Source organism: Sphingomonas sp. PP-CC-1A-547 (genome assembly GCF_003610375.1).
Classification (GTDB): domain Bacteria; phylum Pseudomonadota; class Alphaproteobacteria; order Sphingomonadales; family Sphingomonadaceae; genus Sphingomonas.
The window spans coordinates 114,546-169,450 of the sequence record NZ_RAPZ01000012.1; the positions used below are offsets into that span (position 1 = coordinate 114,546).

At 65.5% G+C, this 54,905-nt stretch carries 61 protein-coding genes (2 of these 61 cut by a window edge); 38 read left to right on the plus strand and 23 right to left on the minus strand.

Going from position 1 to position 54,905, the window contains the following annotated elements:
* Both C8J39_RS11480 and C8J39_RS11485 read right to left on the minus strand, forming a co-directional pair.
* Positions 1-772 carry the 5' portion of an MFS transporter gene (locus C8J39_RS11480; protein WP_120300626.1) on the minus strand. Its footprint begins 404 nt before the window's first position, so the window shows 772 of its 1,176 coding nt (coding positions 1-772); it begins with the start codon at positions 770-772; its stop codon lies beyond the left edge, outside the window.
* A 62-nt stretch (positions 773-834) separates the two neighbouring features.
* Positions 835-1,452, minus strand: coding sequence for a flavin reductase family protein (locus C8J39_RS11485; protein WP_120300627.1), 618 nt, complete (start codon positions 1,450-1,452; stop codon positions 835-837).
* Positions 1,453-1,503: 51 nt separating this feature from the next.
* On the opposite strand from C8J39_RS11485, the gene C8J39_RS11490 reads away from it, so the two are divergent.
* Genes C8J39_RS11490 through C8J39_RS11500 form a run of 3 tightly spaced genes read left to right on the plus strand, consistent with a single transcriptional unit; the run spans position 1,504 to position 4,285 of the window.
* Complete coding sequence (locus C8J39_RS11490; protein WP_243650049.1) at positions 1,504-2,250, plus strand: cytochrome b/b6 domain-containing protein; 747 nt, start codon at positions 1,504-1,506, stop codon at positions 2,248-2,250.
* Entirely contained in the window at positions 2,247-3,008 is a 762-nt protein-coding gene (locus C8J39_RS11495) for a molybdopterin-dependent oxidoreductase (protein ID WP_120300629.1), read from the plus strand. The genes C8J39_RS11490 and C8J39_RS11495 overlap by 4 nt, the downstream gene beginning before the upstream one ends.
* A gap of 50 nt (positions 3,009-3,058) precedes the next feature.
* On the plus strand, positions 3,059-4,285 hold the full coding sequence (locus C8J39_RS11500; protein WP_120300630.1) for a cyclopropane-fatty-acyl-phospholipid synthase family protein: 1,227 nt from the start codon (positions 3,059-3,061) through the stop codon (positions 4,283-4,285).
* Between the two features lie 154 nt (positions 4,286-4,439).
* Here C8J39_RS11500 and C8J39_RS18950 read toward each other — a convergent pair whose 3' ends face one another.
* Positions 4,440-4,829, minus strand: coding sequence for an EF-hand domain-containing protein (locus C8J39_RS18950; protein WP_120300631.1), 390 nt, complete (start codon positions 4,827-4,829; stop codon positions 4,440-4,442).
* A 134-nt stretch (positions 4,830-4,963) separates the two neighbouring features.
* Between C8J39_RS18950 and C8J39_RS11510 the strand changes: the two genes are divergently transcribed.
* Positions 4,964-6,181, plus strand: coding sequence for an argininosuccinate synthase (locus C8J39_RS11510; protein WP_120300632.1), 1,218 nt, complete (start codon positions 4,964-4,966; stop codon positions 6,179-6,181).
* 121 nt (positions 6,182-6,302) lie between these two features.
* Positions 6,303-7,892: a hypothetical protein gene (locus tag C8J39_RS11515; protein ID WP_183037988.1), complete on the plus strand. Its 1,590-nt coding sequence runs from the start codon at positions 6,303-6,305 to the stop codon at positions 7,890-7,892.
* Here C8J39_RS11515 and C8J39_RS11520 read toward each other — a convergent pair.
* The 4 genes from C8J39_RS11520 to C8J39_RS11535 all read right to left on the minus strand — a co-directional run bounded on the left by C8J39_RS11520 (position 7,852) and on the right by C8J39_RS11535 (position 10,735).
* Positions 7,852-9,000, minus strand: a complete 1,149-nt coding sequence (locus C8J39_RS11520; protein ID WP_120300633.1) for a GNAT family N-acetyltransferase — start codon at positions 8,998-9,000, stop codon at positions 7,852-7,854. The two genes, C8J39_RS11515 and C8J39_RS11520, sit on opposite strands and share 41 nt — an antisense overlap.
* A 170-nt stretch (positions 9,001-9,170) precedes the next feature.
* A complete protein-coding gene (locus C8J39_RS11525; protein ID WP_120300634.1) occupies positions 9,171-9,635 on the minus strand; it encodes a RidA family protein in 465 nt (154 codons plus the stop codon).
* 192 nt (positions 9,636-9,827) lie between these two features.
* Positions 9,828-10,454 (minus strand): HAD family hydrolase, encoded by a 627-nt coding sequence (locus C8J39_RS11530; protein WP_120300635.1) that lies wholly within the window; start codon positions 10,452-10,454, stop codon positions 9,828-9,830.
* The gene (locus C8J39_RS11535) at positions 10,451-10,735 is read right to left on the minus strand and encodes a DUF3572 domain-containing protein (RefSeq protein ID WP_120300636.1); all 285 of its coding nucleotides are present in this window, start codon (positions 10,733-10,735) and stop codon (positions 10,451-10,453) included. Before C8J39_RS11535 ends, C8J39_RS11530 begins: the two co-directional genes overlap by 4 nt.
* A gap of 36 nt (positions 10,736-10,771) precedes the next feature.
* Here C8J39_RS11535 and C8J39_RS11540 point away from each other — a divergent pair, with 36 nt between their 5' ends.
* Positions 10,772-11,134, plus strand: coding sequence for a response regulator (locus C8J39_RS11540; protein WP_120300637.1), 363 nt, complete (start codon positions 10,772-10,774; stop codon positions 11,132-11,134).
* Between the two features lie 358 nt (positions 11,135-11,492).
* Here C8J39_RS11540 and rpmG read toward each other — a convergent pair whose 3' ends face one another.
* Positions 11,493-11,660: a 50S ribosomal protein L33 gene (rpmG, locus tag C8J39_RS11545; protein WP_055881863.1), complete on the minus strand. Its 168-nt coding sequence runs from the start codon at positions 11,658-11,660 to the stop codon at positions 11,493-11,495.
* A 192-nt stretch (positions 11,661-11,852) separates the two neighbouring features.
* Here rpmG and C8J39_RS11550 point away from each other — a divergent pair, with 192 nt between their 5' ends.
* The 6 genes from C8J39_RS11550 to C8J39_RS11575 all read left to right on the plus strand — a co-directional run bounded on the left by C8J39_RS11550 (position 11,853) and on the right by C8J39_RS11575 (position 16,106).
* Positions 11,853-12,185 carry a hypothetical protein gene (locus tag C8J39_RS11550; RefSeq protein WP_243650047.1) on the plus strand — a complete coding sequence of 111 codons (333 nt, stop codon included), beginning with the start codon at positions 11,853-11,855 and terminating at the stop codon, positions 12,183-12,185.
* A gap of 3 nt (positions 12,186-12,188) precedes the next feature.
* Entirely contained in the window at positions 12,189-12,755 is a 567-nt protein-coding gene (locus tag C8J39_RS11555) for a TMEM165/GDT1 family protein (RefSeq protein WP_120300639.1), read from the plus strand.
* A 61-nt stretch (positions 12,756-12,816) separates the two neighbouring features.
* On the plus strand, positions 12,817-13,314 hold the full coding sequence (locus C8J39_RS11560) for a Dps family protein (RefSeq protein ID WP_120300640.1): 498 nt from the start codon (positions 12,817-12,819) through the stop codon (positions 13,312-13,314).
* Between the two features lie 67 nt (positions 13,315-13,381).
* Positions 13,382-13,567: a DUF1328 family protein gene (locus tag C8J39_RS11565; RefSeq protein ID WP_107955576.1), complete on the plus strand. Its 186-nt coding sequence runs from the start codon at positions 13,382-13,384 to the stop codon at positions 13,565-13,567.
* Between the two features lie 102 nt (positions 13,568-13,669).
* Positions 13,670-15,262, plus strand: coding sequence for a cisplatin damage response ATP-dependent DNA ligase (locus C8J39_RS11570; protein WP_120300924.1), 1,593 nt, complete (start codon positions 13,670-13,672; stop codon positions 15,260-15,262).
* A 70-nt stretch (positions 15,263-15,332) separates the two neighbouring features.
* A complete protein-coding gene (locus C8J39_RS11575) occupies positions 15,333-16,106 on the plus strand; it encodes a virulence factor (RefSeq protein ID WP_243650045.1) in 774 nt (257 codons plus the stop codon).
* A gap of 293 nt (positions 16,107-16,399) precedes the next feature.
* On the opposite strand, the gene C8J39_RS11580 is transcribed toward C8J39_RS11575, so the two are convergent.
* Together C8J39_RS11580 and C8J39_RS19225 are read right to left on the minus strand one after the other, a co-directional pair.
* Positions 16,400-17,218, minus strand: coding sequence for a glutaminyl-peptide cyclotransferase (locus C8J39_RS11580; protein ID WP_120300642.1), 819 nt, complete (start codon positions 17,216-17,218; stop codon positions 16,400-16,402).
* Between the two features lie 46 nt (positions 17,219-17,264).
* Positions 17,265-18,134 (minus strand): cold-shock protein, encoded by an 870-nt coding sequence (locus C8J39_RS19225; protein WP_056490084.1) that lies wholly within the window; start codon positions 18,132-18,134, stop codon positions 17,265-17,267.
* 302 nt (positions 18,135-18,436) lie between these two features.
* Here C8J39_RS19225 and C8J39_RS11590 point away from each other — a divergent pair, with 302 nt between their 5' ends.
* From C8J39_RS11590 to C8J39_RS11620, 6 genes are all read left to right on the plus strand, one after another.
* Entirely contained in the window at positions 18,437-19,057 is a 621-nt protein-coding gene (locus C8J39_RS11590; protein WP_056063589.1) for a ribonuclease D, read from the plus strand.
* Complete coding sequence (lptC, locus tag C8J39_RS11595; protein WP_056063592.1) at positions 19,057-19,710, plus strand: LPS export ABC transporter periplasmic protein LptC; 654 nt, start codon at positions 19,057-19,059, stop codon at positions 19,708-19,710. The genes C8J39_RS11590 and lptC overlap by 1 nt, the downstream gene beginning before the upstream one ends.
* A gap of 5 nt (positions 19,711-19,715) precedes the next feature.
* The gene (locus C8J39_RS11600; RefSeq protein WP_120300643.1) at positions 19,716-20,264 is read left to right on the plus strand and encodes an LptA/OstA family protein; all 549 of its coding nucleotides are present in this window, start codon (positions 19,716-19,718) and stop codon (positions 20,262-20,264) included.
* A gap of 134 nt (positions 20,265-20,398) precedes the next feature.
* Entirely contained in the window at positions 20,399-21,181 is a 783-nt protein-coding gene (gene lptB / locus C8J39_RS11605; RefSeq protein ID WP_056063598.1) for an LPS export ABC transporter ATP-binding protein, read from the plus strand.
* 102 nt (positions 21,182-21,283) lie between these two features.
* Positions 21,284-22,783 carry an RNA polymerase factor sigma-54 gene (rpoN, locus tag C8J39_RS11615; RefSeq protein ID WP_120300644.1) on the plus strand — a complete coding sequence of 500 codons (1,500 nt, stop codon included), beginning with the start codon at positions 21,284-21,286 and terminating at the stop codon, positions 22,781-22,783.
* Between the two features lie 61 nt (positions 22,784-22,844).
* Positions 22,845-24,236: a DUF418 domain-containing protein gene (locus C8J39_RS11620; protein WP_120300645.1), complete on the plus strand. Its 1,392-nt coding sequence runs from the start codon at positions 22,845-22,847 to the stop codon at positions 24,234-24,236.
* An 11-nt stretch (positions 24,237-24,247) separates the two neighbouring features.
* On the opposite strand, the gene C8J39_RS11625 is transcribed toward C8J39_RS11620, so the two are convergent.
* Positions 24,248-25,246, minus strand: a complete 999-nt coding sequence (locus tag C8J39_RS11625; protein WP_120300646.1) for a ligase-associated DNA damage response exonuclease — start codon at positions 25,244-25,246, stop codon at positions 24,248-24,250.
* A gap of 91 nt (positions 25,247-25,337) precedes the next feature.
* Here C8J39_RS11625 and lepB point away from each other — a divergent pair, with 91 nt between their 5' ends.
* A complete protein-coding gene (gene lepB, locus C8J39_RS11630) occupies positions 25,338-26,276 on the plus strand; it encodes a signal peptidase I (RefSeq protein WP_165895233.1) in 939 nt (312 codons plus the stop codon).
* A gap of 143 nt (positions 26,277-26,419) precedes the next feature.
* Here the strand turns inward: lepB and C8J39_RS11635 are convergent, their stop codons facing one another.
* Complete coding sequence (locus C8J39_RS11635) at positions 26,420-27,025, minus strand: hypothetical protein (protein WP_120300647.1); 606 nt, start codon at positions 27,023-27,025, stop codon at positions 26,420-26,422.
* A gap of 93 nt (positions 27,026-27,118) precedes the next feature.
* Between C8J39_RS11635 and C8J39_RS11640 the strand changes: the two genes are divergently transcribed.
* From C8J39_RS11640 to C8J39_RS11650, 3 genes are all read left to right on the plus strand, one after another.
* Positions 27,119-29,542, plus strand: a complete 2,424-nt coding sequence (locus C8J39_RS11640) for a ligase-associated DNA damage response DEXH box helicase (protein ID WP_120300926.1) — start codon at positions 27,119-27,121, stop codon at positions 29,540-29,542.
* Positions 29,543-29,904: 362 nt separating this feature from the next.
* Positions 29,905-30,729 carry a retroviral-like aspartic protease family protein gene (locus tag C8J39_RS11645; RefSeq protein WP_243650043.1) on the plus strand — a complete coding sequence of 275 codons (825 nt, stop codon included), beginning with the start codon at positions 29,905-29,907 and terminating at the stop codon, positions 30,727-30,729.
* A 59-nt stretch (positions 30,730-30,788) separates the two neighbouring features.
* Positions 30,789-32,198 (plus strand): M20/M25/M40 family metallo-hydrolase, encoded by a 1,410-nt coding sequence (locus C8J39_RS11650; protein ID WP_120300927.1) that lies wholly within the window; start codon positions 30,789-30,791, stop codon positions 32,196-32,198.
* Positions 32,199-32,595: 397 nt separating this feature from the next.
* Here C8J39_RS11650 and C8J39_RS11655 read toward each other — a convergent pair whose 3' ends face one another.
* A complete protein-coding gene (locus C8J39_RS11655; protein ID WP_120300649.1) occupies positions 32,596-34,569 on the minus strand; it encodes a potassium transporter Kup in 1,974 nt (657 codons plus the stop codon).
* A 124-nt stretch (positions 34,570-34,693) separates the two neighbouring features.
* Here C8J39_RS11655 and pdeM point away from each other — a divergent pair, with 124 nt between their 5' ends.
* On the plus strand, positions 34,694-35,356 hold the full coding sequence (gene pdeM, locus C8J39_RS11660) for a ligase-associated DNA damage response endonuclease PdeM (protein WP_120300650.1): 663 nt from the start codon (positions 34,694-34,696) through the stop codon (positions 35,354-35,356).
* A gap of 156 nt (positions 35,357-35,512) precedes the next feature.
* Here pdeM and msrA read toward each other — a convergent pair whose 3' ends face one another.
* From msrA to pabB, 4 genes are all read right to left on the minus strand, one after another.
* Positions 35,513-36,172: a peptide-methionine (S)-S-oxide reductase MsrA gene (gene msrA / locus C8J39_RS11665; protein WP_120300928.1), complete on the minus strand. Its 660-nt coding sequence runs from the start codon at positions 36,170-36,172 to the stop codon at positions 35,513-35,515.
* Positions 36,173-36,236: 64 nt separating this feature from the next.
* On the minus strand, positions 36,237-36,386 hold the full coding sequence (locus tag C8J39_RS18785; RefSeq protein WP_165895232.1) for a hypothetical protein: 150 nt from the start codon (positions 36,384-36,386) through the stop codon (positions 36,237-36,239).
* 210 nt (positions 36,387-36,596) lie between these two features.
* Positions 36,597-37,796, minus strand: coding sequence for a pyridoxal phosphate-dependent aminotransferase (locus C8J39_RS11670; protein ID WP_120300929.1), 1,200 nt, complete (start codon positions 37,794-37,796; stop codon positions 36,597-36,599).
* 50 nt (positions 37,797-37,846) lie between these two features.
* Entirely contained in the window at positions 37,847-39,619 is a 1,773-nt protein-coding gene (gene pabB / locus C8J39_RS11675; RefSeq protein WP_120300651.1) for an aminodeoxychorismate synthase component I, read from the minus strand.
* Between the two features lie 80 nt (positions 39,620-39,699).
* On the opposite strand from pabB, the gene C8J39_RS11680 reads away from it, so the two are divergent.
* Positions 39,700-40,359 carry an MBL fold metallo-hydrolase gene (locus C8J39_RS11680; protein WP_120300652.1) on the plus strand — a complete coding sequence of 220 codons (660 nt, stop codon included), beginning with the start codon at positions 39,700-39,702 and terminating at the stop codon, positions 40,357-40,359.
* A gap of 256 nt (positions 40,360-40,615) precedes the next feature.
* On the opposite strand, the gene C8J39_RS11685 is transcribed toward C8J39_RS11680, so the two are convergent.
* Both C8J39_RS11685 and C8J39_RS11690 read right to left on the minus strand, forming a co-directional pair.
* A complete protein-coding gene (locus C8J39_RS11685) occupies positions 40,616-42,241 on the minus strand; it encodes a M28 family metallopeptidase (protein WP_120300653.1) in 1,626 nt (541 codons plus the stop codon).
* A complete protein-coding gene (locus C8J39_RS11690) occupies positions 42,238-42,681 on the minus strand; it encodes an MAPEG family protein (protein WP_120300654.1) in 444 nt (147 codons plus the stop codon). Before C8J39_RS11690 ends, C8J39_RS11685 begins: the two co-directional genes overlap by 4 nt.
* Before the next feature lie 237 nt (positions 42,682-42,918).
* On the opposite strand from C8J39_RS11690, the gene rpmF reads away from it, so the two are divergent.
* From rpmF to C8J39_RS11715, 5 genes are all read left to right on the plus strand, one after another.
* On the plus strand, positions 42,919-43,098 hold the full coding sequence (gene rpmF / locus C8J39_RS11695; RefSeq protein ID WP_056054400.1) for a 50S ribosomal protein L32: 180 nt from the start codon (positions 42,919-42,921) through the stop codon (positions 43,096-43,098).
* A 41-nt stretch (positions 43,099-43,139) separates the two neighbouring features.
* Positions 43,140-44,168: a phosphate acyltransferase PlsX gene (gene plsX / locus C8J39_RS11700; RefSeq protein ID WP_120300655.1), complete on the plus strand. Its 1,029-nt coding sequence runs from the start codon at positions 43,140-43,142 to the stop codon at positions 44,166-44,168.
* Positions 44,165-45,133, plus strand: a complete 969-nt coding sequence (locus C8J39_RS11705; protein WP_120300656.1) for a beta-ketoacyl-ACP synthase III — start codon at positions 44,165-44,167, stop codon at positions 45,131-45,133. The genes plsX and C8J39_RS11705 overlap by 4 nt, the downstream gene beginning before the upstream one ends.
* A gap of 94 nt (positions 45,134-45,227) precedes the next feature.
* Positions 45,228-45,527 carry an integration host factor subunit alpha gene (locus tag C8J39_RS11710; RefSeq protein ID WP_056063634.1) on the plus strand — a complete coding sequence of 100 codons (300 nt, stop codon included), beginning with the start codon at positions 45,228-45,230 and terminating at the stop codon, positions 45,525-45,527.
* Between the two features lie 115 nt (positions 45,528-45,642).
* Positions 45,643-46,002: a MerR family transcriptional regulator gene (locus C8J39_RS11715; protein WP_243650082.1), complete on the plus strand. Its 360-nt coding sequence runs from the start codon at positions 45,643-45,645 to the stop codon at positions 46,000-46,002.
* A 66-nt stretch (positions 46,003-46,068) separates the two neighbouring features.
* Here the strand turns inward: C8J39_RS11715 and C8J39_RS11720 are convergent, their stop codons facing one another.
* Positions 46,069-46,584 (minus strand): MucR family transcriptional regulator, encoded by a 516-nt coding sequence (locus C8J39_RS11720; RefSeq protein ID WP_056490139.1) that lies wholly within the window; start codon positions 46,582-46,584, stop codon positions 46,069-46,071.
* Positions 46,585-47,600: 1,016 nt separating this feature from the next.
* Positions 47,601-48,026: an organic hydroperoxide resistance protein gene (locus C8J39_RS11730; RefSeq protein WP_056490142.1), complete on the minus strand. Its 426-nt coding sequence runs from the start codon at positions 48,024-48,026 to the stop codon at positions 47,601-47,603.
* Between the two features lie 117 nt (positions 48,027-48,143).
* Here C8J39_RS11730 and C8J39_RS11735 point away from each other — a divergent pair, with 117 nt between their 5' ends.
* From C8J39_RS11735 to C8J39_RS11755, 6 genes are all read left to right on the plus strand, one after another.
* Positions 48,144-48,593: a MarR family winged helix-turn-helix transcriptional regulator gene (locus tag C8J39_RS11735; RefSeq protein ID WP_056064676.1), complete on the plus strand. Its 450-nt coding sequence runs from the start codon at positions 48,144-48,146 to the stop codon at positions 48,591-48,593.
* Positions 48,590-48,748 carry a glutathione S-transferase N-terminal domain-containing protein gene (locus C8J39_RS18790; RefSeq protein ID WP_165895231.1) on the plus strand — a complete coding sequence of 53 codons (159 nt, stop codon included), beginning with the start codon at positions 48,590-48,592 and terminating at the stop codon, positions 48,746-48,748. Before C8J39_RS11735 ends, C8J39_RS18790 begins: the two co-directional genes overlap by 4 nt.
* A gap of 11 nt (positions 48,749-48,759) precedes the next feature.
* A complete protein-coding gene (locus C8J39_RS18795; RefSeq protein WP_183037989.1) occupies positions 48,760-48,921 on the plus strand; it encodes a hypothetical protein in 162 nt (53 codons plus the stop codon).
* A 61-nt stretch (positions 48,922-48,982) separates the two neighbouring features.
* Positions 48,983-50,590 carry a sensor histidine kinase gene (locus C8J39_RS11745; protein ID WP_165895230.1) on the plus strand — a complete coding sequence of 536 codons (1,608 nt, stop codon included), beginning with the start codon at positions 48,983-48,985 and terminating at the stop codon, positions 50,588-50,590.
* Positions 50,587-51,171 (plus strand): response regulator transcription factor, encoded by a 585-nt coding sequence (locus C8J39_RS11750; RefSeq protein WP_107955501.1) that lies wholly within the window; start codon positions 50,587-50,589, stop codon positions 51,169-51,171. Before C8J39_RS11745 ends, C8J39_RS11750 begins: the two co-directional genes overlap by 4 nt.
* A gap of 274 nt (positions 51,172-51,445) precedes the next feature.
* Positions 51,446-51,901: a PilZ domain-containing protein gene (locus tag C8J39_RS11755; protein ID WP_107955500.1), complete on the plus strand. Its 456-nt coding sequence runs from the start codon at positions 51,446-51,448 to the stop codon at positions 51,899-51,901.
* An 87-nt stretch (positions 51,902-51,988) separates the two neighbouring features.
* Here the strand turns inward: C8J39_RS11755 and C8J39_RS11760 are convergent, their stop codons facing one another.
* Positions 51,989-52,525: a DUF2846 domain-containing protein gene (locus tag C8J39_RS11760; RefSeq protein WP_132833591.1), complete on the minus strand. Its 537-nt coding sequence runs from the start codon at positions 52,523-52,525 to the stop codon at positions 51,989-51,991.
* Positions 52,526-52,810: 285 nt separating this feature from the next.
* Here C8J39_RS11760 and C8J39_RS11765 point away from each other — a divergent pair, with 285 nt between their 5' ends.
* Together C8J39_RS11765 and C8J39_RS11770 are read left to right on the plus strand one after the other, a co-directional pair.
* Positions 52,811-53,149 carry a hypothetical protein gene (locus C8J39_RS11765; RefSeq protein ID WP_120300662.1) on the plus strand — a complete coding sequence of 113 codons (339 nt, stop codon included), beginning with the start codon at positions 52,811-52,813 and terminating at the stop codon, positions 53,147-53,149.
* Positions 53,150-53,226: 77 nt separating this feature from the next.
* On the plus strand, positions 53,227-54,183 hold the full coding sequence (locus C8J39_RS11770) for a bifunctional methionine sulfoxide reductase B/A protein (protein WP_120300663.1): 957 nt from the start codon (positions 53,227-53,229) through the stop codon (positions 54,181-54,183).
* Between the two features lie 18 nt (positions 54,184-54,201).
* Here C8J39_RS11770 and C8J39_RS11775 read toward each other — a convergent pair whose 3' ends face one another.
* Positions 54,202-54,576 (minus strand): helix-turn-helix domain-containing protein, encoded by a 375-nt coding sequence (locus C8J39_RS11775; protein WP_120300664.1) that lies wholly within the window; start codon positions 54,574-54,576, stop codon positions 54,202-54,204.
* An 85-nt stretch (positions 54,577-54,661) separates the two neighbouring features.
* On the opposite strand from C8J39_RS11775, the gene C8J39_RS11780 reads away from it, so the two are divergent.
* A protein-coding gene (locus tag C8J39_RS11780) for an SDR family NAD(P)-dependent oxidoreductase (protein ID WP_120300665.1) crosses the window boundary here: on the plus strand, positions 54,662-54,905 show its 5' end (the start). 491 nt of this gene lie beyond the right edge of the window; only the first 244 of its 735 coding nucleotides appear in the window; it begins with the start codon at positions 54,662-54,664; the stop codon falls past the right edge of the window.

The window sequence follows — 54,905 nt, forward strand, 5'->3', positions numbered from 1 at the left end:
AAGTCCCGATCGTCATGCCGACGCCGAACAACGCGAACGCGACCGGCGTGAATGCGGACGATACGCCCGTCACTTCGGTCAGCGTCGAGGCGAGATAGGTGTAGACGCAGAAAATCCCGCCAAACCCGACCGCGCCGATCGCCAGCGTCAGCCACACCTGCCCGTTACGCAATGCCGCGAGTTCGCCCAGCGGGCTCGCATCCTTGGCAGGCCGCAGCACCGGCGCGAACCTGAACAGCATCGCCACCGTCGCGGCTGCGATGATCGCGACGATCCCGAACCCCCAGCGCCAGCCGAACCACTGCCCGATCCCGTTCGCCAGCGGCACCCCCGCAATCGTCGCGATCGTCAGCCCGAGCATCATCCGCGATACCGCCCGCGAGCGCTTCTCGCGCGGCACCATCGACGCCGCGACCAGCGACCCGACGCCGAAATACGCGCCATGCGGCAGGCCGCTCAGGAACCGGGCGAGCAGCATCAGATGATAGGTCGGCGCCAGCGCGGACAGGCCGTTGGCGATCCCCAGAAACGTCATCAACCCGATCAGCAGCACTCGCCGCTCGATCTTCGCCGCCAGCACCGCGATCGTCGGCGCACCCACGACCACGCCCAGCGCATAGGCACTGATGACGTGCCCCGCGGTCGGCTCGTCGATCCCGAGCCCGCGCGCGAACTGCGGCAACAAGCTCATCGCCGCGAACTCGGTCGTCCCGATCGCGAACCCGCCGACGGCGAGCGCGAGCAACGCCATGCGCGTATCGACAGGTTTCATAGGGTATCGCTTTCGTAAGGCCAGAGCCGCCGCAGAATGCTGCGTCGCAGCAAATGCCTCTATCAGCCCGGGCGACGCATCTTGAACAAGGAATCCTCCGTGATCGCAAAGTAATCCGCGGGGCCGCCGCCGCGCAGGATCGGGTTCGCGCGGGCTGTCTGGTAGACACCGTCCTCCAGCATCGCGGAATCGATGTGGATCGCGACAGCCTCGCCGAGCACCAGCCACTGGTCGAGCTCGCGGCCTTCCTTCGTCTCAAGCCGGATCAGCTGCGTCAGCTTGCACTCGAACTGCGCGCGCGAAGCCGCCACGCGCGCCGGCTTGACCTTCGTCGAGGCGGCCATCTCCAGCCCTGCCAGCGCGAACTCGTCGACGTCCGCCGGCACGCTTGCCGATGTCGTGTTCATCGCCTCGCCGAGATCGCGCGTGACGAGGTTCCAGACGAACTCGCCGGTCGCCTCGATATTGGCGACGCTGTCCTTCCAGCCCATCGACGAGAAGCCGATGATCGGCGGGGTGTAGTTGAACAGGTTGAAGAAACTGTACGGCGCGAGATTGGCGACGCCGTCGGCGGACACCGTGCTGACCCAGCCGATCGGCCGCGGCGCGACGATCGCGTTCAGGGGATCGTGCGGCAGGCGATGGCCGTTCGCGGGCTCGTAAGAATGCCATTCGGTCATACATGTATTCCTGCTAGGTCACGGTCTGACTGCCTATAGCGAAGGTCGAGCATGAACGATCCCACTGCCCCGATTGTCATCAAGCGCCACCGGATGGCGACGCGCGTCTGGCACTGGGTGACGGTGGTGACGATGTTCATCATGATCGGCAGCGGCATCGGCATCCTCAAGGCGCATCCGCGGCTGTATTGGGGACGGTATGGCGCGAATTTCGATACCGCGTGGACGACGCTCGACCAATGGCCGAGCTGGCTGGTGTCGCTGCTCAACCTGCTGACCATTCCGACGAGCTATAATCTGGCGCTGTCGCGGCGCTGGCATTTGCTATTCGCGCTGGTGCTCAGCTTCGCGCTGCTCGGGTTCATGATCGTCAGCCTGGTCAACAAGCATTTCCAGCGCGATCTGCGCGTGCGTGCCGCCGAGCTTTCGCCGCGCGAAGTGGTGCATGACGTGAAGGAGCATCTCGCGTTCCGCTTTCACGATCCCAAGAAGCCGGGCGCGTACAACATCCTCCAGAAGCTCTCGTATGTCGTAACGATTTTCGTCCTGATCCCGCTGATGATCCTGACCGGGCTGACGATGTCGCCGGGGATGGATGCGGCGTGGCCGTGGCTGCTCGAAGTCTTCGGCGGGCGCCAATCGGCGCGGTCGATCCACTTCATCGCCGCCACCGGGCTGGTGCTGTTCATCATCGCGCATCTGGCGCTGGTGATCCTCGCGGGGACGTGGAACGAGGTGCGATCGATGATCACCGGGCGGTGGAAGGTCCCCGCCCACACGTCGGAGGACGTCGCATGAGCTCGCTGATCACCCGCCGCTCGCTCGTCATGGGCGCGACCATCGGTGCCGGCGCGCTGCTGGCCGGCTGCGACAAGATCGCCGCGAACCCCGAGGCGCGCAAGATCCTGTTCATGGGCGAGGACATGAACCGTGGGCTGCAGCGTGCACTGACCAACCGCAACGCGCTGGCACCCGAGTTCAGCCCGGCGCAAATGTCGCCGATCTTTCGGTCGAACGGCACGAGCAATCCGGGGACGGCGGAATATACCGCGATGGTCGCCAACAATTTTGCGGATTACCGGCTGAAGGTCGGCGGGCTGGTCGATCGGCCGCTGTCGGTCTCGCTCCCGCAACTCCGCCAGATGCCGTCGCGTGCGCAGATCACGCGCCACGATTGCGTCGAGGGCTGGAGCGCGATCGGCAAATGGCAGGGGCCGAAGCTCGGCGCGCTGCTGACCGCTGCGGGTTTGCAGAAGTCCGCGCGCTACATCGTGTTCACCTGCGCCGACTTGTTCGGCGGCGCGAACTATTACGAGTCGGTCGATCTGGTCGACGCGTTCCATCCGCAGACGATTCTTGCCTGGGCGCTCAACGATCAGGTGCTCGACGTCGCGCACGGCGCCCCCGTTCGGCTGCGCGTCGAGCGGCAACTCGGGTACAAGCACGCCAAATACGTCATGGCGATCGACGCGGTCGCCAGTCTCGCCGGGATCGGCAAGGGCAAGGGCGGCTATTGGGAAGATAACGTGGATTATGACTGGTACGCGGGGATCTGAGCCGCCCCGAGGGGTAGCGCAATTCCGTACCAGTCATTAGCTAACGCGGCATGGCCCTTTTCGATCGTTTCCTGGCGCGGCAGGTTAAAACCGGCGAACTCACGCTCATCCATGCGGACGGCACGTCCAAGCATTTCGGCAAGCCCGATGCCGCGTACAACCCGGTCACGATCCGGCTGACCCAGCCCGGCGTCGCGGGCGCGATCGTCCGTCATCCGGCGCTCGGCGCGGCGGAAGCGTTCATGGATGGGCGCCTCGTGATCGAGCGCGGCGACATTCGCGACCTAGTCAACCTGCTCAAGGGCAACAGCCCGTGGGAGCGTGGCGGCGGGCTCAATCCGTCGCTGCCGATCAAGCTGCTCGACAAGGTGGTGCACCGCGTCGACCGCGTGAACATGGCGCGCCGGTCGAAGAAAAACGTCGCGCATCATTACGATCTGTCGGACCGGCTGTACGACCTGTTCCTTGACGCGGATCGGCAATATTCCTGCGCGTACTTCACCGACGCGGGCAACAGCCTGGAGCAGGCGCAGGACGACAAGAAGGCGCACATCGCCGCCAAGCTTGCGATCCAGGCGGGGATGCGCGTGCTCGACATCGGCTGCGGCTGGGGTGGCATGGCGCTGTACCTGCACGCGAAGACCGGCGCCGAGGTGCTTGGCGTGACGCTGAGCGAGGAGCAGTTGAAGGTCGCGCGGCGGCGGGCCGAGGAGGCTGGCGTCGCCGACAAGGTGAAATTCGAGCTGATCGACTATCGCGCGCTGACCGGGAGTTTCGACCGGATCGTCTCGGTCGGGATGTTCGAGCATGTCGGCCCCGCGCACTACAAGGCGTTCTTCCGCAAGTGCCGCGACCTGCTGACCGCGGACGGCGTGATGCTGCTCCACACGATCGGCCGGATGGGTGGTCCGGGCGTTACCGACACGTTCACGACCAAGTACATCTTTCCGGGCGGGTATAATCCGGCGCTGTCGGAGATCGTGAAGGGGTATGAGGGGCTGCGGATGTTCCCGACCGATATCGAGGTGCTGCGCGTGCATTATGCGCTGACAATCGACCTCTGGTACGACCGGACGGTGGCCGCGAAGGATGCGATCGTCGCGCTGTACGACGAGCGGTTCTACCGGATGTGGACGTTCTATCTGGCGGGCGCCGCGGCGGCGTTCCGGACCGGGGGGATGGTCAATTACCAGATCCAGCTGTCGAAGAGCCGCATGACGCTGCCGCTGACGCGGGATTACATGCTCGAGGGTGAGCGGGCTTTGCGCGAGGGGTGACCTGCTCTGCCCCTGCAAGGGAGGGGCTTAACCTGCTCCCCTCCCTGGAAGGGAGGGGCTGGGGGTGGGTCGGCCGCTTGGGGTCGGCGGCGCTCGCATAACGGGCCAACCCACCCCTAACCCCTCCCTTTCAGGGAGGGGGATCGGTTGCGCTTTAGCGCGGCCCCTGCACGTCGGCCTTGGCCGCAGCTCGCTCGTCGCCGCCGATCTTGCCGTCCTTGTTCGCGTCGTACTTCGCGAAGGTCGCCGCGAGCAGCGCCTGTGCTTCGGCCTGCGTGACCTTGCCGTCCTTGTTCTTGTCTGCGCTGGTGAACCACAGGTCGGCGAGGCGTTTGGCATGCACCGGATCCGGACGGCCCGACCCTACCTTCATGTTGCCGATCCGTGCCTGCACTTCGGCGCGCGTGAGGACGCCGTCCTTGTTGGTATCCGACGCGGCGAACTCGGCCTTGAACTTGGCCGAGGCAGACGCGCGGGTTTCCTGCGCGAGCGCCGGGGTCGCAAGGCCGGCGAGGACGAGAAGGGTGAGGCTTTGGCGTAGCACGGTGGGTTAACTCCAGAGGATTTGCGGCGCGAATAGACCGGTTCGGTTGTACGCGCCATTAACGCGTGCGGTTGCATGCCGCGCCCTCAACGCATAGGGGCGCGGGCATTGGAAATTCCCAAAGGATTCTGCCCGTGACCGATCAGATCAACCGCGTCGTGCTCGCCTATTCCGGTGGCTTGGACACGAGCGTGATCCTGAAATGGCTCCAGCAGACATATAGCTGCGAAGTCGTGACCTTCACCGCCGATCTCGGCCAGGGCGAAGAGCTCGAGCCGGCGCGCGCCAAGGCCGAGATGATGGGCGTGAAGCCCGAGCACATCTTCGTCGACGATCTGCGCGAGGAGTTCGTGCGCGACTACGTGTTCCCGATGATGCGGTCGAACGCGCTGTACGAGGGGCTATACCTGCTCGGCACCTCGATCGCGCGGCCGCTGATCGCCAAGCGCCAGATCGAGATCGCCAAGATGGTCGGTGCCGACGCGGTCAGCCACGGCGCGACCGGCAAGGGCAACGACCAGGTCCGCTTCGAGCTCGGCTATTACGCGCTGTCGCCCGACATCAAGGTCATCGCGCCGTGGCGTGAGTGGGACCTGACGAGCCGCACGCGCCTGATCGAGTTCGCCGAACAGCACCAGATCCCAGTCAGCAAGGACAAGCGCGGCCAGGCGCCGTTCTCGACCGATGCGAACATGCTGCACACGTCGAGCGAAGGCCTCGTGCTCGAAAACCCGTGGGACGAGGTGCCGGACTATGTCTATTCGCGCACCGTGAACCCCGAGGACGCGCCCGATACACCAGAGTACATCACGATCGATTTCGAGCGCGGGGACGGCGTCGCGATCAATGGCGAGGGCATGAGCCCGGCTACCCTGCTGTCGACGCTCAACGAATACGGCCGTCGCCACGGTATCGGCCGGCTCGACCTCGTCGAGAACCGCTTCGTCGGCATGAAGAGCCGCGGCATGTACGAGACGCCGGGCGGCACGATCTATCACCTCGCCCATCGCGGCATCGAACAGCTGACGCTCGATCGCGGCGCCGCGCATCTGAAGGACGAGCTGGCACCGCGCTATGCCGAGCTTATCTACAACGGCTTCTGGTTCTCGCCGGAGCGCGAGATGCTCCAGGCGGCGATCGATCACAGCCAGGAGAAGGTCTCGGGCACCGTCCGCCTGAAGCTCTACAAGGGCGGCGTGTACGTGGTGGGCCGCAAGTCGCCGAACTCGCTCTATTCGGAGAAGGTCGTGACGTTCGAGGACGACCAGGGCGCCTACGACCAGCGCGATGCGGCGGGCTTCATCAAGCTGAACGCGCTGCGACTGCGGTTGCTGGGGCGGCGTGATCAATAGGCGCGACCAGTAATCCGGCACCCCCTGAACCGCGGTTGATGCCCAAGTTTGCAGAGAAGATCGTCAACTCGTCGTGCGCGCACTTGTCTAGTGCGCCCACCCGCCCCTAGGGTTCGACGATATGATTACTCAGGGGGAAAAGCTGCATTGGTGGCAGACGCGCGCATTCGTTGCCGCGGTTGCGATCGCGTCGATCATACCGCTGCTGTGGCCAGAGATCCCACCGCTGGTCGACCTGCCCGGGCATATGGGCCGGTACCGCGTCCAGCTGGCGATCGCCGACAATCCCTGGTTGAATCAATGGTATAACTTCCGCTGGCAGATGATCGGCAACCTCGGCATCGACCTGCTGATCGTGCCGCTTGCGCCGATCTTCGGGTTGCAGCTGGCGGTCAAGCTGATCGTGATGGCGATCCCGGCGCTGACAGTGACCGGGCTGCTCTGGATCGCGCGCGAGGTGCACGGGCGAATCCCCGCGACCGCGCTGTTCGCGCTGCCGCTCGCCTACAGCTATCCGTTCCAGTTCGGATTCGTGAATTTCGCGCTCGGCATGGCACTCGCGCTCAACCTGTTCGCACTGTGGCTGCGGATGGGGCGGCTCGACCGGCGGCAGCTGCGGACCATCATCTTCGTCCCCGTCTCGTGCCTGTTGTGGCTGTGCCATACGTTCGGCTGGGGCGTTCTGGGCGTGCTCGCCTTCTCCGCCGAGCTGATCCGCCAGCACGACATCCGCCGCGACAGCGATCCCAAGAGCTGGGCGCATGGCTGGTTCAAGGCGTGCATCCAGGCGGGGCTGAACTGCCTGCCGCTGGCGCTGCCGATGGTGATGATGATCGTCTGGCGCTCGGGTGATCATGTCGGCGGCAAGACGCAGGACTGGTTCAACTGGCGCTGGAAGATGAACTGGATCACGATGGTCCTGCGCGATCGCTGGATGACGTTCGACATCGCGTCGGTCACCGTGCTGTTCGTGATCCTTTTCCGCGGCGTGCGCGACCAGACCATCGAATATTCGCGCAACCTGAGCCTGTCGGCGCTGTTCCTCGCGATCGTGTATATCCTGTTGCCGCGGATCGTGTTCGGGTCCGCCTATGCCGACATGCGGCTGGCGCCGTTCATGCTCGGGATCGCGGTGATCGCGCTGCGGCCGCGGCATGGGCTGTCGTTGCGCGGCGCGGCGGTGCTTGCAGTGCTGGGCTTTGCGTTCTTCGGCGTGCGGTTGGCCGGGACGACGGTCAGCTACCTGATGTACGATCGCAGCTACGATCAGGCGATCGCGGCGATCGATACGGTACCCGAGCGATCGCGCGTCGTGTCGTTCGTCGGGCGGCGGTGTCGCGACGACTGGGCCTATTCGCGACTCGAGCATGTCCCGGCGCTGCTGCTGGAGCGGCGACTGGCGTTCACCAACGATCAATGGTCGATGGCGGGCGCGCAGTTGATGACGACGCACTATCCGGCGGCGAAGGGCTTTGCGCATGATCCATCGGAGATCGTCAGCGACATCAAGTGTCGCGGCCAGTTCTGGCGGCCGATCGGCGTCGCGCTGCAGAAATTCCCGCGCGATGCGTTCGATTACGTGTGGCTGATCCACCCGCCGAAGTTCGATTCCAGGCTGGTCCGCGACCTGACGCTGATCCGGCGTGACGGCACCAGCCTGTTGTACCGCGTCAACCGGGTTGCTGCTGCTCGCCCCGCCGGAACGGAGTAAGCTCGCCGAGATACTCCTGCTGCTCGGCGACCGCTTCGCGTTCGCGGACGAGATAGTCGGCGATCGCGCGGCGGAAGTTCGGGTCGGGGATGTAGTGGGCGGAATAGGTCGCGACCGGGGCATAGCCACGCGCGAGCTTGTGTTCGCCCTGTGCGCCGGCCTCGACCGTCTTCAAGCCCCGCGCGATGGCGGCGTCGATCGCCTGGTAATAGCAGAGTTCGAAGTGGAGGAACGGCACCTCCTCCGTCGCGCCCCAATAACGGCCGTAGAGCGTGTCGTCGCCGATCAGGTTGAGCGCACCGGCGATCGGTACGCCATCACGCTCGGCGAGGATGAGCAGTACGCGGTCGGCCATCGTCTTGCCGATCTGGTCGAAGAACGCGCGCGTGAGGTAGGGTTGGCCCCATTTGCGGCTGCCGGTGTCCTGGTAGAAGACCCAGAACGCGTCCCAGTGCTCGGGCGTGATTTCGGCGCCGACGAGGTGACGAATCGTCAGGCCTTCGACAGCGGCGGCGCGCTCCTTGCGGATAGCCTTGCGCTTGCGGCTGGCGAGGACGGCGAGGAAGTCGTCGAAGCTGACGTAGCCGTCGTTCTTCCAGTGGAACTGCGTACCCTGGCGGATCAGCCAGCCTGCGGCCTCGAACAGCGCCACTTCGTCGGGGTCGATGAAGGTGGCGTGTGCTGAGGATAGCCCGCTCTGGTCGGTGACCGCCTCCAGGGCGGCGATCAGCGCAGGGGCTTGCTCGCGGTCGCGGAGCAGCAAGCGCGGGCCGGGAACCGGGCTGAACGGCGCGGCGATCTGGAGCTTGGGGTAATATTGCCCCCCTGCCCGCTCCCACGCGTCGGCCCAGCCCTGGTCGAAGACGTATTCGCCCTGGCTGTGGCTCTTGGCGTAGGCGGGCGCGATTCCCGCGGGTTTACCGTCGGGGCCGTCGACCACCACCGGCAGCGCCTGCCAGCCGGATCGGCCGCCGACGCTCTTCGACGCTTCGAGCGCGGACAGGAAGGCGTGGCCGACGAACGGGTTGGCGGTGCCGGAGCACGCCTCCCAGTCCTCGGCCGCGATCGAGGTGACGCCTTGGGCGATGCGGGCTGTGACGGCGTTCATTGCCGACATTTGGGGTAGCGGGGTGCCGATAGCAAAGGGCGCGCCAGCTTATCTCGAAGGAAAACAGGCGCCCGTCCCATACGCCGTTCTCCCGCGAAGGCTGGAGCCTAGGACCACATGGGCTGCGCTTGGTAACCCTGGGCTCCCGCTTTCGCGGGAGAACAAGTCCGTCAGGCGGAAACTTGAACGATCGCGTCGATCTCGACAGCGGCGCCGAGCGGGAGGACAGGAACGCCGACTGCCGCGCGCGCATGCTTGCCGGCATCGCCGAACAGCGCAACCATCAAGTCCGATGCGCCATTGGCAACTTTCGCCTGGTCGGTGAAATCGCCGGTCGAGTTGACGAACACGCCGAGCTTCACGATCCGCTCGACGCGGCCGAGCGTGCCGAGCGCCGCCTTCATCTGTGCGACGAGCATCAGCCCGCAGAGCTTGGCAGCCTCTTGCGCGTCTTCGAGCGACACGCCGTCTCCAACGCGACCGGTAACCAGCGCGCCGTCCTTGAACGGCAACTGGCCCGAGATGTGAAGCATGCCGTTCGCCAGCACGGTCGGGACGTAGGATGCCACGGGTGCGGCAGCCTGCGGGAGGGTGAGGCCCAGCTCTTCGAGCTTGCGGTCGATACGATCGGTCATGGGGGAGGTATCACCACAGCGGTGGGGGATGGGTCAAGTGGGGGCTTCTGGTCCCCTCCCTGGAAGGGAGGGGCCGGGGGTGGGTCGGCTTCCGCATTGCATGGAACGGCCGCGACCAAAGCCGGCCTACCCACCCCCAACCCCTCCCTTCCAGGGAGGGGGGAATGGTGTGTTCTTGGTGAACCGAGCGACTCACGCGTTCGCCGGCAAACCCGCTTCGAACCGTGCGGCGATCCAGTCCGCCGCTTCGCGCCAGTCGTCGATCCGCGCGTGGGCCTCTGGCGCCTTCGGCACACTCACCGCCAGCGTCGGCTCAGAGACCATGTGCAACCGGTGCACCCCCGGCGCGTGCTTGGCGACCGACTCGTGATGCACCGCGAGGTCATCCACGAACACCGTCACCGGCGAGCCATATTCCTCGACCAGCCGCGATACCGGCGTACCCTTGCCGCCCTGGTTGCACTCGACCCGGTGCTCGATCCCGAACTTCGCCAGTTGCTCGATCCGCGGCTGGCGGCATTCGTCTTGGAGGTTGGTGAGGATGACGATGTCCGCCACCTGGGCCAGCCGCTCGAGCGCCTCGACCGCGTGCGGGACCAGCGTCTGGCGGTGCATCTCGCCGGGGAAGAACTCGCCAAGCATCGCCCACATATCCTCGCGCGTCGGTGGTGGACCACCATCGCGGCGCGTCATCGCGGTCGAGAAATCGCCGTGCTGGATCGCGAAGTCGATGTCGTGGCGCTCGTCGAGCCAGACGCCGAAATGCTTGACCATGTGCAGCAGCACTTCGTCGCAATCGCTGATCAGCAACGGCCTCATGCTTCAAATTCTCCCTGGTCCAGCTTGGCGTGTGCGCGGACGAGCGCCTCGGGCTTCACGCCCAGCGACTCGGCGCAGGCGATCAGGTCCGGCTCATGGTTTTCGAGGAAGCCGAGCGCCGCGGACAAAACCGCCGGGTCGCTTGCTCGCGCACGCAGGTCGCTCGGGTCGAGGCCGGTCACCGACAATAGCCGCATCGCGCGGTCGGGTTCGCCCAACGTCCATACCAAAGCGCGCAGGGCGAGCGCTTCGGCGTCTTCGTTTGAATCGCGGTCGCGCATTGCCTATCGTGCCTTCTTTCCGGATAAGGTGCGGCGGTGACAAAGAAGGTGCTCGTTGTCGAGGACAACGAACTCAACCTCAAACTATTCTGCGACCTGCTGCGCGCGCATCAGTTCGACGTCGAACCCGTGCGGGACGGTCGCGAAGCCGTTACGCGGGCGCGCGAATTCGTGCCCGACCTGATCATCATGGACATCCAGATGCCGCACGTCACCGGCTACGAGATCATTCTTGAGCTGAAGGCGGACGAGGACTTGCGCGCGATTCCCGTGATGGCGGTGACGGCGTATGCCGGGCGCGAGGACGAGGAGCGGATCCGGGCGGCGGGCGCGGACTCGTATGTGTCCAAGCCGATCAGCCTGGCGCGGTTCATGGATGCGGTGGGGGCGCTGATCTGAGGTGGGAGCGCGCGGATATCCATCTGCTCCGCCTGCCCGTTGCTTCCACCTGAAATTCGCTGCCTACCCGAACCCCACCCCCGTTCGTGCTGAGTAGAGACCGAGTAGCTTCGTCAGAAGCGTATCGAGGGCGCGTATCGAAGCATGCGTTCCGCGCGCCAACCTGTCCTTCGATACGCCCTCTCGATACGCCGCCTTCGGCGACTACTCGATGGCTACTCAGGACGAACGGGAGAGGGGGCAAACGGAAGGGGGAGGGACGAACGGAAGGGAATCACAAACGCCAAAAGCCGCGAGGGGCTACCCCGCGGCTTTTCGGATCTTCGCAATCAGACGGCGGTTCGCACCGCCGACCGGATTACTTGATCTTGGCTTCCTTGAACTCGACATGCTTGCGCACGACGGGATCGTACTTCGAGAAGGAGAGCTTCTCCGTCTTGGTACGGGGATTCTTCTTGGTGACGTAGAAGAAGCCGGTGTCAGCGGTGCTGAGCAGCTTGATCTTTACGGTGGTCGGCTTGGCCATGAGCCCAATTCCTATGGCTTGAAAATGCGAAAGCGGCGAACTGACGCCGCCGCTCCATCAGGGGCGGCGCATGGCGGACGTAGGGAGCGAAGTCAAGCTTTACCCCGTCGCTGCGCGCTAGGACCATTCATTTAACCCGCTATTCACTACCGCGAGCGCATCATATCATCAAATAAAGACAGGAGCGGGATCGTGGGGCAGGCGCTGGTTCGAATCGACGACATGATGGCGGTGAAGGCCGATCTCGCGGCGCGAATCGCGGCGATCGATGTCCGAGCGCCCTATTCCCGACCATGCGACATCGCCACCGAGATCGATGCGATCCGCGTGATCGCGCATACCAACGGCCTCAATCCCGCGGTCACGGTCGCGCACTTCGTCGATTCGGCGCTGTCACACGGCGAGCATGGCGCGCTGGTGCATGGTTGGCTGTCGATCCTGCGCGATGCGGTCGGGTGCGAGCGGCAGGACGTCCAGGCGTGCCACGCGTTCGCCGCGGCGTGTTCGGTGCGCCTTGCGGGATAATCCATGGACGCGTTGATGGCAGCGCTGGTCGCGGCGGCGCTCGCACAGGTCGGCGATCGGACGGCTTGGCTCGCGGCGATCCTGTCGGACCGGTACCGAAAGCCGGGTCTTGTGATCGCGATGGCGGCGCTGGCGTTGTTCGCGGCGAGCGGCCTGGCGGCGGCGCTCGGTGCGGTAATCGGGCCGAAGCTTGCTCCCAATGCGCAGCAACTGATGCTCGCGCTCGCACTGCTGTTGCAGGCCGGCGGATCGTTCTTTCCGGCCAAGGCACCCGAGCGGCTGGATCGCTGGAAGATCGGCGCGATCGCCACTACCGCGCTCGGCCTGTTCATCCTGGCTTTCGGCGACGGCGTTCAGTTCATCGTCCTGACGCTTGCCGCGCGGACGCCCGTCCCGGCCCTCGCGGCGATCGGCGCGACGATCGGCTCGCTGGTGGTGATCGTCCCCGCCGCGCTGATGGGCGAGGCAGCGTGGCTGAAACTGCCGCTCAAGCCGCTCCGCATCGCGATCGGCATCGTGTTCCTGATCTTCGGTATCGTCCTGGCGCTCGGCGCACTACGCTTGGTCTGACGGCCGGGAGCAAGTTTGCGTTCGGATCGTTCACGCGACGACTTTCCAACGGGAGCTAAACATGGCCGAGATCAACCTTGCCCTCGACACGCCGACCGACCTGCCGAGCAACAGCACCAAGTCGGTCGCCGACGCGCTGAATGCCGCGCTCGCCGATTGCTATGCGCTGTATCTCAAGACCAAGAATTTCCACTGGCACATGTCGGGGCCGCATTTCCGCGACTATCATTTGCTGCTCGACGACCAGTCCGCGCAGATCATCGGCGTGACCGACGCGATCGCCGAGCGCGTGCGCAAGACGGGCAACACGACTCTGCGCTCGATCGGCGACATCTCGCGCCACCAGACGATCGCGGACAACGACATGGCGTTCGTCGGCCCGACCGAGATGCTCGCCGAACTGCGCGAGGACAATCTGAAGCTCGTCGAGCAGTTCCGCATCGTCAAGGACGCTGCCGACGCCGCCAAGGACAACGCCACCAGCGGCATCGTCGATGAGTGGACCGACCATGCCGAGGAGCGTGCGTGGTTCCTGTTCGAGGCGAGCCGCAAGGCGTGATCGTTACGCCGGAGGAACAAATCGGACGTTACGCCGGTTGAGCGACCTTACCAAATAGGAGGCCGATATGTTGAAGCTCGCAATTACCTTTCTCGTCATCGGCGCAGTCCTCGCGCTGCTCGGCTTCGGCGGAATCGGCGGGGCGTTCATCGGTATTGCCAAGATCCTGTTCTTCATCGCGATCGCACTGTTCGTGATCTTCCTCGTGCTTGGCCTTCTCGCGGGCAAGGGCATTAAGAACGCGGTCGACTGACACCGATCCGCTGGATCGATCGACAACGACCGTCGTCGGAACCATCCGGCGGCGGTCGTTTCGCATCTGCATCCCTTCGGGCAGCAGGTGCGTTTACCGATGATGCACGCTTTTGCCGCCCTGCTCGATTCGCTCACCTACACACGATCGCGCAACGCCAAGTTGAAGCTGATCGCGGATTATCTGCGCGCGACGCCCGATCCGGATCGCGGCTGGGCGATGGCGGCGCTGACCGGCGATCTCGATCTCAAGGGCGTGAAGTCGGCGGTGATCCGTGGTTTGATCGAGGAGCGCGTCGATCCGGTACTGTTCCGGATGAGTCGCGATTATGTCGGCGATACCGCGGAAACGGTGGCACTGCTGTGGCCTGAGCCGACGGTTCCGGTCGATCCGACGCCGCTGTCGATCACCGATGTCGTCGAGCGGCTGGCGGCGCTGTCGCGTGCCGACGCGCCCGGTGCGCTGGCAGACATGCTCGACCGGTCGGATGCGGAGGAGCGGTTCGCGCTGTTGAAGATGGCGACTGGCGCGCTGCGGATCGGCGTGTCGGCGCGCTTGGCGAAGACCGCGCTGGCCGATGCGTTCGGGCTTGATGTCGATGCGGTCGAGGAGGTCTGGCACGGCCTCGATGCACCGTATCCGAGCCTGTTCGCCTGGGCGGAGGGCACGGGCGCGCAGCCTACGCCCGCCGACGTGCCCGTGTTTCGGCCGTTCATGCTGGCACATGGCCTCGAAGATCTCCGCGTCGATCTCGTCGACTATGCCGCCGAGTGGAAATGGGACGGCATCCGCGTGCAGATCGTCCATGTCGCGGGCGAGACACGGCTCTACAGCCGCACCGGCGACGACGTGACGGGCAGCTTCCCCGAGATCGCGGCTGCGTTCCGGACGCCGGGGACGGTCGATGGCGAACTGCTGGTGAAGGGCGAGCATCAGGGCGGGACGCTGGAGGATGGCGGCGGTGCTGCGAGCTTCAACGCGTTGCAGCAGAGGCTTGGCCGCAAGACCGTGTCGGCGAAGATGCTGGCGGACTATCCCGCGTTCGTGCGGCTGTATGATCTGCTGATCGATGGCGACGAGGATTTGCGTTCGCTACCCTGGACCGAGCGGCGCAAGCGGCTCGAGGCATTCGTGCCGCAACTCGATCCCGAGCGGTTCGATCTCAGCGTCGTGATCGAGGCGGACGACTTCACCGCGCTGGAGGCGATTCGCGCGACCTCACGCGACGCGGCGATCGAGGGCGTGATGCTGAAGCGCCGCGACTCGCCGTACGTCGGTGGGCGACGCGCCGGGCTCTGGTATAAATGGAAGCGTGATCCGCTGACCGCCGACTGCGTGATGATGTACGCGCAGCGTGGGTCGGGGCGGCGGTCGTCTTATTATTCGGACTATACCTTCGGCTGCTGGACCGAGGAGGGCGAACTGCTCCCGGTCGGGAAAGCCTATTCGGGGATTACCGACGAAGAGCTCAAAATTCTCGACAGCTTCGTCCGCAACCATACGCAGAACAGGTTCGGGCCCGTGCGCGAAGTCGAGAAGACGCTGGTGCTGGAGATCGCGTTCGATTCGCTCCACGATTCGAAGCGGCACAAATCAGGTGTGGCGATGCGTTTCCCGCGAATCGCGCGGATCCGGACGGACAAGCCTGCGGCGGAGGCAGACCGGATCGAGACTCTCAAGCGGATGATTACGTAATCCGCGCGTCATGATAGTCCGCGGCCGGGCCGGGTATTCATCCGGTCTTGGTACGAGTCAGGACGATCCAGTGAAAAGTTCGAAACACCCTCGCACGGTAGCAGCACGACGCTGGCGACGTGGCGCGTGGGTGACCGGTATCGTGTCCGCGATCGTCGTTCTGTTCGTCTACCTCGCCGGCTATTTCGACCGCGACCCGGTGCATGTGTATCCGGCGATCGGCGTCCAGGCTTCGGGACCGCCACCGATCGCAGTGGTGAACTTCTCGGGCGACATGGGGCTGCGGTTCCTGCTTGGCGCGTCGACCTCGCGCGGGCTGACCGAGCACGGCATTCCGGTGGTCGGCATCACCACACCGGCCTTGTTCGCGCATCATCGGACGCGGACGGAACTCGATGCGATCATCGCGGATGGCGTGCGGACGGCTCTGGCACGCATGGGTGCGAAGCGGATCGTGGTGATGGGGCAGTCCTATGGTGCGGATATCGTCCAGACCGGACTCGCCAACCTGCCGGCGGACTTGCGGCCACGCGTTGCCGCGATCGTGCTGATCCTACCGGGTGACACGGTGTTCTATCGCGCGGATCCGTCCAGCCTGCTCTACGATCACGGCACGCCCGACAGCATGGGCGCGACCACCGGCAACCAGCTGACCTGGGCGCCCCTCACCTGCATCTATGGGGTGGAGGAAACGGATAGCCTGTGTCCACTGCTGGCGATTCCCAACGCCCGGAAGGTTGGGATGCCGGGGGGGCATAACATCCGTCACGATGCGGATGGCCTGCTGCGCCATGTGCTGGCGACGATACGGGCGGTGGCGCCACGGGTTGTACGGCGGTTCTAGAGGAACTCACCATCTGCGAGGCGATCTTCGCCAGAGAGACGCAAATAATTGCTCCTTTTTTGTCATCCTGACGAAAGTCAGGATCTAGGGTAAAGCAGGATAGCTCTCGTGACTCTGGATCCTGACTTTCGTCAGGATGACGGGGTTCAGATGACAGCGGCTGGAGACGGCGTTCAGGAGGCGGTAGGCGGCCGTCCATGTTCTCCCGCGAAGGCGGGAGTCCAGACTGGGCTCCCGCCTTCGCGGGAGAACAAGTCGGGGTGCGGTGTCGGTGGCCCGGACTCGCTCGCCGACTATTGCGGCTTCGCGGCGATCTTTATTTCGAAGAGCGTCGGCCAGTATTTGCCCGTCACGAACAGCCGGTCGGCCTTCGCGTCCCAGGCGATGCCGTTGAGGACCGCCTCTAAATCGGTCGCGGCGACTTCGGCGACCAGCGGGCGGAGGTCGATGACCGCGGTCACCTTGCCGGACGCGGGATCGATGCGGACGAGGAAACCGGTGTGCCAGACGTTGGCGAGCAGCGCGCCGTGGACATATTCGAGCTCGTTTATGTCGCGCAACGGCCGCCCGTCGATCGTCACCGCCACGCGCTTGCGCTCGGCCAGCGTCAGCGGATCGCGGACGATGATGTCGGGGCTGCCATCGGACTGGAGCAGCGAGACGCCGTCGCTGGTCAGGCCCCAGCCTTCGCCGGTGTAGCGGTTCTGCCCCTTGAGTTTCAGCGTGCGGACGTCCCAGCGGTGCGCGATGCCGTCATGCCAGGTGAGGCTGACCAGATGGTCCTTCCACAGCGCGAGGCCTTCACCGAACTGCGCGGGGTCGATTCGCGCCTTGGCGAGGATCTTGCCGTCCTTGAGCGAGACGCGGCGGACGTCGGATTGCCGCTCCTGCCCGGTGCTCTCGTACAGCGCGCCGTCGTGCCAGAGGAGGCCTTCGGTGAACGCGGTGCGGTCGTGCGGGTAGCGCGCGACGATCGTTGCCGAGAACACCGGCACGCGGGTCGGCTCGCGCGGAGCTGCGACAGCATTCTGCCCGGCCTGCGCAGCGGACGACAGCGAAGACGATGAAACGAGAACGGCCGGTCCCGCCAAAGCGAAACCGGCCGCAATCATTATCCTACCGAACACGGTACGATCAGCGTTCTGAGTCAGACAGCTATCAGCCGCCTGCGCTCAGGTTCACTGCTGCGTACTTGCCGCGACGATCGACCTCGAGCTCGAACTCGAGCTTGTCGCCCTCGTTCAGCGTCGACATGCCGGCGCGCTCGACGGCCGAGATGTGGACGAATGCGTCAGGCTGTCCATCGTCGCGCTGGATAAAGCCGAAGCCCTTCATCGCGTTGAAGAACTTGACCGTACCAGTCGCCTTCTCGCCGGTGAGCTGACGCTGTGCGCCACCTGCACCACCGTCACGGTCGCGATCGCCACCACGGGGTGCGCCCGGGCCGGCATCACGGTCACGCGGCGGGCCGCGATCGGTGACGGCCATCGGCTCGCCATCGATCTTGAGGTCGGTTGCCGAGATACGGCCGCCGCGATCGACGAGCGTGAAGCCGAGCGGCTGACCCTCGGCGAGAGCAACCATGCCGGCCTGCTCGACGGCGCTGATGTGGACGAACACGTCCTCGCCGCCGTCATCGCGAACGACGAAGCCGAAGCCCTTCTGCGCGTTGAAGAACTTTACGACGCCCGTGCCTTCGCCGACGACCTGGGGAGGCATGCCGCGACCACCGCCGCCGCCGCCACCGCCCGAGAAGCCGCCGCCACCGCCGCCGCCGCGGTAACCACCGCCGCCGCCGCCGCTGCCGCCACCGAAGCTGCTGCCGCCGCCGTAGCTGCTGCCACCGCCGCCACCGTAGCTCGAGCCACCGCCGCCGCCATAGCTGCTACCGCCGCCGCCGCCGAACCGATCGCCGCCACCGCCAAAGCTGCTGCCGCCGCCGAACTCGTTGTCGCCGCCGCCGAAGCTGTCGCGCTTGTCGCGGCCACGCCCGCCACGGTTCCCGCGGCCACCTTTATCGAAACCCATAAGCTCTGTTCGTCTTCCCGGTTCGCCCGCAAATTTCTCAAAACCCTTGTGCCGGACGACGAACGCAGGTTTTCCAGCGCGAAACCTTTTGCGCCTTGAGGGGACCCTTAGCGCAAAATACAAGCCGTCGCGAATAGATTCTGATCCGAGGGCGCTCGATTTGGATCGATACTGGCGCAAGTGTCGCGCGCCAGCCACGACTCGTCGCATCGACGATCGCAAAGCCTTCTTGTCGCCTGATTCGGATCGGTGACGCATATAGAGGCATTGAGCGTTAAGCTTCGGGCGGCTACGGCCGGCGCATGACAGTTCATCTCCACGAAGGCGACATTCCCGCCGACCTGTTCGCGGCCGGCGCCGCGATCGCCGTCGATACCGAGACGATGGGGCTGATCACGCCCCGCGACCGGTTGTGCCTCGTCCAGCTTTCCGATGGCGGCCCCGACGAGCACCTCGTCCGATTCGCCGCAGGTGCCGGTTACGACGCACCAAACCTGAAGGCCCTGCTGGCCGATCCGGCACGCGTGAAGCTCTATCATTTCGGCCGGTTCGATATCGCCGCGGTTCAATATTATCTCGGCGTCGTCGCGGCACCGGTATATTGCACCAAGATCGCCTCGCGGCTGGTGCGGACCTACACCGATCGTCACGGCCTCAAGGAAATCGTGCGCGAACTGCTCGGCCAGGACATCTCGAAGCAGCAGCAGTCGTCGGACTGGGGCAGCCCCGAACTGTCCGAGGCGCAGAAGGATTACGCGGCGTCGGACGTGCGCTTTCTCCACCGGCTGCGGACCGAGCTCGACAAGCGATTGATTCGCGAAGGCCGGATGGAGCTCGCGCAGGCGTGCTTCGACTTCCTGCCGACTCGTGCCGCGCTCGACATCGCCGGCTGGCCCGAAATCGACATTTTCGCACACGCTTGATGGACGTTCCGCCCCCCTCACCCGTCGCCCGTCGCGTCCGTAGCGCGCGACAGGACTGGGCCGCGCCGGGCGGCAGCCACGATCGGTTCGTGGCGATCGCCCGCGTCGGCCTGCCGACCGCGATCGGCGTGCTGGCGGCGTTCCTGGTGATGGCGCCGCTGACGGCGGGCGGCGACGTGTCGTTCCTGCTCGACAAGAACAAGGTCGACGTCGCGCAGGAGCGGATGAAGACGCAGGTGGCGCGCTATCGCGGTGAGGACACGAAGGGCCAGGCGTTCACGCTCGACGCGGCCTCGGCGATCCAGAAGAGCTCGGCCGAGCCGATCGTCCAGCTCAACCAGCTCGCCGCACAGATCCAGCTGACCGACGGCCCCGCCAACATCAAGGCGAACACCGGTCGCTACGACATGGATACCGAGAAGGTGCAGCTGTTCGGCCCGCTGAACGCCACTGCGGCGGGCGGCTACGACCTGAAGACCACCAACGCGACGATCGACATGAAGGCGCGCACGCTCGAAAGCGGCGGGGCGGCGACCGGCACCGTCCAGCAGGGGACGTTCAGCGCGAACAAGCTGCGCGCGAACCTGGAAGAGCGGACCGTGACGCTCGATGGCAATGCGCGCTTGCGGATCATCCCCAGAGGGCCGAAATAGCCGCCATGCGCGCTCCCCACATCCTTGCAGCCCTGTCTGCCGTTCTGCTCTCCACGACCGCGGTCGCGCAGCAACCGCACAACTCCAACGCCCCGATCAATTTCGGTGCGGATCATATCGAGCTTCAGGACAAGGCGAACCGCGCGATCCTGTCGGGCAACGTCGCGGTCAAGCAGGCCGAGATGACGCTGAACTCGGCGCGAATGACGGTCGCCTACACCGGCCAGGTGATCGGCGGGAACCCGCAGGTGTCGCGGCTCGACGCGTCGGGCGGCGTGATCGTCAAGCGTCCCGACCAGACGGCCAGAAGCCAGTACGCGATCTACGATCTCAACCGGCGCGTCATCACGATGCTCGGTGCGGTGACGCTGACGCAGGCGGGTAACACCGTGAACGGCGGGCGCCTGACGATGAACCTCGACACCGGGCGGTCGGTGATCGACGGGTCATCGGTTGCAGGTGGCAGCGCGGGCGGATCGGCAGCAAGCGGTGGCACGGTTACGCAGACCGGCGGCCGCGTGACCGGCACCTTCTCGGTCCCCAAGCGCAACTGAGCGCGTGAGCATGTCGCGAGGGCTTCCCTCAGACGGCGCGCTCCTGCATGTTTCCTGCCAATCGTCTGCCGAGCGTTCGGCGGCACCATTCATGCCGAGTGTTCGGCGACTGATTATTGCGAGGGCCTGATCCCATGGACGCCACCACGCTGCCCCCGATCGAGGACGTCGCCCCGATTTCCGAGCCTCCGGTGAACAACGGGCTCCAGGTCGTCTCGATCGCCAAGTCGTACGACAAGCGCGTCGTTCTGACCGACGTCTCGGTGTCGGTCGGTCGTGGTGAAGTCGTCGGGCTGCTCGGGCCGAACGGCGCGGGCAAGACGACGTGCTTCTACTCGGTGATGGGCTTGGTGAAGCCGGATTCGGGCCGCATCATGCTCGACGGCGAGGACATCACGAAGCTGCCGATGTACCGGCGCGCGATCCTGGGCCTGGGCTATCTGCCGCAGGAGACGTCGATCTTTCGCGGGCTGACGATAGAGAAGAACATCCTCACCGTGCTGGAGCTGTCCGAGCCGGACAAGGCGGCGCGGCAACGCAAGCTCGACACGCTGCTGGAGGAGTTCGGTTTGACTCGGCTCCGTGCTGCACCGGCGATGGCGCTGTCGGGTGGCGAGCGGCGACGGGCGGAAATCGCCCGCGCGCTGGCGGCGGATCCGTCGATCATGCTGCTCGACGAGCCGTTCGCCGGCATCGATCCGATCTCGATCGCCGACATCCGCGATCTGGTGAAGGACCTCAAGCGCCGCGACATCGGCGTGCTGATCACCGACCACAACGTTCGCGAGACGCTGGAGATCGTCGACCGCGCCTACATCATCTACGACGGCCGGGTGCTGTTCTCCGGCTCGCCCGAGGAACTGGTCGCGGATGCGAACGTCCGGCGCCTGTATCTCGGCGAAGGCTTCTCGCTTTAACCCGATGGATACGCCCCTTTCTCCGTTCGCCCTGAGCGAAGTCGAAGGGCTGCCGCGCGAGCCGGTGCTTCGACTTCGCTCAGCACGAACGGAAGAGGTGTCATGAGCCTCGCCCCTCGCCTGGACATCCGCCAGTCGCAATCGCTGGTGATGACCCCGCAGCTCCAGCAGGCGATCAAGCTGCTGGCATTGTCGAACCTGGAGATCGAGGGATTCATCGCCGAGGAAGTCGAGCGCAACCCGTTGCTCGAAGCCAGCGCTGCCGAGGATAACGACGCACCCGACCGCGAGCCCGTCCCCGAAGTCCGCGATGAACGCGTCGCAGCCGACGAACTCGTTTCCGGCACCGGCGCAGGCGACGAACCGACGCTCGACGTCGACTACGCCACCGAAAGCCACCAGCAGGACAGCGTCGCCGACGGCGGCAGCGGGATGGACGGCGCGCTGTCGATGACCGGCGCGAGCGCGGGGGGAGCGGGCGGTGAAGACGGCCCCGATCTCGACGCGTTCGCGGATATCAGCCTCAGCCTCGCGGACCACCTGCTCGCACAGGCCGGGCCGGCGATCCCTCGCGAGGACGCCTTCATCGCTGCGCACCTGATCGACCAGATCGACGAGGCGGGATACCTGACCGTGTCGCTGCTCGACATCGCCAACCGGCTCGGCGTGCCGCTGGTGCGTGTCGAGGGGGTGCTCGCGACGATCCAGACGTTCGATCCGACCGGCGTCGGCGCGCGCGATCTTTCAGAGTGCCTCGCGTTGCAGGCGAAAGAAGCCGATCGCTACGATCCGTGCATGGCGCGGTTGATCGACAACCTCGACCTGCTTGCGCGCGGCGAACTGACGCGGTTGAAGCGGATGTGCGATGTCGACGACGAGGACATGGCCGACATGATCCGCGAACTGCGCGGTTATGATCCGAAGCCGGGGTGCCGCTATGGGGGCGAGCCGGCGCAGTCGGTGACGCCGGACCTGTTCGTGGCGCGGACCAAGGCGGGCTGGGCGATCGAGATCAACGCCTCCACGCTGCCGCGTGTGCTGGTGAATCGCAGCTATTACACCGAATTGTCGGGCGGGCAGCAGGACAAGGCGTCGAAGGCTTGGCTGTCGGATTGCCTCGCGAGCGCGAACTGGCTGGTGAAGGCGCTCGACCAGCGCCAGCGGACGATCATCAAGGTCGCGACCGAGATCGTGAAGCAGCAGGAGGCGTTCTTCCTGAAGGGCGTCGCGCATTTGCGGCCGCTGACGCTGCGCCAGGTGGCGGACGCGATCGAGATGCACGAATCGACCGTCAGCCGGGTCACGAGCAACAAATACGTGTCGTGCGCACGCGGGCTGTACGAACTGAAATACTTCTTCACGAGCGCGATCCAGTCCGCGGACGGCGGCGAGGCGGTATCGGCGCAGGCGGTGAAGTCGGCGATTCGGGCGCTGATCGATACCGAGGGTGCGAAGATCTTGTCGGATGACACGCTAGTGGAGTTACTTAACGGCAAAGGCTTCGACATCGCGCGCAGGACCGTCGCCAAGTACCGCGAAGCCTTGGGCATCGGAAGCTCCGTACAACGCCGCCGGGCCCGTACATTAGAGGGCGCCGGCTAGACTTGCCTTTCCTTGATATGGGCCTAGCGTCGGGTTTGTCATCTCGGGGGGGCCCAAAACGATGTACGACCAAGCCATACGCGACGTAGGCGCTATAGACGCTGAGCCAACGATACTTCAGGCGACGGAGCCCGATGGCGCGCCGCGTATCGCGGTTCTCGACATCCTCCGGGGGATCGCGATCCTGGGCATCTTGTTCATGAACATCAACGACATGGGCGGCTCGCTCTGGGCGATGTTCGGCGATTTTCGGAATCTTGGCTGGACCCACGCCGACCAGGTCGCGTGGTGGCTCCGCGAAGTGATCGCGAACGGCACCGCGCGCTGCATGCTCGAACTGCTGTTCGGCGCGGGGATGGTGATCCTCACCGATCGCGCCGCACTCAGCCTCGGCAAGCGAGTCGTGATGAAGCGCTATTATCTCCGCAACGTGCTGCTGCTCGGGTTCGGCGTCGTCCACCTCTTCATCCTGTTGTGGCCCGGCGACATCCTCCACAGCTATGCGATCGCCGCGTTGGCCGCGTTCCTGTTCCGGCGCATGCGCCCGCGCTGGCTGATCACGATCGGTCTGGTCGCCGCCGTCGCGCAATTCGGTGGCGCAGGATATTTCGCCTATTACCAGCCGCTCCAGGAGCGATCGCAGGTCGCTGCGGTCAACAAGGCGCTTGCGGCAGGTCGCCCCGTAACCGCGGACGATCGAAAACTGCTCGCCAAGGCCGCAACCGACGACGCCAAGCGCGCGAAGAGCAAGGCCGAAAGCCATGCGAAAATCGTCGCGGAGGACAAGGCGCGTACCGGCAGTTTCGCGACTTGGGCCGCGATGCAGTGGAGCGTCACGGTCACGCTCCAGTCGCAGGGGTTCGAGCTGATCGTCTTCTGGGAAGCCGTCAGCGTGATGCTGATCGGGGCCGCACTCTACAAGCTCGGCATCCTGCAAGGCTTGCGGTCGCGCGGATTCTACCTGCGCATGACTCTGATCGCCTATGCGGTCGCCATTCCGCTGCGCATCATTGGCGCGATCGAGCAGACGCGGTTCGACGATGCGCCGAAGACGATGTGGGCAACCGTCGAAGTCGCGCGCGAGGCGATGACGCTCGGCCATGTCGGCGCGGTATGCCTGCTGCTCGGCACGGGGTTCGGTGCCACGCTGTTGCGACCGTTCATCGCGGCCGGGCGGACCGCGCTGTCGATCTACATCCTGCAGACGATCATCTGCCTGTGGATCCTGTTCCCGCCGTTCGGCCTTGCCCTGTACGGCACGCTCGGTTGGGCCGGGCTCATGGCGACCGCGCTGGCGATCAACATCGCGCTGTTGCTGCTCGCCAACGCCTATGTGCGGCGGTTCGATATCGCCCCGGTGGAATGGGCATGGCGCTCGCTGGTGGAGGGACGCGCGCTGCCGTGGCGCAAAGCGACGTTGCCGCCCTTCTCCGGAGAATTACGCCCGGCGTGAGGTCCGAGGGCTCAGTCGTCCTCGTCCTCGAACCCCACGAGCGCAAGCGCGCGCGCCTTGACCTGGCGGGTCATGCACCAGTGGACCAGCGCATCCTCGCGGCCGTGCGTGACCCAGACTTCACGTGGTGCGATCTCGGTGAGCGTAGCGATCAGTTCGTCCCAGTCGGCGTGATCGCTGAGGATCAGCGGGAGTTCGACGTTCTTCTGGCGTGCACGGCCCCGGACACGCATCCAGCCGCTCGCCATCGCGGTGATCGGGTCGGGCAGCCGCCGCGACCAGCGATCGTTGAGTGCACCCGGCGGGCACATCACGACATGCCCCGCCATGTCCGCCTTCTTCGCATCGGCGACCGGCAGGAGTTCGCCAAGCCTCACGCCGTGCTCCGCGTACAGGTCGCAGAGACGTTGCAGCGCGCCGTGGATGTAGATCGGTGCCTCGTGGCCACGTTCGCGCAGTTCGGCGATCACGCGCTGCGCTTTGCCGAGCGCGTAGGCGCCGACGACGACGCAGCGATCGGGGTTGGCGTGCAGCGCTGCGATCAGCTTGTCGATCTCGTCGCCGGTGTCGGGGTGGCGGAACACGGGCAGGCCGAACGTCGCCTCGGTGATGAAGACGTCGCATTTGACGGGCTCGAACGGGGTGCAAGTAGGGTCGGCGCGGCGTTTGTAATCGCCCGAGACGACGATCCGTTCGCCGCGATAGTCGAGCACGATCTGTGCGGAGCCGAGGACGTGGCCGGCAGGGACGAAGCCAATGTCCACCTCTCCCATCCGGATGGTCTCACCGTACGCGACAGGGTGGCCGGCTTGCGGGCCGTAGCGCGCATCCATGATCGCGAGCGTCTCGGGTGTGGCCCAGACAGCTTCGTGGCCGCCGCGGGCGTGATCGGCGTGGCCGTGGGTGACGAGCGCCTTGGCGGTCGGGATCGAAGGGTCGATCCAGGCGTCGATCGGCTTGACGAGAATGCCGTGCGGATGCGGTTCGAGCCAGTCGCCAAGTTTTGCCATGCCAGTACTACGCGTGAACCGGGTCCGCGGTGCCAGCATTGTCTCGCGCCCAGTGTCCCGTACGATGCGCGCGCTCACCGGGGGATGTCGCATGAACGATACGTTAGAAGACTCGGTCGACCGGCGAAGCGTGCCAGCACGGGTAGGCGTCGCCGCGCTCAACCTGATCCTGCCCGGACTTGGGCTGATCCGCGTCGGAGATCGGCGCGGCGCGGCGCTGACTTTCATGGCGCAGTTCGCACTCGCCGCACTCGTGACGTTCGGGTTGGGGCACCTTCCCATCACAGGTTACGGTGTCGCGGTAGCGGCGCTGGTGCTGGTCATCGCGTTGTTCGGTGCCGTTTACGTCGTGCCGATCATGCTCACATGGCGCAAAAGCAGGCTTCGCGGCCCCAAACCTTGGTGGTCGCGCTGGTATGCGCTGGCGCTGATCGTCGTGGTCGTGCTGGGCCTTTGGGAACGCGTGCCGCCGATGATGCACCATTTCTACAAGCCGTTCTTCGCACCGTCCGACAGCATGGCGCCGACGATCGGCAGCGGTGATAAGTTCGTCGTCGACATGCGCTGGCGTGGGCCGCCGAAACGCGGCGCCGTGATCGTCTTCCAGGCGGCCGACAGCGTCCGGGTCAGTCGGATCGCGGCGATCTCGGGCGACAGGATCGCGATGCGCGCTGGCCTGCTGATCGTGAATGGGGGCGCGGTCGCGCAGCACACCGAAGGTAGGGTGATGGTCGACGATATCGAAGGCCGACATCCTGCAACGATTCTAACGGAACGCCTGCCGGGAGAGCGCTCCAGCCATCGCATACTCGACACGGATACGTCGCTGTTTGACGACACGCGCGAGGTTACTGTTCCGCCGGGCCATATCTTCGTGCTCGGCGACAATCGCGATCGATCCGCCGACAGTCGCATGCCGGTCGAGCAACAGGGCGTCGGGATGGTGCCGGTCACGGCGATCATCGGAGAGGCGATGTATATTCACTGGAGCCGCGATCACGCGAAGATCGGCAACCGCCTCGACCGCTGAATCGGGAAAAGGTGTCGGTAATCTAGCTCTTCGCTCTCTGGAAGCGAGGTTGGGGCGGGTCTGGTTCCGCTTGGTGGGGTGAGGGTGGCTCGAACGGGCCTACCCACCCCCAGCCTCTCCCTTTCAGGGGGGGAGAAGAAGGGTCAGCGTCGCCGGCCGACCTTTATCGTTGCGAGGATCGCGTCCATCTTCGCCGCGGCGACCGCCTGGGTGGGCGCAGTGCGCGGCGGCGGCGGGGCGGCCTTTGTCGTGTAGGTGATGCGGTCGATCGTGTAGCAGGCGCCGTTGATGACGCTGCGCAGATTGATCGCGCTGACCTGCTGGCTCATGCCCGCATCGCCATTGGCGTAGGCCGTCCAGCGATGGCCGCCGAGCATCCTATCGGGCAGGCGCCGGCCACTTCCCGAGTTCATCCCCTGTGTGCCGCAGGTCGCCACGACCGCCGTGCTACGGCTGAAACCGACCTGGATCATCTCGGTCACCTGGCCCTGCCCGTCGGTCGGCTTGGCGACCTGCCAGAAGCGGACGATACCGACGCCGCGGCCGACCGGCTTGCCGTCCCACATCTGTCGCCACCCGCTGTTCATCAGCGCGCGACCCGCGAAGTTGCGCGTCGGCGTGAGGTTCGAGGCATGCGAGAGCCGGACCATGCCGCCGGCGCCGAGGAACGACTTGGTCTGCGCCGTGGCGTTGGCGAAGGGAAGAAGCGCGAGTAACGGCAGCGGCAGAAGGTAACGAAAAAGCGACACCGACGGATCTTTCCTAACAGAGCTTTGACCGAATTGCCGATCGTTACGCGCGCGGTCCATAGCGGTGCGGCGCGACGCCCCCATATGACGACGATGCGTGAACAGGCCGTGAGCGACCTCCCCTCCCCCTTGGAAAACTGGTTTGCCACACGGGGTTGGCGGCCGCGGCGGCATCAACTGGAGATGCTGGCGGAAGGCCGTGCTGGGCATCATGCGCTGCTGGTCGCGGCGACCGGCGCGGGCAAGACGCTCGCCGGGTTCCTGCCGACGCTTGCCGAGCTGATCGAGGCCCCGACCACCGGACTCCACACGCTCTACGTATCGCCACTGAAGGCGCTCGCGGTCGACGTCCAGCGCAACCTGCTGACGCCGATCGACGAGATGGGGGTCGATATCCGTGTCGAGACGCGCACCGGCGATACGCCGTCGGACCGGAAAGCGCGGCAGCGGATCAAGCCGCCGCAGATCCTGCTGACGACGCCCGAATCGCTGTCGCTGCTGCTCAGCTACCCGGACAGCATCACGATGTTCGAGAACCTCCGGACGATCGTCGTCGACGAGGTGCACGCGTTCGCGACCGGCAAGCGCGGCGACCTGCTCTCGCTCTGCATGGCGCGGTTGCAAAAGATTTCGCCGGGGATGCGCCGCGTTGCGCTGTCGGCGACGGTCGCGGATGCCGACGGCTATCGCGCGTGGCTCGCGCCCGACGGCGATATCGACCAGGTCGCGATGGTCCGCGGCGAGGCGGGTGCGGAGCCCAACATCGCGATCCTGCTGCCCGAGGGTCGCGTGCCGTGGTCGGGGCATTCGGGCCGCTATGCCGCCGCGCAGGTGATGGCCGAGATCGAAGCGCACGAGACCTCGATCGTGTTCTGCAACACGCGCAGCCTGGCGGAACTGATCTTCCAGGATCTGTGGAAGGTGAATTCGGGCAATCTGCCGATCGGCGTCCATCACGGCAGCCTGGCGAAGGAAGCGCGCCGGAAGGTCGAGAACGCGATGGCAGAGGGCAAACTGCGTGCGCTGGTCGCGACGTCTAGCCTCGATCTCGGGGTCGACTGGGGCAACGTCGATTGCGTGATCCAGATGGGGGCGCCGAAGGGTTCGTCGCGGCTGTTGCAGCGGATCGGCCGCGCCAACCACCGCCTCGATGAATCCTCGCAGGCGATCGTCGTACCGGGCAACCGCTTCGAATATCTGGAGGCGCGTGCGGCGCTCGACGCGGTCGAGGCGGGTGAACTCGATGCGGATATCTTCCGCGTCGGGGCGCTAGATGTCCTCGCGCAGCACGTGATGGCGTGTGCATGCGCGGCCCCGTTCCACGAAGTTGCGTTGCTCGACGAGATCCGCTCCGCCCTCCCCTATTCCGCACTGCCGACCGAAACATTCGAGCGCGTGCTGCACTTCATCAGCGACGGCGGCTATTCGCTGAAGGCGTATGACCGGTTCAAGCGGCTGACCAAGGACGCGGACGGGACGTGGCGCGTCAGCCACCCCAAATTCATCGGCCAGCACCGGCTGAACGCGGGCATCATCGTCGAGGCGACGATGCTCAACGTACGGTTCGGCAATGGCCGCGTGCTCGGCCGCGTCGAGGAGGCGTTCGCGGCGCAGTTGAGCCACGGCGACACGTTCTTCTTCGCAGGGCTCAGCCTGGAGGTGATGAAGATCGACCTCGAGGACCTCGTCGTGCGTGCGACGTCTAAGCCTGCGCGCATCCCGACTTACGGGGGCAGCCGGATGCCGCTGTCGACCAACCTCGCCGACCGCGTCCGCGGGTTTCTCGCGCATCCCGGTGAGTGGGCGCGCTTTCCCGACGACGTCCGCGAGTGGCTGGAGATGCAGGCGTATCGATCGGTCATGCCCGAGCCCGGCCAGCTGCTGGTCGAGACGTTCCCGCGCGAGGGGCGGCATTACATGGTCGCGTACAGCTTCGAAGGCTGGAACGCGCACCAGTCGCTCGGCATGCTGATCACGCGGCGGATGGAGACGCAGGGGCTGAAACCGCTTGGCTTCGTTGCCAATGACTATGCGCTGGCGGTGTATGGGCTGGAGAAGATCGTCGATCCGGCGGCGTTGTTCTCGGCAGATATCCTCGAGCATGAGTTCGTCGAATGGGTGCAGCAATCGCATCTTTTGAAACGCGCGTTTCGCGAGGTCGCGGTGATCGGCGGGCTGGTCGAACGGCAACATCCGGGCAAGCGCAAGACCGGCAAGCAGGTGACGTTCTCGACCGACCTGATCTACGACGTGCTGCGCAAGTACGAGCCGACGCATCTGCTGCTGGAGGCGGCGTGGGCGGATGCGCGCGCGCGGATGACCGATGTCGGGCGGTTGGCGTCGCTACTCGACCGTGCCGCGGCGACGATGGTGCATGTCGACCTGGAGCGCGTGACGCCGCTCGCGGTGCCGGTGCTGACGCTGATCGGGCGCGAAAAGATCTCGACGAACAGCTCGGACGACGCGCTGCTGATCGAGGCGGAAGCGATGATCGCCGACGCGATGCGGCCGGATTGAGGGCGCCTCACCCCGCTGAAACGGCACCACCCCGGCGAAGGCCGGGGCCCAATTGGAAAGGTGGTCGTAACGGAGCACTGCCCTCCATTAGCAACGTCCCCCAATTGGGCCCCGGCCTCCGCCGGGGTGGTACGGTTTATAGCGTCGTCCGTTCCTAACAAGGACCGTTGCGTATCCACCAAATCAGGCGCAGCATTTGCAGCATGCGCAGGTGGCTAGCCCCTCTACTGCTAGTCATCGCCGCCCAAGCCAGCGCTCAGGACGCAGCATCTCGACGCCCCAATGCTGCACCTCCGCCCAGCGCAGCATCCGCAGCAGAACCAGACCCCGCCACGCTCCTGTTCGGTGACGACCAGGCCCGCATGACGGTGCCGGTCACGATCGCCGGCGCAGGACCGTTCGCGTTCGTCGTCGATACTGGCGCCCAGCGGACCGTCATCGCGCGCGAACTCGCCGCAACGCTAGGCCTGGCACCAGGCCGCATCGTCCGCGTGACCGGCATGACCGGATCGAGCGCTATCGGCACCGTCGTCATCCCCTCGCTGAAGGTCAGCGTGATCGGCAGCGCGGCGATCGAGGCGCCGGCGATCAGCGCGATCAATCTCGGCGCGCGCGGGCTGCTCGGAATCGATGCGTTGCAGGCTCACGCGGTGGGAATCGACTTCGACACCAACACGATGACCGTCACGCCCTCGCGCAAACGGCAGAGCCGCGAGCGCGCGGCCCCCGACGAGATCGTCATCCGAGCGCGCAGCCTGTTCGGGCAGCTCGTCGTCACCGACGCCTATTGCAACGGCATCCGCATCCGCGTGATCCTCGACACCGGCACCTCGGTCAGCATGGCCAACGGCGCGCTCCGCCGGAAGGTGACGCGCAAGGGACTGGGCAGCGCGGGGTCATCGCAGCCGGTGTCGCTGACCGGGGTCACCGGCGAGACCGTGGTCGCCGACTATACCACGATCGACCGCGTCACGATCGGCAGCCTGACGCTAGGCGACCTCCCCGTGGCGTTCACCGCAGTCGATGCACCGCCGTTCCGCCTGTTCGGCCTTGCCGAGCGGCCCGCGATGCTGCTCGGGATGGATGTGCTGCAGTTGTTTCGCCGCGTCGACATCGATTTCGCCAACCGCGAGGTACGGCTCACCTTGCCACGCGAGACGCGCCGTCGTGGCGAGCTGCGCCGCTGAGGTTGCGTCCGGGTGCGTTCGCTGCAACTCTCCCGCCGGAAACGAAAAAGGGGATGACGATGCGCGCGACTGGCTGGCTACTCACGGCGGCAATCCTGACGACCCCTGTGACAACGGCGCTTTCCGCACAAGCGCAGTCGCGGCCCGACCAGAAGGCGTTCCTGGGGCTCTACAAAGAGCTGGTCGAGACCAACACGACGCTGTCCGCTGGCAGTTGCACGCAGGCGGCGGCGCAGATCGGTGCGCGGTTGAAGACGGCGGGCTATGCCGATGCCGACCTCACCTATTTCTCGGTGCCCGAGCATCCCAAGGACGGCGGGCTGGTCGCGGTGCTGAAGGGATCGGACGCGTCGATCAAGCCGATGCTGCTGCTCGCGCATCTCGACGTGGTCGAGGCCAAGCGCGAGGACTGGGTGCGCGATCCGTTCAAGCTGATCGAGGAAGGCGGCTATTATTACGCGCGCGGCACCGTCGACGACAAGGCGCAGGCGGCGATCTGGTCCGACGCGATGATCCGCTTCAAGACCGGCGGCTACAAGCCGAAGCGGACGATCAAGCTGGCGCTCACCTGCGGCGAGGAGACGACATTCGCGTGGAACGGCGCGCAGTATCTGGCGAAGTCGAAGCCCGACCTGATCGCAGCGGAGTTCGCGCTGAACGAGGGCGGCGGCGGGCGGCTCGACGATAACGGCAAGCGCCAGTTGCTCGCAATCCAGGTCGGCGAGAAGGCGGCGCAGAACTACACGCTTCTTGCCACCAACCCGGGTGGGCACAGCTCGCAGCCGATACCCGAGAATGCGATCTACGAGCTCGCCGATGCGGTGAAGGCGGTGCAGGGCTACGAGTTTCCGGTGAAGTTCACGGACACGACCAAGGCGTTCTTCGCGGCGAGTGCCAAGGCGATGCCGGGCGAGATGGGGGATGCGATCACGAAGCTGCTCGCGAACCCCGCGGACAAGGCGGCGGATGCGATCGTCAGCCGCGACAAGGCGATGCATTCGACGCTGCGGACGACGTGCGTGGCGACGTTGCTGAACGCAGGTCACGCGGAGAACGCGTTGCCGCAGCGCGCGACGGCGAACATCAACTGCCGGATCTTTCCGGGTGAGACGGTGGAAGGCACGCTCGTCAAGTTGAAGGAACTGGCGGGGGCGAAGGTGACTGTGACGGCGAACCAGCCGGTGCGGCCGACTGCGATCCCGCCGACGCTCGATCCGAAGATCATGGGGCCGGTGACGAAGGTCGCTGCGAAGCACTTTCCGGGGCTGCCGATCCTGCCGTTGATGTCGACGGGGGCGACGGACGGGATCTTCTTCGAGGCGATCGGGATCCCGGTTTATGGGGCTCCGGGGGTGTTTATCGACAAAGACATGGGGGGGATTCATGGCCTCAACGAGCGCATCCGGGTGGCTTCGCTGTATGATGGCCGGGATTATCTGTTCGATCTGGTGAAGGCGTTTGCTGGGTGAGTGCCACGTCCCTCGCCCCTTCGGGGAGAGGGAAGGAGGAGCCGAAGGCGACGGAAGGGAGAGGGGCTTGGGGCTCGAGACCGAGCGTCCCAACGCCCCTCTCCCTTCCCACGGCAAGCGCCGCGGCCCCCTTCCCTCTCCCCGTAGGGGCGAGGGAGTTTAGACGTCCGGGTTATATGTTCGATCTGGTAGAGGCGTTCGCTGGGTAACGAGGCCTTCCCTCGCCCCTTCGGGGAGAGGGAGGGAGGAGCCTTAGGCGACGGAAGGGAGAGGGGCTTGGGGCTCGGGACGGTGCGTCCCAACGCCCCTCTCCCTTCCCACGGCAAGCGCCGCGGGCCCCTTCCCTCTCCCCGGAGGGGCGAGGGAGTACGTGCTAACCGTCCGCCCCGCGCTCGGCTTACACTGTGACCTGTTCGCCTAGTTCGAGCACCTTGCCGGGGGGGATCTTCAGGAAGTCGGTGGGGTCGCTGGCGTTCCTTTGCAGGAACAGGAAGATTCGGTCCTGCCAGGGCGGCATGCCCTTTTCCGCGTCGGGTTTCAGCGTGTTGCGGCCGATGAAGAACGAGGTGCGCATCGGGTCGAGCCCGAGCTGTTCGGTCTTGTTGCCGACGCCGAGATCGCGGGGCACGTCAGGGGACTCCATGAACCCGTAGGTCAGCACGACGATCGAGAAATTGTCGTCGACGCGTTCCACCTTCGCGCGCGACGCTTCGTCGACGAACGGCCGGTCGGCGGTGCGGATGCTGACGATCAGGTTGCGCTCGTGGAGCACCTTGTTGTGCTTGAGATTGTGCAGCAGCGCACCCGGGGTCGCGTGCGGGTTGCCGGTCAGGAACACCGCGGTGCCCGAGACGCGCTCGGGCGGGCGCTTCTCCAGCGCGGAAGCGAGATCGCTCAGCGGGATGCTCTGGCGCTTTTCGAACGCGCTCACGATCTTCTTGCCGCGCACCCAGGTGAAGATGATCAGCCCGATCGCGGCGGCGATGACGAGCGGTACCCAGCCGCCCTCGATCACGCGGAGAATATTCGCGCCGAAGAAGATCAGGTCGAGCGTCAGGAACGGCAAGATCGCGGCGAGCGCCAGCGGGCGCGACCAGTTCCAGCGGTGCCGGACGACGATATAGGCCAGCAAGGTGGTTACGACCATCGTGCCGGTCACCGCGATGCCGTACGCCGCCGCCATCGCCGACGACGTCTTGAACTGCACGACCAGCACCAGCACGCCGATCAGCAGCAGCCAGTTGATCGCGGGGAGATAGATCTGGCCGGCAAACACGGCTGAGGTCTGGCGGATGCGCAGGCGGGGGAGCAGACCGAGCTGAATCGCCTGCTGTGTCAGCGAGAACGCGCCCGTTATGACCGCCTGGCTGGCGATGACGGTCGCGAAGCCGGCGAGGATGATCAACGCCGGTCGCAGCGATTCGGGCGCCATCAGGAAGAACCAGTCCTGATTTACGAACGGCACGCCGCGCGCCGCCGCGTCCTCGAGCCGCGACAAGGCGAACGCGCCCTGGCCCAGGTAATTGAGCGCAAGCGCCGGGAAGACGAGGAAGAACCAGCCGATGCGGATCGGCAGCTTGCCGAAATGGCCCATGTCGGCGGTCAGCGCCTCGGCGCCGGTGACGGTCAGGAACACCGCGCCGAGCACGAACAGCCCGGTGACGCCGTGCGTGGCGAGGAACGAGATGCCGTAGGTCGGCAGGAACACGCGGACAATCGAGGGCTCGTCGGCGATGTGCCAGATGCCGAGCGCACCGATCGCCACGAACCAGAGGATGCAGACCGGGCCGAACAGCTTCGATACCTGCGCCGTACCGCGCGACTGGATCAGGAAAAGCCCGATCAGGATGGCGATCGTCAGCGCGCGGACGACGCCTTCGTTGAAAATGTGCGCCGCGCTCGGGATCGTCCGCAGGCCTTCCATCGCGGAGAGCACCGACAAGGCGGGCGTGATGATCGCATCACCGTAGAACAGCGACGCCCCCGCCGCGCCGAGCACGATCGCGATCCGCGACCGCATCCCCAGCGCGCGACGGGCGAGCGCGGCCAACGCCAGCACGCCGCCCTCGCCCTGGTTGTCGGCGCGCATCAGGAAGATGACGTATTTGACGGTGACGACGAGGAACAGCGACCAGAGCGCGAGGCTGAGCACGCCGAGGATCTCGCTGGGATCGATGCCGCCCGCCGACGTCTGGCCCAGCGCCTCGCGGAACGCGTAGAGCGGGCTGGTGCCGATATCGCCGAACACCACGCCGATCGCGCCGACGGTTAAGGCGGCGAGGGCGGGGTGCGGATGCAGATGCGCCGCCGACAGATCGCCAGGCGTTTCCGGTACAGCGGCAGTTTGGGGTGTTCCGGCGACGGACGTCATGGCGCGAAGAGCGCTCCTCCTGAGGGGACGGCGCGCTTTACGCCGATTGGGGGCATGCGCAAGTCCTGCCGGTTTCGGGCAATGGCGGGTTGATTCACCGGGCGGGCACCGGCATGGCGGGCAGATGGTTCCCTTTTCGTTCGGCGGGCATGCGCTTCTGGCGTTGGCGCAAGGCGCGCTGTTCTGGCCGGAGCGGCGTGCGCTGCTGGTCGCCGACCTGCATTTCGAGAAGGCGAGCTGGTTCGCCAAGCGCGGCCAGATGCTTCCGCCGTATGATTCGATCGCGACGCTGGCGGATCTCACTGCGCTGGTCGCCGCAACGGGCGCGCGCGAGGTCTGGTGCCTCGGCGACAGCTTTCACGACAGCGACGGCTGCGAGCGGTTGCCGCAGCGCGCGCAGGACATGCTACGGGCGATGACCGACGGGACGCGCTGGACGTGGATTACGGGCAATCACGATCCGGCGATTCTCGATCGGTGTGGCGGAGAGGTTGTGGACGAGGTGGTCGTTGACGGGCTGGTGCTGCGGCACGAGGCGGATCGGGCGGAGACGCGGCCGGAACTGTCGGGGCATTTCCATCCGAAGCTTCGGTTGCGCGTGCGGGGGAAATCGGTGGGGCGGCGGTGTTTCGTGGCGACGGCGACGAAGCTGATACTGCCGGCGTTCGGGTCGCTGACTGGCGGGCTGGACGTGGACCATCCGGAGATCGTGCGTGCGGTCGGGGTTGGGGCCGAGGCCATGGTGCCGGTGGCGGACCGGATGCTGCGGTTTCCGGTTGCTGCCTGAGGCCTGTCGCCGGGCAAGTAGATAAACCACCACCCCGGCGGAGGCCGGGGTCTAATTGCGGGCGGTTTATAACGGAGGTTCGTCCGCCGTTACTTCAACCTTTCCAATTGGGCCCCGGCCTTCGCCGGGGTGGTGGCCGTCCTAAGAAGGTCGCCCTCAGCTCGAAATCGTCGGGAACGCCGCGCGGAAGGCGGCAACCTTCGGCTTGTCCCACATGACGACATACGGATGCGTCGGGTTCCGGTCGTAGAAATTCTGGTGATACGCCTCGGCCGGATAGAACGCGCCGGTCTCAAGCTTCGTCACAATCGGCCCCGAGAACGCATGCGTGGCACCGAGTTGCGCGATGTAAGCCCGCGCGACCTGCGCCTGCGCCGGCGACTGGGGGAAGATCGCAGAGCGATAGCTGGTGCCACTGTCCGGGCCCTGCCGGTTCAACGTCGTCGGATCATGCGCGATCGAGAAATACACGCGGAGCAACGTGCCGTAGCTCACCACGCGGGGGTCGTAAGCAATCTTGATCGCTTCGGCATGCCGCGTCGTCTCGGCGGAGACCTGGTCATAGGTCGCGGTTGCCTTGGTACCGCCGGCATAACCGGTCGTGACGGCCTTCACGCCCTTCACATGCTCGAACACCGCTTCCATCGTCCAGAAGCAGCCGCCCGCTAACACCGCAGTCTGGATACCGGGCGCGGCGGGAAGGTCTGTCTTGACGGCGGGGATGACGACGGCGCGGGCGCCTTGCGCGGTGCCGGTGGCAATAAACGCACCGGCGATACCGATGGCGGCGAGCGTGGCGAGAAGCGGCTTTTTCATGCTTTGATACATGGGGTTGCCGCTCGTGTTCGCTAGGCCATCGTCGCTGTTATCAGATGGGCTGTTATCGCACGGTGGCGGAGACGCTGTGCTCGAAATGGCTGGCGAAGGTCTGGCGGGCTTCGGCGGGCTGGAGTGCGAGCAAGCCGATGGCGCCGAGGACGAAACCGCCGCTGAACTGCCAGAAGAAACTCGACTTTACGATGCTGCGCATGATGCGATCCCAATGAAACCCAGTGATGGCGCCGACCGGATAGGTCAGCGTCAGTTACGGACCGGCATGTCGTAGAGATGCCGGCCAACCACAATGTCGTTTTTAGAAACTCTCGATTAACGCGCCGTGGCCGATGCGTTCATCGTGCAGCAGGCATCGCCCGGCAGGGTTGCCGGAAGATGTCGCCGCGTGTCTCGATTGTTGCCGACGTTATTTCAGCGCGGCGCAGGCCGTCTGGATGCGCGTGCAGGCCTCGCGGAGTAGCGCGTCCGAGGTGGCGTAGCTGATCCGGAACGCCGGCGAGAGGCCGAACGCGGCGCCCTGGACAACGGCCACCTTGGCGTCGTCGAGCAGATAGCCGACCATCGCCTCGTCAGTGTCGATCAGGCGGCCGTTCGGTGTCGTCTTGCCGATCAGTTCCGCGAACGACGGGTAGACATAAAACGCGCCTTCCGGCGTCGGGCAGTGCATGCCGTCGATCTCGTTGAGCATCGACACGACCAGGTCGCGACGGCCCTGGAACGCGGTGTTGCGCTCGGCGAGGAACGACTGGTCGCCGTTCAGGGCGGCGACAGCGGCGGCTTGGGCGATCGAGCACGGGTTCGAGGTCGATTGCGACTGGAGCTTGGCCATCGCCTTGATCAGCCACGATGCGCCGGCGCCGTAACCGATCCGCCAGCCGGTCATCGCATACGCCTTCGAGCAGCCATTGACGGTCAGCGTGCGGTCGAACAGCTCTGGGCACGCCTCGGCGATGGTCGCGAACTTGAAGCCGTCATAGACGATGTGCTCGTACATATCGTCGGCGAAGATCCACACATGTGGGTGCCGCGCCAGCACCGCGCCGAGCGCCTTCAGCTCGTCGATCGTGTAGCCCGCCCCCGTCGGGTTCGACGGCGAGTTGAGGATCACCCACTTGGTCTTCGGCGTGATCGCAGCATCGAGCGCCGCGGGGTCGAGCTTGTAGCCGACCTCTGGCCCTGCCTTCACGATCACCGGCACGCCACCGGCGAACTGCACGACGTCGGGATAGCTGACCCAGTACGGCGCGGGGATGACGACCTCGTCGCCCGGATCGATCGTCGCGACCATCGCATTGAACAGGGTGTGCTTGCCGCCGACGTTCACGCTGATCTGGTCGGTGGTGTAGGTGAGGTTGTTGTCGCGCGCGAACTTCGCGACGATCGCCTGCTTCAGCTCGATCGTGCCGTCGACGTTGGTGTACTTGGTCTTGCCGTCACGGATCGCCTGGATCGCGGCTTCCTTCACGAAGTCCGGCGTGTCGAAATCGGGTTCGCCCGCGCCAAGCCCGATCACGTCGACACCTGCGCGCTTCAGTTCGAGGACGCGGCTGGTGATCGCGAGCGTCGGCGAGGGGCTGATGCGGCCGAGCGCGGCGGATGCGTGCATGGTGTAACCTTTGCGGTTGTCCGCGAACATCGCCGCGGAATTCGCGGGCGCTATACGCGCCGATCGGTCGAATTCGCAACCGTAACGATGCCGGGAATGAGCCCGCGGACCGCATTTCCGATGAAGAATCCGGCGGTCAGGTCGGCTCGGGTCAGCGGGGCCTCGATCGCGCGGCCCGATTCGAGGAGGTCGGCGCGGAGAATGCCTGGGAGCAGGCCCGAATACTGACTGGGCCGTAGCGGCGGCGTTACGAGCGCATCTCCACGCTGCACGAACAGCGACGTGAAACTGCCTTCGGTAAGGAAGCCTTCTGCGTCCTCGAACACGACCTCGAACGTCTCCGCGGCTTTCCGCGCGTCGTCGTAGAAGGCGCGGGCGCTCGTCTTGTGGCGGAGGCGGAAGTCGGTCGCGGCGACGGGGAGCGGGACAATCGCAACGGTTGCTTGCGCAGGCGAGTGCGGGAGCGGTGCTGCCTCGATCGCGATCGCGCCGGACGGGCTGAGCAACAGACGGATGCGGCGGGGTCCGCGCAACCGGAAGGTGGCAGCCTGGAGTTCGTTGCGCGCGGTGTGGCGGTCGAAGGTGAAGCCCAAGGCCTCTGCGCTCGCCTTCATCCGCGCGAGATGCGCTTCGAGGCGGGGCAGGCCCTCGTCGGGGTCGAACGCCATCGTTTCGATCAGGTCGAAGCGGCGCTGGCCGGCGGAAACGAACGCGCCCTTGGCATGGCATTCGTCCCATTCGGCGTCGCCCACGCTGTCGGCGACGATGCCCGAGCCGAGACTCATCGTCGCCGCGCCGTCCTGGATCGCCAATGTGCGGATCGCGACGTTGAATATCGCATCGCCGTTCGCGTCGAAACGTCCGATCGCGCCGGTGTAGATGCCGCGAACGCGCGCGTGCTCGACCTCGGCGATGACCTCCATCGCGCGTTGTTTCGGCGCGCCGGTGATCGAGCCGCACGGGAACAGCGCGGTCAGGACGTCGACTGCGTCGCACTCGGGCTTCAGCGTCGCAGTGACGGTCGAGGTCATCTGGTGGACGGTCGGATAGGTCTCGACGGTGAACAGGTCGGGCACCGTGACCTGGGTGGCGACGCGCGACAGGTCGTTGCGCATCAAGTCGACGATCATCAGGTTCTCGGCGCGCTGCTTGGGGTCGGCGGCGAGTGTTTCGGCGAGCGCGCGATCGGTGTCGGGCGTTTCGCCTCGCGGTGCGGTGCCCTTCATCGGGCGGCAGGTGAGGGTTTCGCCGTCGAGCGCGAAGAAGAGTTCGGGGGAGAGCGACAGGAAGCGCGTCTCGCCGGTGTCGATCAGCGCTCCGTATCCCGCCTTCGCCTGACTCCGTAGCCGGGCGTAGAGCGCGAGCGGGTCGCCGACGAACGGCACGGTGGCGGCGAAGGTGAGGTTGGCCTGGTAGATGTCGCCCGCCGCGATCAGGTCGAGCACGCGCGACAGGTTGGCGTCGTAGCTGTCGCGGTCGATCAGCGGCTCGGGCGCACCAGTCCACGCGCCGGCTGGGTCGGGGAGGAGGGCGGCAACGTCTTCGGGTGCGATCGTCCGGTACTCGGCGAACAGGCCGAACCAGAGCAGCGGGCCTTCGGTGCGGACGTCGACGGGCTTCGATGCAAGCGCGGCGCCGGCTTCGTAGGTGAGGTAGCCGGCAGCGTGCAGGCCTTCCTTGCGGGCGTAGCGAAGTACATCGAGTGCGGGGGGGATTTCGGCGAGCGTATCGGCGCGGACGATCCGGAGGGGATCGCGGTACAATCGCGCCGGGGCGCCTGCCGCGCGGGCGTCATCGAGCAACACGTAGGGCGCGGTCCACATCGACGCGACTGTTGCACGGAGCGCGAGGCAAACCGCAAGCGGCGATTGCTCCTAGGGGCGCGCTATCCTATTTCGAGGGCATGACAAATCCACCACTCCGCGCCGCCATCGTGCCCGTTACGCCGATCCAGCAGAACTGCACGATCATCTGGTGCACCGCGACGATGAAGGCGGCGGTGATCGATCCGGGCGGCGACCTGCCGCGGATCATGGCGGCGGTCGAACAGGCGGGGGTCACAGTCGAGAAGATCCTGCTGACGCACGGCCATATCGATCATGCTGGCGGTGCGAAGCGGTTGTCGAACGACCTTGGCGTGCCGATCGAGGGACCGCACGAGGCGGATCGGTTCTGGTTGCAGCGGCTCGACCAGGACGGGCCGAAATACGGGATTTCGGGGGTCAATTTCGAACCCGACCGGTGGCTGGTCGAGGGTGACACGGTGTCGGTCGGCGACCTCGTGCTCGATGTGTACGAGACGCCGGGGCATACCGAGGGGCACGTGATATTCCATCATGCGCCATCGAAGTTCGCGCAGGTGGGGGATGTGCTGTTCCAGGGGTCGGTCGGGCGATCGGACATGCCTGGGGGGAATCATGAGACACTGGTGAAGTCGATCGTCGAGAAGCTTTGGCCGCTGGGGAGCGATACGAGCTTCATTCCGGGACATGGACCGGCGAGCACGTTCGCGCATGAGCGGGCGACGAACATGTTCGTTAGTGATGGGGCTTTGGCGGAATAGCCTCGGCTTGCAACCCTAGCTGTTCCCCCGCGGAGGCGGGGGCCCAGACTCAACCAAGGGAGGTACGCTTGGCTCCTGGGCCCCCGCCTTCGCGGGGGAACAAGAAACAGAAGTACCAGCATTCAGCGGCCCCACCCCGGCGAAGGCCGGAGCCCAGTTGGGGGAAGAGGTTTGGCTGAAGTCGCGCTCCGTTATTGCCACCTTTCCAACTGGGCCCCGGCCTTCGCCGGGGTGGTTGCGAGCGTGAGGGTTGCGTTTACTTCCGCTCCCCCACCGTCTCAGCCCGCACCGACTTGAACTCCGACCCGTCGCGCCACTCGGGCCACATGCGGCTGTTCGCCAGCTTCGTGCCGATTGTCTTGAACAGGTCCACATCCTGCGCCGCGCCGCGCAGGTCCCAGTCGGCGCCCCACGCGTCACACGTCTGGTGATAGCATGTCATATAGCCGTCGAGCCAAGCCTGCCCCGCGGTCCGGCCGCCCTTGACCAAATCGGGCGCGCCGCTGATCGCCATCAGCAGCAACGTCGGCACGCCGCGCCGCGCGACCGAGAAATGGTCGGCGCGGTAGAACAGCCCGCGTTCGGGGAGCGCTTCGGGCGTCACGACGCGGCCTTGCGCCTTCGCGGCATCGCCGAGCATGTCCTCGAGGCTGTTTTGGCCGGCTCCGACCAGCATGACGTCCTTCGCGGGGCCTGCCGTCTGGAGGATGTCGAGCGTCAGATTGGCGACCGTCTTGGCGGCCGGATAGACCGGGTTTACCGCGTAGGTCTCCGAGCCCAAAAGCCCCCGCTCCTCGCCGCTCCACAGCGCGAAGACGAGGCTGCGGTCGGTGCGGGGGGCCTTGGCGAAATTGCGCGCGAGTTCGAGGACGCCCGCCACGCCGAGACCGTCGTCGTTGGCGCCGGGGCGGATGGTGCGGCCCTGCGCATCGGGCGCGCCGATCCCGTAGGCGTCCCAGTGCGCGCCGAACATCACGACCTCGTCCGCGTGCTTCGTGCCGGGAAGCTTCGCCAGCACGTTCTGGCTCACGGCGGTGTCGTGCTTGACCGGCAGATCGGTGGTGAACGCCTGCTTCAGCGCGACCGGGCGGAAGTCGCTCCGCCGCGCTGCCTTGCGCAACGCCGCCAGGTCGAGGCCGGATGCGGCGAACAACCGAGTCGCTGCGCCACCCTCGAGCCAGCCCTGGAGCATCACCCGCGATTCGGGATCTTTCCGGACGATGTCGTAATTCTCGCCGGCGGGGGCGGTGACGGTGTTCCAGCCGTACCCCGCGCCCGCCGTGTCGTGGACGATCAGCGCGCCGACCGCGCCACGCCGCGCGGCCTCCTCGTATTTGTACGTCCAGCGACCGTAATAGGTCATCCGGCGATCGCCGAACTTGCCCTTCGCATCGTCGCCAGCGACCGCCTCGAAATCGGGATCGTTGACGAGGAACACGGCCACCTTGCCCTTGAGGTCGAGCCCCTTGAAGTCGTCCCAGCCGCGCTCGGGCGCGCTGACGCCGTAGCCGACGAACACCATCGGCGCGTTGGCGATGGCGACGCGGTCGACGCCGCGGACTGTGCTGAGATACACATCGCGCCCCTGCACCAGCGCGGTGTCGCCAGCACGGACGGTACCCGAGCCCATCCGGGTGTGGACGAGCGGCACGGGTTGCGTCCAGCTGCCGTTCGGGCCGCCTGGTTGCGCCTTCATCGCCTTGAACTGTGCGATCAGCCAGGCGATCGTCTTGGTCTCACCCGGCGTTCCGGGCGCCCTGCCCTCGAACGAGTCGGAGGCGAGCGTCTTCACGTCGGCGGACAGTCGCTCGGACGAGACCTGTGCGACGGCTGGCGATGCTGCCAACAGGGTTGCCGCCCCAAGCAAGCGAAACGCGCTCATGCCTGCGACCCCGACGGCACGACCTGGAACGTCTTTGCGGACGGCACGCTGTTCGCCTGATACGCGATCGCCAGCGCCCAGCCGGCCAGCAACGCCATCAACGCCCAGGTCGCCAGCGCACCCCCGGCCCGCGGCACGCTCGACGACGTGCGGTCCATCCCGAACGCATGCGCGATTCGCGCGATCACGAACACCACGCCGGCGATCCATAGCCACAGCGTCGATCCGCCGGCCAGTTCGATCAGCCCCATCAGGATCAAGATGAACGGCGCATATTCGGTGAAGTTGGCATGCGCGCGCATCCGCGCCTGCAAGCGCTGGTTACCGTCGTCGCCGATCAGCACGCTCTCCTTCACGCGCATCGGCACGATTCGGAAGGCGAGCCACAGGTTGACGACGGCGGCAGCCGCGGCGATCGTCAGCGTTACGGGTAATATCACGGCGTTGCCCCTCGAATATCAGGTCTTTTGTCAGCCGCATGCCCTGCCACTCGAGACCAAGGGTTGCAACGTGGGGGGCGGAAGCTTGCAACGCGGGGTGAAATCGCTATAGCGCCACGCTTCGCGAGCGTCAGGCCGCATGGGTTGCTTCAGGTGGCCGGCATTCTTGTCGGTTGCCTGTGTCCCGTGTCCGGACGTACTCGGAGCCCCGACCTTTAGATTGAACAAGGTGCCGAAATGGCCGTCCCCAAAAGAAAAACCTCGCCCTCCAAGCGCGGCATGCGCCGTGGCCACGACTCGCTCACGATCGCGTCGTTCCAGGAATGTCCCAACTGTGGCGAACTGAAGCGTCCGCACAACCTGTGCGGTTCGTGCGGTCACTATAACGGTCGCGAAATCCTCTCGATCGAGGGCTGAGGCTTCCGTCCGGAACCTCCAACTTGAACGAAGGATAAGCGATGCCCGACAGCGGCTGGATCGCGGTCGATGCGATGGGTGGCGATGACGGGCTGGCAGTGATGCTCGCCGGTGTCGCCCGCGCGCGTCATCGATACGAGGGCACGCACTTCTTCCTGGTCGGTGACGAGACTGCGATTCGCGAGGGGCTGAAAGCTCATCCGAACCTGTCGCGGAACTCCGAGATCGTCCACGCACCCGAAGTCGTCGGTTCGAGCGAAAAGCCGAGCCAGGCGATCAGGCGTGCGAAGAAGACGTCGATGGGCATCGCGATCGATCTGGTCAAACAGGGTCGTGCGGCCGCTGCGGTGTCGTCGGGTAATACCGGCGCGCTGATGGCGATGGCGAAGATATCGCTGCGGATGCTGCCCGGGATCGACCGGCCGGCGCTCGCGGCGCGTCTGCCGACGCTCGGCGACACCGACATGGTGATGCTCGACCTCGGCGCGAACACCGAGTGCGATGCGCGCAACCTCGTCCAGTTCGCGATCATGGGCGCCGCCTATGCGCGCACCGCGCTCGACATCCCGCACCCCCGCGTCGCGCTGCTGAACATCGGCAGCGAGGACATGAAGGGCACGGACGAGATTCGCGATGCGGCCGCGCAACTGCGCGCGACGCCGGCCGTGGACATGCAGTTCAACGGCTTCATCGAGGGCGACCGTCTGTCTCGCGGCGAGGTCGACGTCGTCGTATGCGACGGATTCTCCGGCAATATCGCGCTGAAGACCGCCGAGGGCACCGCGCGATTCGTCGCCGACCTGCTCAAGCGCGCGTTCCGCAGTTCGGTCCGGTCGAAGCTCGGCTTCCTGATCTCGCGGCCGGCGACCGAATTGCTCCGCGATCACCTCGATCCCAACAATCACAACGGCGCGGTATTTCTGGGACTCAACGGCATCGTCGTGAAGAGCCACGGCGGCGCTACCGAGCGCGGCGTCGCGACGGCGATCGGCAATGCCGCGAAGATGGTGCGCAACGATCTGGTCCGGCGCATTGCGGACGATCTCGGCAGCGTGGAGAAGGCGGCATGATCCGGTCTGTGGTCATCGGTACCGGCTCCGCCCTGCCCGCGCGCCGCGTCTCGAACGCCGAGCTGGCGGAGCAGGTGGACACGAGCGACGAGTGGATCGTCGAGCGCACCGGCATCCGCTTCCGCCACATCGCCGGCGAAGGCGAGACTACCGCTACGCTCGCCGCCTACGCATGCCGCGCGGCTTTGACTGCGGCCGGGATCGAAGCGGAGAGCATCGACCTGATCGTGCTCGCCACCGCGACGCCCGACCAGACCTTCCCCGCCAGCGCCACCAAGGTGCAGGCTATGCTCGGCATCGACGACTGCGTCGCGTTCGACGTCGCGGCGGTCTGCTCGGGCTTCCTGTATGCGGTCCAGGTCGTCGACAGCATGATCCGCAGCGGCGTCGCCAAGCGCGCGCTGGTGATCGGCGCAGAGACGTTCAGCCGCATCCTCGACTGGGAAGACCGGACGACCTGCGTGCTGTTCGGCGACGGCGCCGGCGCGATCGTGCTGGAGGCGCAGGAGACTGCGGACGAAGGCGGTCGCGGCATCCTGACCACCAAGCTGCACGCGGACGGCCGCCACAACGAGCTTCTCTATGTCGATGGCGGCGTTTCGACGACCGGTACCGTAGGCAAGCTCCGCATGAAGGGCCGCGAGGTCTTCCGCCACGCGGTGACCAACCTCGCGTCGGTGATGACCGAGTCGCTGGCGATGGCCGGGCTCGACGCGGATCAGGTCGATTGGGTCGTACCGCATCAGGCGAACGCCCGCATCCTTGACGCGACCGCACGGAAACTTGGCCTCGCGGCGGGCAAGGTGGTCGTCACGGTCGACCAGCATGCCAACACATCGGCGGCCTCCGTGCCGCTCGCGCTGGACGTGGCCGTGCGCGATGGACGTGTCCGACAAGGACAGATCGTCGTGCTCGAGGCAATGGGCGGCGGCTTCACTTGGGGCGCGGCGGTTATCCGCTTCTAATCCCGTAGAAAGAGATCGATTCGCTTGTAGAACAAAAGTTCTTCCGGTCGCGATGCTGCTTGTGTAGAGAAGCGCCGAGACTGGGAGCTTGCGAATGACGATGACCGGTACATTGACGCGCGCCGATCTGGCCGAATCCCTCCACCGCGAGGTAGGATTGTCGCGTGCGGATTCCTCGAAGATCGTGGAACAGATTCTTTCCGAGATGTGCGGTGCGCTGTCCGAAGGCGAGAACGTCAAGATCTCGGGGTTCGGCACGTTCGTGCTCCGCGACAAGGGCGAGCGCGTCGGCCGCAACCCGAAGACGGGTATCGAGGTGCCGATCGCACCGCGCCGCGTCCTGACGTTCCGCGCGAGCCAGATGATGCGTGAGCGCATCGTCGGTGCCGACTGATCCGGTCATGCCCGATGACGCCGATACTTCCGGTGGCGATTTTACGGACGACATCGGCGTAGCGGGCGATCTCGGTTCCGACGACGACGGCAGCACATCCATAGGTGCCGTGGGTATAGCGGCGGCGGGTCCGGGCAAGGCAGGAGCTGCGTTCAGGACGATCGGCGAACTCTCGCGTGAGACCGGCCTGCCACAGCATATCCTGCGCTATTGGGAGACCCGGTTTCCGCAGCTACGACCGCTGCAGCGCGCAGGAAACCGACGCTATTACCGTGCCGAGGATGCGGTATTAGTCCGGCGCATCGATACGCTGCTCAACCGCGAAGGCTATACCGTCCGCGGCGTGCAGCAGTTGCTTGCGGCCGAAAAGACCACGCCGGTCATGACAGACACGATAGAGCCGGTGATGCCCGCGCTGCGTGCGATCCGCGCGCTCTTGGCCCAGGCGCTGGTCGAGGACGGCCGGCGCGCATAACGCGCCGTGCGTAACTGGGTATCGTAAAGGAGAGAGGGAAGGACGGCGCCCTCCCCCTCGCCGATCTCAATCCTCGCTGCCGAGCGTCTTCTTGGCGGCATCAAGCGCTGCCTTGCCGCCCTTGCGAACGGTCTTCACCGCGTCTTCCGACGCCTTTTCGACCGTCGCACCAGCCTTGCGACCAAGCCCGATCGACTTCGCCATCGCACGGCGCGCTTCCGAATAGGTCGCGGCGACCATCGGATAGTCGGACTTCAGGTTGAAGCGCTCGCGATACTGCTCCGGCGTCATGCCATTGGTCGACAGGTGACGACGCAGCGTCTTGTACTTCTTGCCGTCGAGCATCGAGATGATGTGATCGGGCGACGCAAGCGACTTGCGCACCGAAACGGCTGGCTCGGACGTCGGCTGTGCCGTTGCCTCGGGCTCCGCTTCGCCATTGCCGACCAGCTTCTCAACGGCCGAATGCATCGCGACGAGGAACGCAGGCACGTCGTCGGCAGCGGTGCGCGTATTGGGATTGGCAAGCCATGCTGCCGTCAGTTCGGCGGCAAGCTCAACGGTATTCAATGTGTCAGTCACGGTATGTCCTTGAATTGAAAATGCGCCCCTGCTGGCAGGCGCTTACTATGTTTGTATGAAATTTAACACCAGGTGTTTAACATACGTGCATCATTACATTTTGTTCATCGTCCGACATAAATATAATCGACCGAACTAATGCTGGTTGGGCAGAATCGCAGCTTTGTCATTGATCATCAGATGTCGGAGCACATCGTTATTTCTTGTGATGTGCCGAAACTGCACGCGCGACGCGATGATCTCATGTGACGTTAAACGTACTACATACTTACCTATCGGGCGCCGACGACACAGGAAGCCGCCAAACGGCTCCTGTTGCTTGCCCCCCGCCACGAATTTGCGACAGGTCGCCGGCCATTCTGCAAGCTTGGACTGCGCACGAGATTGCCGCGAGCAGTCCTCGATACGCGCCCTATCTCTATTTCGACGCGGCAACGATGCAATATAGGAGGATTGGTACGCCAACCACGATGATCATGAGGAGCAGATTCAAGTCGATGAAGTGGTTCAGCCAGCTCGACTTATTGCGAGCCTGACTATCGCTATTGTCGTCGGAATAGTCCTCGACAATTTCCAACTCAAATCGATTTGAGAAGAATCCCCTTGGTCGCATTCTAAGAAACGACCGAGAGGTACGTTCTTGGCGCTCGATATCGCCGCCCGCCCTAGGAGCACTAGCTGGATCAGCTTTCTGTTTCGACACTGTGCGGTTTCCGTTTACTCGAGATCATGGGCGCGCAAAGCACGTCCCAAAGGTCAGATCGAATAAAGCCCGAACTCGAACGGCGAACAGCCGCGAGTTCGGGCTAACCGCGTGCGGCGAGTTGGCCCGAATGGTCGAGGAAACGCTTATGTGTCGCAGGAGCGTACATGCAAGTTACATCGGAGCCGTGACCATTAATGTCAACACGCATGGGACGTGACTAAAAGGCCGCTCGACGTCAGCGGCTTGGTCTTGCTGCCAATTAAAGACGGTCGGGCAGCAAACGTGCCGCCCGACCGTCAGGGCCTCACCTTCAGGCGAGCGTCAGGCCGACATCGACGTTGCCGCGCGTGGCGTTCGAATAGGGGCAGATTTCGTGTGCGGCATCGACCAGACGCTGCGCTTCGGCGCGGTCGATGCCTGGCAACGACACGGTCAGGTCGGTGGTGATCCCGAAACCGCCAGCCGAGCGAGGGCCGATCCCGACCTTTGCGGTGACCGCGACGTCGTCGGGCAGCTTCACCTTCAACTGCTGGCCAGCGACCTTCAGTGCGCCGATGAAGCACGCGGAATAGCCGGCTGCGAACAGCTGCTCTGGGTTGCTGCCGTCGCCGCCTGCGCCGCCCAGTTCCTTCGGCGTCGAGAGCGCGACGTCGAACCGGCCGTCCTGCGACCGTGCATGGCCGTCGCGGCCGCCGGTTGCGGTGGCTTCGGTGGTGTATTTTACATCGACGGACATGCTGAAATCTCCATATTGCTTATCGCGATAACTAATTAGGTAAGAGCGGTACCGAAGTCCAGTAAGATTTGCCGCGATAAGCAATTTTATGTACGGTCGTGCGTGAAGGAGCCTGCCGTGTCCGATCCCCTGCCCCTCGACGACCAGCTCTGCTTTTCGCTGTATGCCGCGACGATCGCGATCAATCGTGCGTACAAGCCCGTGCTCGACCGGCTCGGCATCACCTATCCACAGTTTCTCGTCCTCCAGACGCTCAACGAAGCGGAGGATGGCTGTTCGATCGGCGCGATCGCCGAACGGCTCGCGCTCGAACCGAGCACGATCACGCCGTTGGCGAAACGGCTGGAGGCGGCGGGGCTGGTCACGCGCATCCGCAACCCCGCCGATGAGCGGCAGGTACGCGTGCGTCTGACCGAGACCGGCAGGGCGCGGTGGACGGAGACCGGGTGCCTCGGCCCGCTGATCGTCGAGCGATCCGGCATGACGCAGGATCGACTCGCGGCCCTGAACGTCGAGGTCGCAGCACTGCGGCGAGCACTCGCAGGGGACCGACCGGTAACGCAGTGACGCCCGTATTGCGGCTCTACGATCACCCGGTGTCCTCCAATCCGCGCGGCGAGGTGCTGGCGCTGCTGATCGACGGCGCGGCCGTGTTCGAATCGACGATCGTTCTGGAATATCTGGAGGACCGTTGGCATTCGGGGTCGCAACCGACGCGCTAGTCAGGATCGTTATGGGCTGTGCGCCCGAGTGCGAGTTCTACATCGCCTATCCACTGGAGCGCAGCGCATCGGTGAAGATGGCCGCCCTGACCCAGAGCCTCAGAGGCTCGTTCGGCGATCCGCCCTATTGGGACTTGCCGCCGAGCGATCACGACGCGCCACCTTCAGCCTAGGATCGCATTCCGGGATACGCCCGGATAGGCTGCGGCGTTTCGATCTGGCAGGGAGGCCGTGATGACGACGCTCGCCAAGCCCTTCGTAGAGCCCCGTACCCCCGCCCGCGCCACTGCCGTCCTGCCGACGGTCGCCGACCTGCCCTGGCTGGTCGGGTATGCGCTCGCGTTCCTGGCGGCACATCATATCGCCGCCGAATGGGGCGGGCGCGGTTTCTATTCGTTGCTGTATCCCGCTGCCGGCTTCCGCATCGCGCTGCTGTGGCGGCGTGGGCCGCGGTTGACCCTTGCGATCATCGTGACCGAGATCCTCGTGCAGATCGGCACCGGCGTGATCGATCCGCGGTCGGCGGGATGGCTGACCGCGCTGATCGGCGTGATCCGTCCGCCGCTGGTCTATGGCCTGATCGTGCTGCTGGTCCGGACGATGGCGGATCGTGCGCAAACGAGCATGAGCGTTGCGCCGATGCCGCTCGGCCTCGCCTCGGTCGGCGCGCCCGCCGCCGCTGCGTTGACCGCGTTGCCCTGGTCGTTGCTACGCCCCGATCTCACCGGCGTGTCCGGACTGCGCGAGACGGTGACGTCGCTGACCGGGTTCGTCGTTGGCGACCTGCTCGGCGTCCTGCTGCTGGCGCCGCCCCTGCTCTGGGTGGCGGACCTTGCGACGGGCGGCACATTGCGGCCCGGACGCCCGAGCATGGCGTCGGTCGCGGAGGCCGTGGTGATCCTGGTCGCGTCGTTCGCAATCGAGATCCTGCTCGCGCGGATCGGCCTGGGCACGCCGCATACCCCCGTCCTGCTCGCGGTCGCGTGGATCGGGCTGCGGTTCGGGCGACTGGCGAGCTGGCTGGCGATCGTCGTCGTTGCGGCGATGGTCCTGCCGCAAACCGCGATGCCGATGGACATGGGCGGGCGCCTCGCGCTGCACATGAGTCTCGCCTCGATCATGGTCGTCGGCTATCTGGCGGGCAGTTTCGCGGATGCGCAGGCCAGGGTGCGGGTCGATCTCGAACGCCGCGATCGCCTGTTGTTCCAGGCGGAGCGGCTGAAGACGCTGCGGGCGATGTCGGTGGCGGTCATCCACGAGATCAGCCAGCCACTCTCGACGCTGGCGATCGAGGCCAAGCATCTGCACGAGCTGACCGTCTCGGCCGATGTCGAGATCGCGACCACTGCGGCGCTGATCGATCGCAAGGCCGCCGCATTGTCGACGCTGGTCCGCCGGCTGCGTCGGTTCGGGGGACGGACGGTCGACGTACCGACGCCCCTGCCGCTCGCGACGTTGATCGACACCGTCGCGGCGCTGGCCCGCCCCGAGGCGAAATCGCACGGTGTCACGCTGTCGATCGACGCCGTCGCGCCCGACCTCGTCATCCTCGCGCAGGAAGTCGAACTGGCGCAGGCGATCGTCAACCTGGTGCGCAACGCGGTCCAGGCCTGCGGCAATGGCACCGTGATACTCGGCGTGACCCGCACGAACCGAGGCGTCGAGCTGGTGGTCGTGAACGGATCGCGCCCCGCCCGCCCCGAGCAGCCCGGCATGGGTGTCGGCATCCTCGTCGCCCGCGCGATCGTCGAGGCGCATGGCGGCACCCTGTCGCGCGTCACTGATACCGCCGGAAACACGCGGGCGACCATTGCCCTTCCGCTCGTTGGAGAGCCCGAATGACCGATACCGCGTGTGGCATGGTGTATGTCGTCGATGACGACCAAGACCTCGGCGCTGCGGTCGCACGGCTGCTTCGCCGTCACGGTCATGTCGCGGAACCGTTCCTGGATCCCGCCCCGTTGCTGGAGGTGTACGAGCGCGCCCCGGCGCACTGCATCGTCACCGACGTGATGATGGGCGAGATCGACGGGTTCGACTTTGCCGATCGCGTCCGCCTGCTCGACCCCGCGGTCGCGATCATCTTCATGACTGCTTGGCCAACGACCGCCAACGCGGTGGATTCGGTGCGTCGCTATGGCGGCCTCGACTATCTCGAAAAGCCGATCGACGAGGACCGGTTGCTCGCCGCCATCACCGAGGGCGTCGCCTGGTCAAAGGCGCAACGCTCGGCACTCGCACGAACTGCGGGGCTGACGCCGCGGCAGCGCCAGGTGTTCGACCTGCTGGTAAAGGGGCACAACAACCAGGCGATCGCCGCCGCGCTCGACATCAGTCCGAAGACGGTGGAGGATCACCGTGCGGCGATCGTCGCGAAGACCGGCACCAACGGCATCGCCCAGCTGATCGCGCTCGCACGGTAATCCGCGCGGTCGATCGGACCACCGGATGGGTAAGCTTGATGTGGATTCGGGCGATGCGGTCGGCGGCTGCTTGAACGTTTGCGACGGATGGTCACTCTGCACGCGCCGACCGGTCCCGATGCGCCACCCTTGGCGCTGTCGGCAATGCATGACGCGTCTCGGTATATTTCCCGGATTGGGTACGCTTCGACGCCGGGATACGCATTCTGGACGATGATCCAACCAGATCGGATGAGAATTGCGCGCTTTGAAGGAACTCTCGGTTCCCTGTCGCATGAATGTCGGCGGCAAATGGTCGAACGGATGCATTCACGACGTGTCCGACAAGGGCCTGCTCGTATCGAGCAGCGAACCGCCGATCCTCGGCACCTATGTCGATATCCGCCGCGGGACCCTCGTCATCATTGGTCGCGTGGTGTGGAACGGCGGCAGCCGCTTCGGGGTAAGGACCCAGGACCCGGTCAGCCTCGCCGCATTGTTGAGCGAACCCGTCCTAAAACATCGCCCCCCCGCCGCCGACGCCGACCGCCGCGCGATGAAGCGCGAACAGTCCGCCCGGCGGATCGTCGAGCAAACCGACCGTACCAAACGCCGCGCATCGGCATTCCAGTTCGTCTGCCTCGCGATCATCGGCGCGGGTATCGCCTGCTTCGCGGCCATGTCCTGTTACCAGGCGCTGGTGGCTCCACTCGGTACGACCGTCGACGTGCTCGCCGGCGCGGTGAGCTGACGCGCCTGCGGGAAACGACGGTTTCCGGCGCACCGTGCTGCCGAGCGACGCGAGCCGGCAGCTTCACGGGACGACGCCTTCACGCGGCTATGCGACCGAAGCCGATCGGTTGGTCCATTCGATCATCTTGGTCGTGGCGACGGCGGTTTGCGCTTCCGTGCCGACGATCCGCTCCTGCGTGGTCGTCGAGTGCAGCGACTGGACCTTCAGCATCGCCAGGATCACCACGACGTCGCCGCCTTGCACGGACAACGTGGTTTCGGAATTCGACGGCTTGATGCCGTTGCGCGCCATCGCGGTCTCGACGGTGTACGTGCCGGGCGGGACCTCGGCCATGACGAACTGGTTCATCCGGATCTGCCCCGAAGCGACGCCGCGGATGTCGATTTTCATACCGGCCATGCCACCCATGAAGCCGCGCCGCACGACATAGATCCGCGCGCTACCCGCAGCCGGCCGAAGCGTCCGCGCGTCCGCAACAAGGGCAGGCGGCGCAGTCTTGCCGACCCTGTTGCCGGACAGCGACCAGATCACGAACGCGATGGCGGCGACGAACAGCCCTCCGAAGATCACGACCGCAGCGCCGCCGGACAAGGATTGCGCCCCCGTCATACCGAATATCACGCCGAAGAATGCCGCTACCCCCGTGAGAACAAACCATTTAATATTATTCGGCCTCATACCTACTCCTCGGATATTCTACCGCGGTTCACGATTGTTCGCCGGTCTTTGCTGATTACTGTTCGTGTATTAGCGCGCTACATTGCCCGATCAAGGCCGCCGCGCTGAACGATCGAACGCTCCCGATCGGCTTTGCCCTGCCGTGCGCGGCCGGCACCAGCCGGCTGTCGCAACGGCGCCCGTCCCGCTAAAGAAGACGCCGCAATCATCGGGACGTGAGACAGACGCATGGCGCGCAAACATTTGAAACACGGTCCCTATGAAGATCCGCAAGCCGAGGAGGACGCGCCCGTCGCGGTCGTCGCGTGCTGGCTTTGCGGTCGTCCCACGGGCAAGACGATCGTCTGGCACCATCCCGTCCCCAAGAGCCGGGGCGGCCGTGACGTCGTGCCGATGCATCCGATCTGCCAGCAGACGCTGACCGCGAACTTCACCAATTCCGAGCTGCAACGCCACGGCATGGACGTCGAGGGACTGCTGGCCGACCCGGCGGTGCGCAAGTTCGTCGACTGGGTCGCGAACAAGGACCCCGATTTCACCGCGACGCTGACCAAGAAACAGCGCTGATCGCACGGCGGCGGTGCCTGCCAGCACCTCGACAGCGAGATGACGGCACACCACATTCCGGTCAACGGAGTGCCGCCATGACCAGTTACCGCAAGACCGAAGATGCCATCGCTGCGCTGACGCCCGAACAATATCGGGTGACGCAGGAGCATGCGACCGAGCGTCCCGGTTCCGGTGCGTTGCTGCACACCAAGGACGCGGGGGTCTACGTCGACATCGTCTCGGGTGAGCCGCTGTTCGCCAGCACCGACAAATACGAGTCCGGTTGTGGTTGGCCGAGCTTCACGCGGCCGATCGAACCGGCGAACGTCAAGGCCAGGCGCGACTGGTCGATGCTGATCCCGCGTACCGAAGTTCGCTCGGCGCATGGCGACAGTCACCTGGGTCACGTCTTCAAGGACGGTCCGCGAAGCCGCGGGGGCCTGCGCTACTGCATAAATTCGGCAGCGCTGCGCTTCGTCCCGCGCGGGGAGATGGCCGCGCAAGGCTATGCCGCGTATCTCGATCAGGTCGAGGAAGTCCCGGCCAGGACCGAACGCGCGGTACTCGCGGGCGGATGCTTCTGGGGGATGCAGGACCTGATCCGCGCACAGCCCGGCGTGGTCTCGACCCGCGTCGGCTATTCGGGCGGGGATATCGCCGATGCGACGTATCGCCGCCACGGCAACCATGCCGAAGCGATCGAGATCGTCTTCGATCCGGCGCGCACCGACTTCCGGACGCTGCTCGAATTCTTCTTCCAGATCCACGACCCAACGACGGTCAACCGGCAGGGCAACGATCGCGGCGCGAGCTACCGCTCCGCGATATTCTACACCGACGACGATCAGAAAAGGGTGGCGCAGGATACGATCGCCGACGTCGAGGCATCGGGCCTATGGCCGGGCAGGGTCGTGACCGAACTCTCCCCGGTCGGCGATTTCTGGGAGGCCGAGCCCGAGCACCAGGATTACCTGGAGCGCAAGCCGAACGGCTACACCTGCCATTTCGTCCGCCCGAACTGGAGACTGCCGCGCCGCGCCGAAGCGGCCTGAGCGCGGCGGGAGTATGGGTCAGCCTGCCTTGCGCTGCCAGTTGTCGCGCTCGGCGAACACGCGCGTGACCTCCGCCATGTTCTCGGTTCCCCAGGTGCACAGCGGCGCCAGCGCCTCGGCGAGGCTGCGGCCCATCGGCGTCAGCGTATAATCGACCCGGGGCGGGACCTCATGGTAATCCGTTCGCGTCAGCACGGCGTCCGCCTCCAGTTCCTTCAGTTGCTGGATCAGCATCTTGTCGCTGACGCCGCGCACCGCACGCTTAAGCTCCCCATAGCGGTTGGGCCGCTGCAACAGGAAATACAGGATCAGCGGTTTCCATTTTCCCGCGATGATCCGGAGCGTGACGTCCAGGCCGCAGGTGAAGCCGTCAGTCGGGGGTGAAATTGTCATAACCTGGTACTTACCAAAAGGTGCATACTTGTCGATAGGTATGCGGTCCGCCAGCTAAGAATCTTCGCAAACACGGAGACGACAGATGGACAGATTGAACGGCAAGACGGCGATCGTGACCGGCGGCGGCAGCGGGATCGGCCTCGCATCGGCCAAGCGCTTCATCGACGAGGGCGCGTTCGTCTACATCTTCGGGCGGCGGCAGGACGCGCTCGACGCGGCACTGATCGAGCTCGGCGAGAATGCCCGCGCGATCAGCGGTTCGGTATCCGACATGGCCGACCTGGATCGCCTGTTCGAGACAGTCCGGACGGAGCGCGGTTCGCTCG

Bases quoted from the DNA above. Each gene is read 5' to 3' on its own strand.
- C8J39_RS18785 (WP_165895232.1), bottom strand. From the start codon at position 36,386: ATGCGCAGCATCGTAAAGTCGAGTTTCTTCTGGCAGTTCAGCGGCGGT.
- C8J39_RS11640 (WP_120300926.1), top strand. From the start codon at position 27,119: ATGCGTGAACAGGCCGTGAGCGACCTCCCCTCCCCCTTGGAAAACTGG.
- C8J39_RS11745 (WP_165895230.1), top strand. From the start codon at position 48,983: ATGACGACGCTCGCCAAGCCCTTCGTAGAGCCCCGTACCCCCGCCCGC.
- C8J39_RS11730 (WP_056490142.1), bottom strand. From the start codon at position 48,026: ATGTCCGTCGATGTAAAATACACCACCGAAGCCACCGCAACCGGCGGC.
- lptC (WP_056063592.1), top strand. From the start codon at position 19,057: ATGGACGTTCCGCCCCCCTCACCCGTCGCCCGTCGCGTCCGTAGCGCG.
- C8J39_RS11555 (WP_120300639.1), top strand. From the start codon at position 12,189: ATGGACGCGTTGATGGCAGCGCTGGTCGCGGCGGCGCTCGCACAGGTC.
- lptB (WP_056063598.1), top strand. From the start codon at position 20,399: ATGGACGCCACCACGCTGCCCCCGATCGAGGACGTCGCCCCGATTTCC.
- lepB (WP_165895233.1), top strand. From the start codon at position 25,338: ATGAACGATACGTTAGAAGACTCGGTCGACCGGCGAAGCGTGCCAGCA.
- C8J39_RS11525 (WP_120300634.1), bottom strand. From the start codon at position 9,635: ATGACCGATCGTATCGACCGCAAGCTCGAAGAGCTGGGCCTCACCCTC.
- msrA (WP_120300928.1), bottom strand. From the start codon at position 36,172: ATGAAAAAGCCGCTTCTCGCCACGCTCGCCGCCATCGGTATCGCCGGT.
- C8J39_RS11670 (WP_120300929.1), bottom strand. From the start codon at position 37,796: ATGCACGCATCCGCCGCGCTCGGCCGCATCAGCCCCTCGCCGACGCTC.
- pdeM (WP_120300650.1), top strand. From the start codon at position 34,694: ATGGTTCCCTTTTCGTTCGGCGGGCATGCGCTTCTGGCGTTGGCGCAA.
- rpmG (WP_055881863.1), bottom strand. From the start codon at position 11,660: ATGGCCAAGCCGACCACCGTAAAGATCAAGCTGCTCAGCACCGCTGAC.
- C8J39_RS11590 (WP_056063589.1), top strand. From the start codon at position 18,437: ATGACAGTTCATCTCCACGAAGGCGACATTCCCGCCGACCTGTTCGCG.
- rpmF (WP_056054400.1), top strand. From the start codon at position 42,919: ATGGCCGTCCCCAAAAGAAAAACCTCGCCCTCCAAGCGCGGCATGCGC.
- C8J39_RS11485 (WP_120300627.1), bottom strand. From the start codon at position 1,452: ATGACCGAATGGCATTCTTACGAGCCCGCGAACGGCCATCGCCTGCCG.
- C8J39_RS11650 (WP_120300927.1), top strand. From the start codon at position 30,789: ATGCGCGCGACTGGCTGGCTACTCACGGCGGCAATCCTGACGACCCCT.
- C8J39_RS11535 (WP_120300636.1), bottom strand. From the start codon at position 10,735: ATGCGCGACCGCGATTCAAACGAAGACGCCGAAGCGCTCGCCCTGCGC.
- C8J39_RS11570 (WP_120300924.1), top strand. From the start codon at position 13,670: ATGCACGCTTTTGCCGCCCTGCTCGATTCGCTCACCTACACACGATCG.
- C8J39_RS11580 (WP_120300642.1), bottom strand. From the start codon at position 17,218: ATGATTGCGGCCGGTTTCGCTTTGGCGGGACCGGCCGTTCTCGTTTCA.
- C8J39_RS11680 (WP_120300652.1), top strand. From the start codon at position 39,700: ATGACAAATCCACCACTCCGCGCCGCCATCGTGCCCGTTACGCCGATC.
- C8J39_RS11565 (WP_107955576.1), top strand. From the start codon at position 13,382: ATGTTGAAGCTCGCAATTACCTTTCTCGTCATCGGCGCAGTCCTCGCG.
- plsX (WP_120300655.1), top strand. From the start codon at position 43,140: ATGCCCGACAGCGGCTGGATCGCGGTCGATGCGATGGGTGGCGATGAC.
- C8J39_RS18795 (WP_183037989.1), top strand. From the start codon at position 48,760: ATGGGCTGTGCGCCCGAGTGCGAGTTCTACATCGCCTATCCACTGGAG.
- C8J39_RS11530 (WP_120300635.1), bottom strand. From the start codon at position 10,454: ATGAGGCCGTTGCTGATCAGCGATTGCGACGAAGTGCTGCTGCACATG.
- C8J39_RS11600 (WP_120300643.1), top strand. From the start codon at position 19,716: ATGCGCGCTCCCCACATCCTTGCAGCCCTGTCTGCCGTTCTGCTCTCC.
- rpoN (WP_120300644.1), top strand. From the start codon at position 21,284: ATGAGCCTCGCCCCTCGCCTGGACATCCGCCAGTCGCAATCGCTGGTG.
- C8J39_RS19225 (WP_056490084.1), bottom strand. From the start codon at position 18,134: ATGGGTTTCGATAAAGGTGGCCGCGGGAACCGTGGCGGGCGTGGCCGC.
- C8J39_RS11645 (WP_243650043.1), top strand. From the start codon at position 29,905: ATGACGGTGCCGGTCACGATCGCCGGCGCAGGACCGTTCGCGTTCGTC.
- C8J39_RS11655 (WP_120300649.1), bottom strand. From the start codon at position 34,569: ATGACGTCCGTCGCCGGAACACCCCAAACTGCCGCTGTACCGGAAACG.
- C8J39_RS11515 (WP_183037988.1), top strand. From the start codon at position 6,303: ATGATTACTCAGGGGGAAAAGCTGCATTGGTGGCAGACGCGCGCATTC.
- C8J39_RS11625 (WP_120300646.1), bottom strand. From the start codon at position 25,246: ATGGCAAAACTTGGCGACTGGCTCGAACCGCATCCGCACGGCATTCTC.
- C8J39_RS11765 (WP_120300662.1), top strand. From the start codon at position 52,811: ATGGCGCGCAAACATTTGAAACACGGTCCCTATGAAGATCCGCAAGCC.
- C8J39_RS11710 (WP_056063634.1), top strand. From the start codon at position 45,228: ATGACGATGACCGGTACATTGACGCGCGCCGATCTGGCCGAATCCCTC.
- C8J39_RS11705 (WP_120300656.1), top strand. From the start codon at position 44,165: ATGATCCGGTCTGTGGTCATCGGTACCGGCTCCGCCCTGCCCGCGCGC.
- C8J39_RS11495 (WP_120300629.1), top strand. From the start codon at position 2,247: ATGAGCTCGCTGATCACCCGCCGCTCGCTCGTCATGGGCGCGACCATC.
- C8J39_RS11755 (WP_107955500.1), top strand. From the start codon at position 51,446: ATGAATGTCGGCGGCAAATGGTCGAACGGATGCATTCACGACGTGTCC.
- C8J39_RS11775 (WP_120300664.1), bottom strand. From the start codon at position 54,576: ATGACAATTTCACCCCCGACTGACGGCTTCACCTGCGGCCTGGACGTC.
- C8J39_RS11490 (WP_243650049.1), top strand. From the start codon at position 1,504: ATGAACGATCCCACTGCCCCGATTGTCATCAAGCGCCACCGGATGGCG.
- C8J39_RS11685 (WP_120300653.1), bottom strand. From the start codon at position 42,241: ATGAGCGCGTTTCGCTTGCTTGGGGCGGCAACCCTGTTGGCAGCATCG.
- C8J39_RS11500 (WP_120300630.1), top strand. From the start codon at position 3,059: ATGGCCCTTTTCGATCGTTTCCTGGCGCGGCAGGTTAAAACCGGCGAA.
- C8J39_RS11770 (WP_120300663.1), top strand. From the start codon at position 53,227: ATGACCAGTTACCGCAAGACCGAAGATGCCATCGCTGCGCTGACGCCC.
- C8J39_RS11520 (WP_120300633.1), bottom strand. From the start codon at position 9,000: ATGAACGCCGTCACAGCCCGCATCGCCCAAGGCGTCACCTCGATCGCG.
- C8J39_RS11560 (WP_120300640.1), top strand. From the start codon at position 12,817: ATGGCCGAGATCAACCTTGCCCTCGACACGCCGACCGACCTGCCGAGC.
- C8J39_RS11750 (WP_107955501.1), top strand. From the start codon at position 50,587: ATGACCGATACCGCGTGTGGCATGGTGTATGTCGTCGATGACGACCAA.
- pabB (WP_120300651.1), bottom strand. From the start codon at position 39,619: ATGTGGACCGCGCCCTACGTGTTGCTCGATGACGCCCGCGCGGCAGGC.
- C8J39_RS11620 (WP_120300645.1), top strand. From the start codon at position 22,845: ATGTACGACCAAGCCATACGCGACGTAGGCGCTATAGACGCTGAGCCA.